The following is a 44,014-nucleotide window of genomic DNA, read 5'->3' on the forward strand; positions in this document are numbered from 1 at the left end:
TTCGCAATAATTGAAGAAAATCATAAAAAGATTTGTTAGAATCAGAAGAAAATATTTCTTCTCTAATAGGACTTTTTATATGGTTACATCTTTTGGTAAAATTTTACGGAAACTTCGCATTGATCACTCAGAACGCCTCTTAGATATGGCTAAGAAATTAGACATATCTGTAGCATTTTTATCTTCTGTCGAGATTGGCAAAAAATCTGTTCCTGTAGGACTGGAGGAAAAGATCATAGAGCTTTATGGTTTAGATAAAGCTATGGCTTCTCTCTTAAAAAAAGAAGCCTATTCTTATCGAAAAAGCATCATCATAAAGCCTTCTACTCCGTTGCAACGTGAAACTGTTGTTGCGTTTATGAGACTTTTAGATGGCTTACATCAAGAAGCGTTAGCAGACTTCAAAGAAACATTAGAAACATTGTGCGAAGCGTGCTTTATAGAGAAATGTTAAAAATCCTATTCCCTTAACTTTATTAAGGTATCCCTCACTTAAAAAAACATATGTAAAATCAATAAATTATTGTTGATATAAAATGCAATGGTGGGCGTGACAGGGATTGAACCTGTGACCCCTACGATGTCAACGTAGTGCTCTCCCGCTGAGCTACACGCCCATTCATTGATGTTGCATACACCATATAGAATGCCAAACGTCAATGCCTAATTTTATTTTCTCTTTCAACAGATGCAAATAACTTTAAAAAATACTTTTTAAGCAGCGATAAGGATCTTTTCAACCTCATTGACGAGTTCACGTAAGTGAAATGGCTTAGAGAGAACCTTTGCATCAGGAGGGGCATCACTATTTGAATTGAGTGCTACCGCTGCAAAACCCGTAATGAACATTACTCGTAAATCAGGGTCAATCTCAGTAGCACGTCGTGCGAGTTCGATTCCATCCATCTCTGGCATCACAATATCAGTCAGGAGAAGGGAAAATGGCTCTTCTTGTAAACGTTCATATGCGCTAATACCATTATCGAAATCGGCGACTTCGTAGCCTGCACGTTCTAGGGCTTTTACGAGAAAGCGACGCATATCGTTATCATCTTCTGCGAGCAGGATTCGTTTCATGATTATATTCCAATGGCTCCATTTGTCAGAGTTTTGCCGCATCAATTATACAATATAGAGTATTTATAAAAAAGATGGTAAAATGCTCATAATTGAAATGAATGGCAAAATGGTTAATTCTTACATTCTGATTCAAAATACAGCATATTCGTTGTGAGTTGGTTAAATTCGAAATATATGTGATTTTGAAAAAAGAAGGGGTTCTCTAAAACTACTAAGATGATTCATTACTATCTTTTCTTTTAAAGTTACTGATTATTATCAGAATTCCATTAAAAAACTTATGAAAACCGTTATTGTAGGGACTTCCTATATCGAGAAATTAAAAGAATATTATGTTAATTTATTGTTTTTAAAAAGTTCTCCTAAGAAATAGAAATTTTATAGTTATTTGTTTTTATAGAGATTTGTAATAAATATTATAAATGTGCTTTATTTCCAGTTTTTTCCTTAAATAGATGAAAACTATTGTTTTCCTAGATATAATATTAAATTATCACTTAATAACAGATCAAAAATAGTATTTTGATGCTTTATTTGTAAATATGTATCATGTTATATTAAGATAAATTTATTATTTTTATTTATATAAATAGTTTTTTTATTAAGTTATTTTTTATGATGTAAAATAATATTGTTTAATGTAATGATATACTTTGTATATTAGTTTTTTTATTAGAATGCATGGTGAATATTTAGGTCATGGCTTGTCTGTAGAGGCTAGAAAACGAATCATATGAGTGGTTGGAAAGAAAAATCTATTATATTTAAAAGTTTTTGTAGATCCAATGCTCGTAGAAAAATTCTTTTTTGATGGGGCGGAGCGGAAATTAAGGTTTAGTGCTATTTTACAGATACATTATCGGGAATAAATGCATCGAATGCAGCCCAAAATTGCTTTTTATAATCTTCGTTAACCATAATTGTATCCAGTTTAGCGCCTGTAATAGTAATACTTTCTGTTAGACGTGTGTGTTGGCATAATTGCCGCACTTCAATGTTGTTTGCAATATTGTTTTGATTGGCAAGAATAAAGAGTGTTGGGATTCGTAAATCTCCATGAAGTACATTTCTCTTCATAGAATCAATCGCATTAAATACTGAAGCCATCCATTGGGATGTTGGGGGCTTAATGGAAGGGAGCGGCACTTTATCTATGTATCCCAATTGTATATTTTTTTGTTTTGTCTTGTTTAATTTTTTCCCATCTTTCACTGGTATAAAGCCAAGACCTATATCAGAAAGAAATTGTGTTAATTTATGTTGAAAACTATTCGTTTTATTGCCGAATGGAGCAAAAAGGGGAGAAACACAGAGCAATCTATTAAACTGATGATTAATGAGATCTAATCCGCTAAGTGCTATCAATCCACCTATGCCATAGGCGAGCATAGAGTAAGGCGGCGGACAATTAGGATAAACAATACTTTTAAGAAATTTATATAAGTCATTAATATCATTATTTATATCAAAACAATGATGTCGGCTTTGTTTTCTTATCTTGAAGGATGTTTTTTCTTGATCAAAGCAGTCAAATATTGCTGTATGAAAACCGCGTTTAGAAATTTCATTTATTAATAAAAAATATTTTTCTAAAGTATTTGCGTAGCTTTTGAGAATAACAATTGTTCCCTTAGATTTTTCCACCTCAGGATATGTTATAGCAAAACGAATTTCGTGATCTATTGCTATTTTAAGAGTATCATGATGGATATTAAGAAAAGTGGAACCCCAGTCTATGGGATAAAGAGGTGTTTCCAATTGAAATCCTTTACAGTGTATTTGCCGCTTAGTGCTTTGACATTTATGTAATGAAGAAAGAGGATTAAAAAAGGGGTATATTGCTTTTTAGATAGTTTTTATCAATTTAGGTCCCAAAGAGTTGAAATAAAGAAAAACGATTACTAGATAATATAATGCGGTTGCCATGATGGGGCCGCAGGTTCACAAGTAAGTTTGCCATATGGGAACTTTGTGAATTAATTATAAATTATAGTCGCTCTAGAGGAGGGCAATATTATGCGTCAAGTAGATTTTTCACCATTTTATCGTTCCACAGTAGGTTTTGATCATCTTTTTAACTGGTTTGATTCTAGAACACAACCAGACGAAGTTTCTTCTTATCCCCCTTATAATATCGAGCGTTTAACTGAAGATTCTTATAGAATTTCTATGGCGGTTGCTGGTTTTTCTCAAGATGAAATTGATATTGAAACGCATTGTAACCAGCTGATCGTTAAGGGAGACAGAAAGTCTAAAAATGATGATGAAGAGCGAGAATTCCTTTATCGAGGCATTGCTTCGCGTGCTTTTGAACGGCGTTTTCATTTGGCTGATCATGTTAAGGTTATTGGGGCAGAACTTGGAGATGGGCTTCTTCATATTCAGCTTAAAAGGGAAATGCCAGCTGAATTAAAACCCAAAAAGATAACCGTACAGATGTCACCATCCATTACAAAAAATGATAACAGCGACGTTATCGTGTAAAGAAAATTTAGAAAATATGAGATCGGATAATTATAAATTTTTCTGAAAAATAAAAAACGCGAGGCAAAAGGTCTCGCGTTTCGTATGTGTTTTCCTAAGAACGAAGCGCATTTTAATAAAAAAGCTTATCTCGAATTTATGATAAAATATCATTGCACATTATTCTACGTTGAAGAAAAAGTTCATGTGTGTGCAATTGAAATGCATAATGATTCACTTTTTAAGTAAGCTTATTTATAGCATTTTAAAAATGGTCGGAGCGGCGGGATTTGAACCCACGACCCCTTGACCCCCAGTCAAGTGCGCTACCAAGCTGCGCTACGCTCCGAGTTCGTGTAAAACGATTAAATGACTGTTTCTTTAAAGGCAAGAGAAAAAATAAACAGAATAAAATCTAAAATGCTCTTGCACTTAGAGCTTTTGAAAGTAAAATTTTTGGACATCAATATTTTGTTGTTAATTCAAGATAAACAACGAATTTGTAAAATTCTTTGTGATCATTAAATTTTTAGCTCTATAGTTAATAGATGTATGCATTTAATTACTTTTGAGATTGTGAGGAGGGGGTAAGATTGGTGAATTTAGGGGTATGAATTGGAGAAAATGAGTGCTGAAGGTATATTTTTTTCTTACCTAATCGTTACTTTTCTAAAAAGATAAAGATTTTCAAAAGAAGAGGAGTGAATGTATGGTTTTGAAAAGTTTTCGTTTTTTAGAGTTTTATAGACGAGGTATTTTCATTTTATATGGATAAAAAATTGTAAGTTCTGGATTGTATAATCACAAATCTCATTTTACGGGTATGTATTTTTACCGAAATAAGCAAGATCAGAATGCTTTAATTCATGTTTTGTTGTTTTTTTTTTTCTAAAATATCAGATAAAATATTGTAGAGGAAAAACTTTCAAAGTGTCTATTGAACTAAGAAAAGAGTAAAGGATGAGCCGTTTTTCGGTAATAAATTTGACGCAAGCAGCAGTGGATCGTGTTAAAGCGATTATGGATGCAAAAGATGCACAGGGTATTCTTGTTGGTATCAAAAAAGGTGGTTGTGCAGGGATGGAGTATACAATTACTCTTGTCAAAGAAAAGGGGATAGATGCGGATGTTGTTGAAGTGAATGGTGCCCGTGTTTTTGTAGCACATGATGCGGTATTATTTTTATTAGGGACGCAGATGGATTATGAAGTGACAACGCTTCGGTCTGGTTTTGTCTTTAAAAATCCTAATCAAGTATCAGCATGCGGGTGTGGCGAATCGGTGGAACTTCGTCCTGCTACGCAGGATCAATATAAAACAAATTGAGCTGAGCTAAATTATAATTTAGTAATTTTAGAGGGGCTTGTTCTTTTAGGTAGAAGAAATCTACTATTTTTTATCGTTCATTTTTAGCTTGCTTCCAAAGTGCTTCCATTTCATTCAAGGATGCGTCAGTGAGCGTTTTAGATTGAGTGGATAGCTTTTCTTCAATATAGGCGAAACGATTTCGAAATTTTATATTCGTTTTTTTTAATGCTTTTTGTGAATCAATCGCTAAGTGGCGCGCGAGATTAAGAAGTATAAAGTAGAGATCTCCAAACTCTGCTTCTATCTCTGAGTTTTGTTTATTTTTGATGGCTTCTTTGAGCTCTTCCAGTTCTTCTTCTATTTTTTCAAAAACTTTATCACTTTTTTGCCAATCAAAACCTACTTTAGCTGCTGTTTCTTGTAAAGCAAGTGCCTCTTGGTTTGCTGGCTGGATTTGTTTTACTGTTGCGAGTATGCTTATGGAGGAATTGTTGTTTTTTTCTTCGCACATTCTTTTTTGTTCAACCTGTTCTCTTTTTTTTATATATTCCCACTCCTCTTTTATAAATCCTCGTTTTTTTTGCTCGGCATTTCCAAAAACATGAGGATGGCGTCGAATCATTTTTTCCGTGATTGCATAAACAACATCTTCAAAAGTAAAGCTGCCTTCTTCTTGTGCTATGGTAGCATGATAGGCAACTTGTAAAAGAAGATCCCCAAGTTCTTCACAGAGATCCTTTCGATTTTTTCGTTCAATGGCATCAATGACTTCGTAAACTTCTTCGAGCATATAGGGTATGAGGGATTCAAAAGTTTGTTTTTTATGCCAGATACAACCATTATCAGAGTTTCGTAATGCAGTGATAATTGCAGTGAGATCTTTGATATCTTTTGAGGCCAACATTTTGCACTTCCTTTGTAAGCAATAGAGCTTATGTTAGATGTCCCAACGTCTATGTAACCACATCCATTGTCCAGGATATTCACGGACCCAAGATTCAACAATATCATTTAATTTTTGTGTAGAAGCAGCTATATCGATATCATTTTTTTCATCACGTGGAAGTTCTACATGTTCATATAACTCTAAACGATGACGTCCACTAGGCAAACGAATACAACGTGCTGGATAAATATCACAGTCATATTGTCGAGCAAGTTTTATAATTAAGGGGTTTGTTTTAAGAGGTCTGTTAAAAAATGTTCCCATGATACCGCGGCGAAATTTTTGATCAACGAGCATACCAACATTTTCACCTTCTTCTAATTTGGCTGCTAATGCCCATGCTGCACCGGCCTTGGAGGGAACAAGATGTCCCATAGAAGTTTGTCGTGCTTTAAGGATTCGTTTGGCAACATAGGGATTATTGGGTGGTCTAAATAATACCGTAACATTAAGATCAAAACTTTGTGCACAAATAGGCAGAAGTTCAAAATTGCCAGTATGTGCGGTGAAAAAAATATGTGGTTTTTTTTCATTTTTTAATCGCTCAAATATTTCAATGCCTTTAACCTCAATGAAACCTGGCTCGTCTGCATGAGGATCAAAATCAAAAATTTTATCAAGAAAAATATATTCAGCTAGGAAACGTCCTATATTTTCCCACATTTCTATTGCAATCGCACGGAGTTCTTGCTCTGTTTTTTCTGGATATGCACTCCTAAGGTTTGCAAGTGTGATTTGATGACGATGTACAAGGGGACCAATTTTTTTTGCTAACCAAGCAAAAAAAGAAATTCCCATTTTGGCTGGAAAACATTTTAGAATAAATAAAGAACCAAAGAGTAGATATGCCCATAACAAGTAGGATATTTTTTTAGCTATAATTTTAATACGATATATGAGATTTTTAAGAGAAAGCTTCATCATGATTTAATCGATTTTAAGGATAATTTTACCAAAAACATCACGACTCTCCATTCGTTTTAAAGCTGTATCAATTTCATCCAGCCCAACAATTGTATCAATGACAGGGTGTACGGCTTTTTGTGCCATTTTTTGCATGGCATTTTTCATATTTTCCATACGGCAGCCAAATGAACCGAATATCTTAAGCTGTTGCTGGAATAATTGCATGAGATTTATTGGTGCTGAAACACCAGAGGTAGAACCGCAAGTCACTAAGCGTGCTCCTTTTTTCATACATAACAGAGAACCGTTCCATGTATCGACACCAACATGCTCAAAAACAACGTCAACACCTTTTTTTTGGGTTAATTTACGCACTACACCTTCAAAACGATCTTTACGATAATTAATCACATGATCTGCCCCAAGAGAGTGCGCTTTTGCAATTTTTTCATCTGAACCTACAGTTGTGATAACTGTACAGCCCATGTGTTTTGCAAGTTGAATGGCTGCAGAACCAATACCTGAGCCACCAGCCTGTACTAGGATTGTTTCTCCTGCTTGTAGTTTTGCGTTATCGAAAAGCATATGTTCTACGGTACCAAAAGTAATTGGAGCAACTGCTGCTTGCAATTCATCACATTGGGGAGGTGATGGAACTAATAAACGTGCTGGCAAATTGACAAGCTCACACGCAAATCCATCAAGGTGAAAACCATAGACTCCCTTTACATTACTGCAAAGATTATCCCGTCCTTCATGACAAGCTTGGCATACTCCGCAGGTTTGTGCACCATAAATTGAGACAATCTGTCCAAGTTGGAGATGTTCAACGCCATCTCCTATTTGTATAACCTCACCAGAGGCTTCTGCACCAATGATGAGTGGCATTTTTCTTTTCGCAAAAGCCATGCCACGCCATCCCCATACATCAATATGATTAAGAGCAACGGCTTTTATCCGCACAGTTACTTCACCTATACTAGGTGAAGATGGCGGGGAAATATTGGTGATTTCAAGCCGACGATCATCGAAGAGTTGCAGTGCACGCATTATCATCCCCCTTAAATATATTATTGGTTAGCGTTATAAAATTTTATTATTACAGGATTATCCTTTATATGCAGTGATAACAAGACTCATATTTTGACCACCAAATCCAAATGAGTTTGACAAAACCGCATTGACACAGGACTTACGGCTATGATGAGGAACAACATCTAAGGGGATAGTAGGGTCAGGATTATCATAATTTATTGTTGGTGGGAGTATTCCCGATTGAATGGTTAAAAGCGAAAAAACCGCTTCTATTGCACCAGCAGCAGTTAATGTATGCCCAATCATTGATTTATTAGAAGAGACAGGAATATGCTCTAAAAGATCACCGAATACTGTTGATAATGCAAGATATTCCATTTTCTCATTTTCAGGTGTTGAAGTTCCGTGGGCATTAATATAGTCAATTTCATTGATGGTTATTTTTGCATCGTTTAAAGCTTTGCGAACGGATTCAATTGCTGGTGATGCATCGGGTTTTGAACGTGTACGGTGAAAGTCATCGGCGGTTTCTCCACAGCCAGCTAAAATTCCTAAAACTGTAGCATTACGGTTTAATGCGCTTTGAAGAGATTCAAGAACAAGAGCGCCTGAGCCTTCTGCCATAACAAAACCATCTCGATCACGGCTAAAGGGTTTTGCTGCTTTTTCTGGAGGCTCATTCTGAGTTGAAAGAGCAGATAGTAACGAAAAACGGATGAGAGATTCTGCTGAAACTGATCCATCTGTCGCAATTATGAGAGCTCGATTTGTTTCTCCCCGTCTAATAGACTCAACACCTAATTGAATTGCTGTTGCACCAGATGCACAGGCAGTGGAAAGTGTAACAGGAAGTCCTTTTGTGCCAAATGTTTTTTGAAGTTTTTCTGCAATTGCACCAAATTGTGTGGCTTCAAAAAGCGTCTCATGGAGTTTATCCTTACAGACTTTAAGAAGATGTGCATAAGAAGGCTCATTATTGAATTCCTCCTCTTGATCAAGACTAAAACGTGCTTTCCATTCAAGTTCAACAGGAGGAGCAGCTAGAAAGAGTGGTCCATTAAATTTTTTTTTATCAATAGCAGCTTGTTCTAAAGCTTCTTCAGCAGAAAGATATGCAAGCTTCTCAGAGAGAGCTGAAGCACCAAGTGTACTTTCTTTAAGAAAATCAATTGTTCCAGCAATATATGTATTTAATCCTTCAACGGGAAAACGTGTTATTTTGTGGATACCACTTACACCACTTGTTAATTTTTGCCAATTTTCATGTTTCCCTTGTCCCAGTGATGTGACAATGCCTGCACCAGTTATTGCTACAAGTGGACGCCCAAAATGATCATGATATTTCACTATAGAAATTCCCCTTCAAACAGCTGTAAGACGCACAATACCTTCAGCTCTTTTTATACCAATAGTTGTAACAAATATTTCACGTACTTCTTTAGAAAAAGGTTTTTCATGAGGACTTAACGCTGGAAAACAATGTTTTTTTTCAATTGAAAGTGCTGCAAGAGCTAGAGCTAGAGGAAATTGTGCTTCCCGCATATAACCAAATAATGTTGTAATGCCACGGTAAGATAGATCAGCATTATCAAGAGCATTTTGTTCTGCTTTTGTTGCTTCGTGAGCTCCTGAGGCTGCTGAAATGGCTAAGGCAGATTTAGCGCCCGCAGTTTTTAACATTGTTGCAATTGAATCTCTAAGTGGAATTTTGGTTCTATCTGTTTGGTCTGTAATAATTTGGCTAATTTCAGCATAAGCACGTGCATTGCGTTTTTTGGCATGTTTTCCACTTTCAATAACTAGGAAGATCCCACCAGAACCTGCTATGACACCGCCGCCTGGATAGATTCCACGATCCCACACTGGGCTCCATCCATTATGGGTTAAAAGACCACCAAGCTCATGCGCCAACAACATATCATAACTTTGTGCATTATAGGAACTTCCTACAAGAGCATGAGTGCTTTGACCTGATTTAATACGAGCTACAGCAATTTGAAGTGCAGAAAGACCACTGCCTTCTTCTCCCATAAATGTACGAGATGATCCAGTGACTTTATGAACAATTGAAATGTTTCCTGCCAAAAGGTTTGAAAGTTGTGCCAAAAATAATGTTGGACGAAGTTCAGTTGAAAGAGCAACATTTAACATAGAAGCATGATCGGCAACAGCGCGCGCTTTAGAAAGAATCTGTGTATCAACAGTAATATCACGTTCTCCCCCACTTGCCGCTACGATCATATCCATTGTTGAAGTGAGTTGTTCATTATTTTTCATGCCGGCATCATCAAGAGCAAGACCAGCCGCATAGGTACCAAGACGCTGCCATGTTCCCATTTGCCGTTGATCACTTTTTTTAGGAATTTGTAAACTCCAATCAATTTCGGGCAATTTATGAACCGTGTAAGGTGAAAAAGTTGTATAATCTAGGTTTGGTGTACGGATTGGATCATTTAAGAGATTCCAATGTTGATCAGTTCCTTCCCCCAGAGAGCTTATGAGACCTATACCAGTGATGAATACAGATTGATCATGCATGGCGAAAAAACTACTCTGCCTGTTTTAAGGCAACGAGATCATCAATTTTTGCACAAAGGTTTTTAAGAACAAAGTATTCTTCTGTTGCAACGGTACCTTCGTTGACTTCTTGTGTCCATTGTTCTAGAGGGACTTTTATTCCGAAAGCTTTATCAATAGCGAAAACAATATCAAGAAAATCAAGACTGTCGATTCCTAAATCGTCAATTGTATGACTCTCAGGTGTAATTGTATTGCGATCAATTTCACTGATTTCTGCAATGATATCAGCAACTTTATCAAACGTGGAAGGCAATGTACGGATTCCTTATTATAGAGTTAGTAAATTCAAAATACATTTAATATTGTTCTTCTAGCCTTTTTTCTCTTTAAAAAAAAGACTTAATCCAGAATATAGCTGTCTTTATCTATAGAGAAAAGAGGTTTACAGTACATGAAATACTATATCTCAATATTTAAAAAACTTTGAAATTTTATTGCGCATTTATTTTACAAGACTATTTTTTCTATTGGCAGCAAGGACAGCAAGGGCTGTTATATTAACAACTCCCCGAGAAGTTACTGAAGGCGTTAAGATATGGGCGGGACGTGCTGCCCCGATTAGAATAGGACCAACATGGAGTGCATTTGTGAGGCTTTTAACAGTGTTGAGCGTGATATTGGCTGAATCAAGTGTTGGAAAGACAAGCAAATTAGCTTCACTTTTAAGACGAGAATTAGGAAAAACACGATCACGAAAAACTTTGGAAAGGGCAGCATCAGCATGCATTTCACCATCTGCTTCTAAATCAGGGTGTAATTTGGCAAGAATTTCTGTTGCACGTCGCATTTTACGCGCACTTTCTGTGTTTTTAGAACCAAAGTTTGAGTGTGATAATAAGGCTGCTTTTGGTGTTATTCCAAATGCTTCAACTTCTTGAGCTGCCAACACAGTCATTTCAGCGATTTCTTCTGCAGAAGGATTTTCATTGACGTAAGTATCTGTGAGGAAAAGAGTACGTTGTTGAGAGATAAGCAAACTCATAGCAGAAAAACGGTGAACATGAGGATCAAGACCGATAATTTGTTCAATCAATTCAAGTTGACGTTCAAAGCGTCCTTCTAAGCCGCAAATCATTGCATCTGCTTCTTCACGCATAACGGCAAGGGCAGCAATAGCCGTTGTTGATGTTCTCACTACTGTTTTTGCCATTTCAGGCGTAACACCACGCCTCCCTGTATAATGAAAAAATAAATTAACATAATCACGAAAACGTGGATCATCTTCAGGGTTTGTTAATTCAAAATCTATACCAGGACGAATTCTTAAACCAAAGCGTTTCAATCTTGCTTCTACGACATGTGGACGGCCGATAAGGAGGGGCGTTGCTGTTTGTTCTTCAATGACAACTTGTGCTGCACGAAGGACGCGTTCATCTTCACCATTGGCATAGATGACGCGTTTACGTTTTGCTGTTTTTGCTGCAGCAAAAACAGGTTTCATTGTTAAACCAGAAAGAAAGACAAATCGATTGAGGATATCATAGTAGGCCTCCATATCTTCAATGGGACGAATGGCGACACCAGTTGTCATTGCTGCTTTAGCAACAGCGGGGGCAATACGCAGTATTAAACGCGGATCAAAAGGAGAGGGGATTAGATAGTCTGGTCCAAAATTGGGTGGTTCTTTTGAGTATGCACGTGCTACAACATCTGAAGTTTCTTCACGTGCAAGGGCAGCAATCGCATGAACAGCGGCCATTTTCATTTCTTCATTAATTGCACTAGCACCTACGTCTAATGCACCACGGAAGATATAGGGAAAACAAAGGACATTATTAACTTGATTGGGATAATCAGAGCGTCCTGTGCAGATCATTGCATCTGGTCGTATAGAGCGTGCTTCTTCAGGCATAATTTCTGGTACTGGATTAGCCAGTGCTAAAATGAGTGGATTTTGAGCCATTCTTTTAAGATATTCAGGCTTTAAAACACCACCTGCAGATAGGCCTAGAAAAATATCCGCATCATCAATAATATCAGATAAAGTTCGTGCGTCCGTTTTTTGTGCGTAATTGATTTTCCAACGATCCATAAGGGTCTTGCGACCTTCATAAACAACTCCCTCTAAGTCACTAAGCCAAATATTTTCAACTTTTGCCCCAAGACGAACCAAAAGATTAAGGCAAGCGAGGGCAGCAGCACCTGCACCTGAGGTAACTATTTTTGCATTTTCAATTTTTTTTCCTGAAAGATTTAAGGCATTTAATACAGCCGCAGAAACAATAATGGCAGTTCCATGTTGGTCATCATGAAAAACTGGAATTTTCATTTTAGCACGAAGCTTTTCTTCGATGTCAAAACATTCAGGAGCCTTAATGTCTTCAAGATTAATACCACCAAATGTAGGTTCTAAAGTCGATACCGTTTGTACCATTTGTTCTATATCGGATGCATCAATTTCAATATCAAAGACATCAATATTCGCAAATTTTTTGAATAAAACGGCTTTACCTTCCATAACTGGCTTTGAAGCAAGAGGACCAATATTTCCTAAACCAAGAACAGCAGTTCCATTGGATATAACAGCGACTAAATTAGAACGGGAGGTATATTGAGCAGCAAGATTAGGATCTTCATGAATTGCAAGACATGGTGCAGCAACACCTGGAGAATAAGCAAGAGCTAAATCACGTTGATTATCAAGAGGTTTTGTTGCTTGTATTTCCAATTTTCCAGGTTTAGGGTACTGGTGATAAAAAAGTGCGGCACTGTCAAGTTCAGCTTTTGGTGAACTGAAATCACTATTTCGTTCTCTAGACATTTTTATGATATCCAAGTTAGCGTATGTGTATATGAGATGTTCCATCTACGATAAGGTTTTGTCCACTAATAAATCCTCATTTCTCTGAATATCAAAATGCATGAGTATGAGAAAATTCTTCTAGATCGTAAAACCTAGTTTGATGATTCTTTTTGTTTGTGTGCATGAATAATTTCATTGATAGCAGCACGATTAGTTTTTTCTTTCCTTAATAAAACGCGTAAAAATTGATTAGTCTACAAACGAATAAAATATTACTAATAATTACATTACCAAGCCATTATTTTTTTTGCAATGCTTACAACTTAAGGAAAGAAAAGAAGAGTGTTTTCTATTAACTTCATCTTCTTTATTTAAATTTCTATAGGGAGGTAGAAGGAATTTTAAATAACAATTTGCAATTTATAAATTATTTTTGCAGCTATTTAAAAGGAAATTGGAACTTTAAAAATAGGAGTTGTTTTGTTTATTATTCAATTGAACTCTTAATAATGCAAACTTTATAATTTATAATGAATCATCTCGTATGTTGAATGAGAAATTTGAATACAATAAGATTCTTTTAGCTCAAACTCATCTAATATAATAAAAAATATTTACTTACATAATTCAAACGAGAGTAATATGTGGATAAAAAACATTAAAAAAAATAAATAGAAGTGTTTCTATGAGCTATTTTAATACAAAAGCATGAATTTTTTTCACAATTAATAAAAATAATTATTACCGATTTTGTACCTTTATGAAACTATGAAAAATAAAGAAGTTAAGAAAAAGATAAGGAAATAGAAAACATGCTTTATCATTCTTAGAATGATATGTTGTTTGATAAGCCATTAGGCTTCTTTAGGGTTATTGCTTAGGATATCAAAGAAAACCCGCATGCCAATTATCCCAACCTTTGAAGTACAAAGCTACAATTGAAAGAAAAGCACTCTATGATAAGCCATTAAAACAACTGGAGAGAGAGAAAGTGGAAAAAATATTTTTTTCCACTTTTCTTATTTGTTATTGGATTCGACCACTTGCATGAGCAAGCATAGTGTAAACTTTTCCGGTATCTGATATCAAGTACTTGCGAACTGAGTTGGAAGAGCCAGAACTGCGCGATATATCACGTAAGAGCTTTTCGAAATCTGTAACATATTGATTCACTGAACGTTTAAACCCAAAATCGCTCATATATTTCTTCTTAATCATTTCAAATATTTTTTGTCCATTTAAGGTATAAAGGCGTTCTGTTACGATGTTTTTTTGTCCACGTTGATAATGATCCCATAGCTCAACAATGGCATTGTGATTAATAGCTTGCACTATACCAGAAGCTAATGAATTAAGAGAGCAGTTTGCAGGAGATGGTTTTGTTTGCACTGATGTTAAAACATCATCACTAGGGGGAGCATCATAAAATGTTTCTTCACGTGAAGCTCTTTCTAAGAGATTTGATACCCATTTATTTGGTCTTTTTTTGCTTTGATCTTGTTGCAAAATAGGCTTAGGTGGCACAATCTTTTTAACAGACTCAGTGGAACTGTCACTTTTTTGATTAAACATTGATGATGTAGGAAATGCTGATATTAGCTGTTTTTGTGCGCTCTTCTGATCATTTTGTATAACACTGACTAAATCTTGTAACGCTGTAATCTGTTCATTCAAAGCTGTGCGAATTGTTTGCGTTGTTTCTTTTGTTTTTTCTGGAAGTTTTTTTACATTTTCATTGATATCATTATTAATCTTTGAAAGCTCTAAACGAACTTCATCAGCGGAGCGACGTATATCTTCTGCTGCTTCTGAAAAACGTGTTGATGCTTCACTAACAAGCTTATTAAGTGATTGTTGGAATGAATTTGTGGAGTTACGCGCATTCTTATCAGAGCGTTCAAGTGCTAAGTTGAAGATTTTTTCATAATGCCCAATCATTTGATTAATTTCATGAGACTTTGAAACAAGAGCATCGCTTAATACAGAAAGCGTATGATGTTTTTCTTCAAGTGTTGCACTAAGTGAATTTTCAGACTGTTCAAGAACATGAATAGTTTGGGAAAGTGTCTTTGCATGTTCACCAAAACTGCTCGTTATATGATTAATTTGTTCAAAGGTACCCTTTGAAAGTCCTTGCAGAATTTCAACATTAGTATTGAGCGCTTGATTTGAGGCTGACAAACGCTCTGCTACTTGGTCCGTGTTGCGGAAAAAATTATTCGTACTCTCATTAAACTGCCCATCAATATTTTGAACAGCCGATAATAAAACATTACTATTTTCTTGAAAATTGTGAATTGATTGATTCAACTGTGTTAAGATGGATGAGACATTATTAACAAGCTCTTCCTTCATAATCGTTATTGTTTGAAGTGTTTCAGAGTTAGCTTTGGTTAAGCTATTCACTAAAGATTCATTATGTGCATAAATTCTTTGTTCAGCATCTTGTGTGGAAAGAGAGAGTTGTTCACCGATATGCTGTGTTAAAGAATCAATTGATTCTGTCGTATTTTGCGCTGCTTGATTTAAGTGATTTGTAAGCTCTGTTATTTTTCCAACATGTTGTGAAATTTGTGTTGTTGTTTGATTTCCAGCATCTTCCAGACGGCTCGTGACATCAGAGAGCTGATATCCTAAATTATTTTTAAGATTTTGCATAGAGTGATGAAGAACATCACAGCGTTCATTAAGGACTTGCTCTATTGCTGTTGTTGATGTGTGAATAGTTTCATTCAATAATGCTTGTGCATTATGACTGGCTGTTGCGAAAGCTTCGACAGTATGCGCTGTTTGTTCAGACAGAACGGACAGAACTTTTTCACTGGTATCATAAACAGTTTTTTTGACATTTGATACAATGCGATTGCCTGATTCTGAGAGAATATTTTCTGCTTGTGCAGTAACATTTGTAACAGATGAAAGAATTTGTTCACTCGTAGAAGAAAGAATATCAGAAGCTTTTATAATCTTATTATGCAGGTTATCTGTAACTGTATTAACAGAGTCTTCTAAGGTTACACGCATATTGTCAACACTGCTTTCCAGCGCTTGTTGAATTATCTGACTTTGCTCATTATTAAGAATGAGAGACGTTTTTAACGTGTCAGAACGTTCCTCAATAACAGATGTTTGCATATCAATGGCTTCACAGATTTGGCTGAATTTTTCAGATAATGTTTCCTCTAGCGTCGTTGTCCTTTCAAAAATTTTGTGGGCACGATCTTCTAGATCTGTATCAAATGATTCCATACGTGTTTCAAGGGTTTCAAAGAAAACACCACTCGATTGAGAGAGAGTATTCTTTAAAATTTCGGCATGGTTTTCAAGGTTTCTGATATGATCTTGAACCGTTTCAGTAATGTTTTTATTGTTGGCGACAATTGCACTCTCAACTAAATCTATTTGTTGTTTCAATGCAACATCGACACGTATATCACTTTTTGCAATGAGGTTATGGATTGTTTCCATGCGTTGCTCAAGTGTGCGTGCTTGATCGGCAAGAACTTCATTGAGAGAAAAACTATTAATCGCTAAAGAGTCGCGCAGAGCATCGGCACGGATATCAATATTTCTCGCCTGTGCTTCTAAAGCATCTTGGGTTGTATTGCAGCTTTGTACAATGACATCTTGTAGTTTTTCAGTGCATTGAATGATGTTTGTAATATGATTTTCAGCTTGTTTATCAACGACTTGAACATTATCAGCCAAAACTTTTTCAATATGAGAAGTATTTTGGGACAAAACATCAATTTGATTTCTTAATGTATCCGCAATTTTATTTTTCTCGTTATCGAGCATGTCTGCCATAAGAGCTCGTTGATCAGAAAGTTGTACTTTAAAATCTTGTGAACGTTCTTGTATGATATCAACAATGGCATTGTCGACATATTGAATTTCTTCTCTCAGACTTTCTTTACTTTTATCAATTGCAGAAAGAATAGCTTCACGTCCATTTGTAAATGCATGGGTAATGTCTGCTGTTTTTTCTTGGAGGTTCTCATTTATTTTCAAGACATGAGCTTCCAAGAAGTTACCAAGTTTTTCAGCATTATCCTCTAAAGCCTGACTGCGTTCTATAAAGGAATCAATGATGGAATCACTATGTTCTTTAAGAGAAAGATCAACAGTTGCTAAACGTTGTTCAAAGGCTCCAATTGCTTGCGAGGTTACGTTATCAAATTTAGAAGAGAGTTTATGTGCTTGGTCGTCGAGTTTTAAGATTTTCTCATCAAAATTCTGTAGAGATTGATTATTACGATCAATAAGAGCTTTATCCAAGGCTTTAAACTTTTCATCGACAGCGTGCAAAGTTTGATCTGTTACTGCTTGTATATGTGTTGCAATTTTAGCAACATGTACTTCCGCTTTTTCTGCTGTTTCATTAAAGGTTTTTTCTATTTGTTTTTCATTATGATCAAATCGTTTTGCAAAACCATCAAAGTTTTTTCCTAATTCATGAAAAAATTCCGTGTTTTTCTGCTGAATTTGTGTTGTTGTTTTGTTAAATTTTTCAACAAGTTGATTTGTTACGCCATCACCGGCATAGGAAAGTTTTTCAACAAGGTCTTCACCTTGTTTTTGTAAAGTTTGAGAAAGGGTTTGTGCAAGCTTTTCAACATTGGTCACAATGTTAGAGGTAACCAAACCAAATTCATCACTCAGTTGTTCTTGGGTTCCTTTAATTGTTGATTGTACGCGATCTGCGTGATTCAAAATGGCTATGCGTTCATTACTCAGTTCTTTGATTAATGTGTGAATGCGTGATTCATTCTCAGCATAGGCTTGTTCTAGATTGTGAACTTCACCTTGTATGATTGCTTCAAGTTCAACAGCACGTCCGAGGGTACGTTCAATACCTTCGTTCATTGCCGCTACTTCTTCACGAATGGTTTGCCCTATAGCAATGGCTTGTTTTTCAGATAGATGTTGTGGTTCACTAAGGCGCTGTGCAGCATTGGTCATAAGAAGCGCAATATTATGCAAGTCGTTTGAACGTTTTGTTAATTGAGCAACGCCCCAAGATATAAGGATAGGAATTGCTGTTCCGGCTGCTACAGCAAGTCCTGTTGGGGATGTAACAAAAGTGCTGATATTGGATAAGGAGCTGAGTCCGGTAGGTGCGAGCTTATGCGCAATAAAAGCTCCTCCCGTTGCCCATAAAGCACTAAGCGCTGTTGTATACCAGTAGACTCGAGAGGAAGAACGCTGCTTGAATGGTCCAAAATTTACAGGGGTTGTTATATCATCATTTGCAGGAAGAAGTTTTGTAGGCAATAATGTATTATGAACAGTTCCACCTGAAATATCAGGTGAAGGTTTTGGAGCAAAAAGCTGTTCAACAACGGATTTATCAATAACAGCTTCATCATGAATATTAGAAACAAAAGTTGACGTACCGTTTTCAGCCAAAAATTCTTCTTCTGCCATTGCAATTTTTTGAATCAGATCATCGACATTAACAACATTTTCAGAATTATTGGATGATATTGTTTCAAATCCTGTGTCATCGAAATCAAAGTTCATAGCTTTTGTGAGGGCTTCTTCAACTTCAACTTCAAATGTTTGCAATTTGGTTCTGCGTGCCATACTCGCCTCGTACTCTTACAGCCGGAAAAGGGATACGTCCTCTTCCACATAATTTCTATATACTAGCTGTTAATTATTTAGAAAGGAATATGCTTAGGGAAAAATTTTAAAAACTTATCAAGATAAAGTTAACGCAGTTTCTTATACCCTGTTTAAAAATGTTATAAAATATAGTAAAAACAATTTATTATTTAAATCTAACAACAACAAAAATACTGTTTACAACTTGTGTTTATAAAAAGCTTTATAAGCCGGCAGTCTTTGAAATAAGGACAATTTAATAGCAGTTATATATACAGTAAGGTGCGAATGCCTTTCTTTAATATCGATAATCGTTAATAAATGTTGTTGTCCGCTTACTTTTATTGATTCTAAACGAAGCAGATTCATCATCACATATAGTCCGTAATAGCTTAGGATGTATAAAAGTATGCCTTTGAATTGTAAGCTCATAAAAAAGTAAACGTGGAAAAATTTTTAATTTAATATAGCTTTTCGTAAGTTGTACTTTATTATTGTCTTAAAGAGCCGTTTTTTCTCTAATTTCAGTTGTTTGTTGCTGAATTTTTAAGCTTCTACGTTGACAATTGGATATTTTTCAGTCGATATGCATGCACGAATATTTTTATGCAATCTAGATAAAGGTGTAAGAATAATGGCAGAGCGATCACAACACCTGCAAGATGTGTTTTTAAATACGGTGCGTAAGCAAAAAATTTCCCTTACAATTTTTCTTGTCAATGGCGTTAAACTCACGGGTATTGTAACTTCATTTGATAATTTTTGTGTTCTTTTGCGCCGAGATGGACACGCGCAATTGGTTTATAAGCATGCTATTTCTACGATTATGCCTGGACAGCCTGTACAGATGTTTGAGGGTGAAAGTCCTGAGTAAACATATCATTTTAAGATAGACCTCTTATCCCATTTAAAAGTACTTAGATTGCTATGATAAATGAAAATGAGAGATTAGGAGGGGTATTTTCGCAGAATACAGAACAGGTGCGCGCACTTGTTCTGATACCGATTTTTCAAGAAAATAGAAGTGAAAGCTCTTTGAGAGAGTGTTCTATATCTTCTCGTGTTAAAGAATCATTGGGGTTAGCGCGTGCTATAAGGTTAGAAGTTGTTAATTATGAAACGATTAATATTGCAACGCCTCGCTCTGCGAATCTCTTTGGAAAAGGTAAAGTAGATGCGTTAACCTGTTATATAGATGAATATTCTATTGAGCTTGCGATTGTAGATCACTTTTTAACGCCAGTACAGCAGCGTAATTTAGAAAAATTATGGAATTGCAAAGTTATCGATAGAACGGCTTTGATTCTTGAAATTTTTGGGGATCGTGCACGAACAAAAGAAGGAGTTTTGCAAGTAGAGTTAGCGCGTTTGTCCTATCAAAAAGGGAGGCTTGTGCGGAGTTGGACGCACTTGGAAAGGCAACGCGGGGGGCGTGGCTTCCTAGGTGGACCTGGTGAGACGCAAATTGAAGCAGATAGGCGTCTTTTACAAGAGAAAATTATTCGTATTCGCCGCGAATTGCAAACGGTTATTAAAACACGTGCACTTCATAGAGCAAAAAGGAAAAAAACATCTTATCCTGTTGTAGCAATGGTAGGATATACGAATACAGGAAAGTCAACTCTTTTTAACCGTTTAAGCGGTGCAGATGTTTTAGCAAAGAATATGTTATTTGCAACGCTTGATCCGACTTTGCGCAAAGTTGTGCTTCCCCATGGAAAAACTGTTCTTTTGTCTGATACTGTAGGGTTTATTTCTAACTTGCCAACGAATTTGATTGCAGCTTTTAGAGCAACCCTTGAAGAAGTGGTTGAAGCAGATCTCATTCTTCATGTAAGAGATATGTCAGATCTTGATCATCGAGCACATGCCCAAGATGTTTTAGAAGTGCTTTCAAGTCTTGATATCGATATTGATGATATGGAGCATATCATAGAAGTTTGGAATAAGATTGATATGTTAGATGAGCAAGCATTGAATGTTTTACAAACAAGCGCAAAGACGCGATTAAATCCTGCTCTCATGGTATCAGCACTTAAGGGGGATGGACTCGATCAATTATTAAGAGCCATTGAAAAGCGAATTTTTGGAGAGGTGCAAAGCATTGAATATCTTTTACAACCTCATGAAATGTCGCTTATTGATTGGTTTTATAAAAACTCTGCGGAAATAGTGCAAGAAGGGCATGATGATGGGTCTATTACCATTAGAGCGGTTGTTACTTCTGAAGCAAAAAAACAACTAGAGAGCCTCAAAAAAAATATGAATTAAGTTCTTTAAAGCTATTGTTGAACATTTGTGCTTAAATTTTATATTTTTATTATCTCAAAATAATATGACAGCAAGTTAAGAGGATAGTTACTACTTTCTCTTAATAAAACAATATGAAGAAGTATTTTGCTGGTTAAAATAAAGATGAGTCTTACATGTAATAAAAGACTATTCGTACGTACCGTATGGCGAAGCATTTTGATTGTTTTGCTATTACAAATGCTATGTGTATCTTTGATTTGGTTGTATTATTTTGTCCAGCCCCGTGGTTACCAAGCAACTTTAACATTTTCATTATCTGATTCTGTAGGAAAGCTATTACCAATTAAAAAGCAAGACAATGTTATCGCCTTTTTGTTTTCACAGCCTATGTTCTTCAATGATTCGAATTTTTCTTTAAGTGCTTCTTATAAGAAAAAAAATCATGAAAATATCCGTTTATCGCGTCATGGTGATTTTATCGATCTTACTTTTGAAGCCGAGACACTTGAAGCAGCTCAACGTGGGTTGGAAACTTGGTTTTCCGCATTTTCACAAGCAATCATAAAACAGAAACAATTCTTGTTAAATGATAAATTAGAAGACAAACAATATGATAATATTGCAATCCTTAATATCGTGCAGGAATTTCGTAAATCTATTGATTTTTTTATTCAGCGTGGTGTAAAACAAACAGAGCTTTATGATCTTTCGATGCAATTAACGCAAGCAACTTTAAAGCGTATTCATTTAACAAGTTTGAATTCAACGATTAACATGATGCGTGAAAATGGACAGTCTTTACTGTCTTTATCGTTTATTGCAGGCAATTCAGCAATTGCTGCTCTGGAATCTAAACGTGATCTCTTGGAAACACAAAGAGCACATATGGCTGCACAATTAGGGTGGACACATCCTCAAATTAAAGCGATGACTGCAGAATTAGAGACAGTTTCTCATCAATTAAAAAATAAAATTTTACAAATCGTTTATCAAGTTCATTCAGATGAGGTTATTGCAACGGAATTAGAAAAACAGCTCAAAAAAAGAATGAACTTTTTTGTAAAAGATCAATCCCAATCTTTGAATGAAATATTTAACGAGTTTGAAAATAAAATAAAAGCAGCAGTCGATGCCCAAAATGAAGCGATGAGCAAGTCTGCTCAACGAAGAGAAAAAATTATTGATTCATATCGGAGATTGAGTGATGATCCTTTTCTCTTACAAAATACAAATATCCACGTGGTCGTGCCAACAACGTTAGCACCAATTTCTTTTATGGCTCTTTATGGAAAAAATATTCTTGTGAGTGCATTGGCCAGCTTCCTTACTCTTTTGCTAGGAATATTGTTATTCTATCCGTGCTTTAAAAGGAAAAAAGACCAAATCTCAGAAGAGGATTTGAGATCAAAAGAAAATGGTCTTAAGAAGAATGAGAGTATTTTAGTCTCTCAAGAAATGAAAAATTTTGAAGCTTTTATTACGATAGAGGGATTATCTGATGTTTTGAAATGGCGTGCTTCAACCATTATTTCAATCATTGGACCAGAAGCTGCACGGACAGCGGCAAAGCTTTCACTTCATCTCACAAAAGAGAACAAAACAATTTTGTTGGTCGATATTTCTGGTCAACAAATAGAGAAAGTCATTGGCCCACATCGCGGACTGAGTGATATTTTAACGGGCAATGCCAAGTTGCATGATGTTATTTACCGTGATTATGATACGGGGGTTGATATTCTTCCTCAGGGGTTAACAAGTGCTATTTCAGCACAAGATTTTTCAAATGATATTTTTCATATATTACAAGAATTTAAAAAAGAATATGATTTTATCATCCTAGAGATGGCAAGCGAACCAAAATATGGGGTTGAGCAATTTGCAGAGCTAACAGACTATTATATTTGTAATACTGTTCTTAATGAACAAGAATGGATGATGCGTATGGTAGACAGCTTTCCAAAGACTGTTTATCGCGTTGTAGCATCATAAGCTTCGTAAAAAAGAAATATGTATCGCATGTTATAGTGGTACGCTTGTTTTTTGCTAAAATTGTAGTACATACTAAAATAGACAAAGAGTTAATGTTTAAATTTTAAAATGCATTTTAGTTGGAGAGAAGCGTGGGGCAATCAGATATGGCAGTAAAGAGATTAAACAATAGCATTTTAACGCCTGTGCAAAAGGAAAATAGAAAACATATACAGGTGTGGCTTTACTCTATTTTATTGCTTTGTTTGGCAATTGTCTTAGTAGGTGGCGCTACTCGTTTGACGGGATCAGGATTATCTATAACGGAATGGAAGCCAATACACGGCGTTATTCCACCGATTGGTGAGGATCAATGGCAAGAGGAATTTTTAAAATATCAACAAATAGCACAATATAAGCTGCTTAATCCTGATATGACCTTAAGTGCTTTTAAGGTCATTTTTTGGTGGGAATGGGCGCATCGTGTTCTTGGGCGTCTTGTTGGTCTTGTCGCTTTATTGGGGCTCATTTGGTTTTGGGCGACTAAGCGTGTTGAAAAAAATATCTTACTCCCGCTTATTGTTGTACCTATTCTTATCGCCTTTCAAGGCTTTATTGGTTGGTGGATGGTTGCTTCAGGGATTGGGCAAAGTAATTTAACAAGTGTGAGCCAATATCGTTTGGCATTTCATCTTATAACGGCATGTTTTGTTATTGTTTTTGTTACTTATTTATCTCGAGGGCTTGCAGAATATTCAGAAAAGCCAGCAAATAAAAAGGTGCAATATTTTGCGGCATGGCTTGTTATTCTCGTCTTGATAGAGATTTATTTCGGAGCTTTGGTTGCAGGGCTTCATGCTGGAAAAGTCTATAATACATGGCCGCTTATGGATGGGCAGATTATTCCTGATGGATTGTTGCAGCATCGTCCTGTTTGGCTCAATTTATTCGAAAATTCCTTAATGGTTCAATTTATTCATCGGTTTTTTGCTTATTTTTTATTTATTGTCTCAGTTGTTCATGCTTTCTATGTACAAAAAAATGTTCCACATTCAACTCATTCTCGTCGTGCATTTCTTATTTGTGTTATGATTATTATCCAAGCAGTCTTGGGTATCTTAACAGTGTTACATGAGGTTCCGATAAGTTTAGGGCTCATTCATCAAAGTATGGCACTAGCCGTGTTATGTTTTGCGGTTGCACACTGGCGAGCAACGAAAGGGGCATATCGCGTTGTTGAATAAAAGTTTGTGGGTAGGGAGGTTTAGTCGCTTGCAAGCATTAAATCGAGGTTCTGGATAGCTGCAGCTGATGCGCCTTTTCCTAAATTATCGAATATGGCGCTGAGATTAAAAATACCTTCACGATCATTTCCAAATACGAACAGTTTCATACCATCTTTATTGGCTAAACACTCTGGATTAAGTCTTTCAAGTGAAACAGTTTCTTCTTGTGATGCAACTAAAATGGTATTTTGTCCATCGTAATGGTTTGCAAGAATTTCGCGCAAATCAGAACAGTTTGCTGATTTTGTGAATAAATGGCGATGCAGAGGAAGATTCACAATCATTCCTTGGGGAAAACGACCCACACTTGGTATAAAAACTGGGGTTTGATTGATTTGTCCATAGATCTTGATTTCTGGCACATGTTTGTGTTCAAGATTAAGACCATAGATAAAATAATTGCCCTGAATATTTTGTTGAGATTGATTTTCCATTTGTAAAATCAACTGTTTTCCACCACCGGTATAGCCGGAGATTGCATTAATCGAGATGGGATAATCGGCGTCTAGCAGTCCTGCTTCACGGAGTGGGCGAATCAAACTAATGGCACCGGTAGGATAGCATCCGGGATTGGTTATATAATGTGCTGCTTGGATGCGCTTTCTTTGTCCTGCTGTCATTTCAGGAAAACCGTAAACCCAGTCTGGTGCAACACGGTGGGCTGTCGAGCTATCAATAATCCTAATGTTTTTATTTTTTTGAAGCCAATGAACCGTTTCGCGTGCAGCATCATCTGGAAGACACAAAATAGCAATATCGGCTTGATTAAGATAGTCTTGTCGCAGATGAACATTATGGCGATCTTTATGAGCAAGAGAGAGTAGTTTTAAATCTGTACGCCTTTCTAAGCGTTTTTGTATTTGTAGTCCGGTTGTGCCATGTTCACCATCAATAAAAACTTTGGTTAGCATTCTTATTTGCCTTCGTATTAACTTTGCCTATTATATTCAGCTTTTCACATTATAAATTATTTTTAATCATTAAATTATTGAATTTCTTTAGATTATAGATATTTTTTGTAAAAGGTGTAAACAAATAAGAGTGTAAAAAAAGAAATGTAATCTCATTATTATTTTTGAGTGTAAGTAGTTTAAAATGTTTGGTTTGCATGGTTTGCTGTGTTATCGTTCTTTGACTTTATTTTTTTATGTTAGGAATGTGTTTTATGACTCAGCAAGAAAATGACGCACAAAAGCGCTTTTTTAATGATAATTTACAAACTGTTGATGGTGCAATTTTTGACGCAATTAGAGGGGAGTTTGAGCGTCAACAACATGAAATTGAGCTGATTGCTTCAGAGAATATTGTTTCAAGAGCGGTCCTTGAAGCGCAAGGGTCTGTTTTAACCAATAAGTATGCAGAAGGTTATCCAAGAAAGCGCTACTATGGTGGGTGTCAATTTGTTGATGTCGTTGAAGATTTAGCTATTGAAAGGGCAAAACAGCTTTTCGGTGCTGCGTTTGCGAATGTACAGCCTAATTCTGGTAGCCAAATGAATCAAGCTGTCTTTTTAGCTTTACTTCAGCCTGGTGACACATTTATGGGGTTGGATTTAAATGCTGGAGGTCACCTTACGCATGGTTCACCTGTTAATATGTCAGGAAAATGGTTTGATGTTGTTTCCTATGGTGTGCGTCAAGAAGATCAGATTATTGATATGGATGAGGTTGAGCAGCTTGCAAAAGAACGTAAGCCAAAACTTATTATAGCAGGGGGCTCATCTTATCCACGGCTATGGGATTGGAAACGATTCCGTGAAATTGCAGATGAAATCGGTGCTCATTTACTCGTTGATATGTCTCATATTGCTGGTCTTGTTGCTGGTGGCGTGCATCCTTCACCTGTTCCACATGCGCATATTGTAACAACAACAACACATAAATCGCTTCGAGGTCCTCGTGGTGGTTTAATATTGACAAATGATGAGGCTTTATCCAGAAAAATTAATTCTGCAATTTTTCCTGGTCTTCAGGGTGGTCCTTTAATGCATGTGATTGCCGCAAAGGCTGTTGCGTTTGAGGAGGCTTTGCGTCCCTCTTTCAAGAGTTACAGTGCCAATGTTGTCGCTAATGCGAAAACTTTAGCAAAAACATTACAGGGTAATGGTTTTAATATTGTTTCTGGTGGTACAGATAATCATTTGTTGTTGGTTGATTTACGTTCCAAAAATCTAACAGGTAAACGTGCTGAATTGGCTTTGGGACGCGCTCATATTACCTGCAATAAAAATGGCATTCCTTTTGATTCTGAAACGCCATCTATAACATCGGGAATTCGTTTGGGATCACCTGCTGCCACGACGCGTGGTTTTTTAGAAAAAGAGTTTATTCAAGTTGGTCATCTGATTTCAGAAGTTCTTGATGCTCTTCGGAGTGCAAAAAGTGATGAAGATAATCATGCTGTTGAAATGGCTGTTAAGAAAAAGGTGGAAGATATAACAAATCAATTTCCTCTTTACTCTTATCTCAGCGCTTGTTAAGGATATAAAAGAGATGCGCTGTCCTTATTGTCAATATGAGGATACACAGGTTAGAGACTCGCGTCCTGCAGAAGAGGGGGCAGTGATTCGACGCCGCCGTGTTTGTTCTGTTTGTGCTGGTCGTTTTACAACTTTTGAACGTGTTCAGTTGCGGGAGCTCTTGGTTGCTAAAAAAAGTGGACGATGTGAACCCTTCGATCGTGATAAGTTAATGCGATCAGTTGATGTGGCTGTACGTAAGCGCAATATTGATCCTGATCATATTGAACGAGCAATTTCTGGCATTGTACGCCAGCTTGAAAGTTTGGGAGAACCAGAGATTTCTTCAGAAAAAATTGGGCATCTTGTGATGGAAGCATTGAAAAGAATTGATGATATTGCTTATATTCGTTTTGCTTCTGTGTATCGAGATTTTCGTAATGCAAGCGATTTTCACGATGTTATAGATGAATTGTCAAATGGTATCGCGGATACAGAATCTCGTTTTGATGAATAAAAAAGTGCAAGATGAACGGTTTATGGCTGCAGCTATTCGTTTAGCAGAACGTCATGTCGGTCTTACAGGTGAGAATCCTTCCGTTGGTACGTTAATTGTGCGAAACGATAATGGTGCTGTGGGGGCTTTTATTGTTGGCTATGGCGTAACAGCTATTCATGGGAGTCCTCATGCGGAAGTGCAAGCTTTACACATGGCAGGTTCTTTGGCTCAAGGAGCGACTGCTTATGTTACTTTAGAACCTTGTGCGCATTATGGAAAAACTTCGCCGTGTGTGAATGCGCTTATTGATTCAGGTGTTTCTCGAGTTGTTGTTGCGCTGACTGATTGTGACAAGCGTGTTGATGGTCATGGTATTGCTCTTTTGCGAGAGGCGGGTATTGAAGTGGTTGAGGGCATTTTAGCTGAAGAGGCTTTTGAATCCTTATGGACGCATTGGTGCATAAGGAAGATACAACGCTGTGCGGTCACTTTTAAAATGGCAATTTCTGCCGATAATGGTGTTGGAAAAAGAGAGAAGGGCAGCGTAAAAATTAGTGGAACACTTTCTCATGCCCATACGCATATTCTACGTGCTCAAAATAATGCTATCCTCGTTGGTATTGGTACTATATTAGCAGATGATCCACAACTCAATTGCCGCTTGCCAGGGATGGAGATGCGCTCACCAATTCGTATTATTTTGGATGCAGATTTATCTATCCCCCTTGATGCAAAAGTTGTCCAAACAGCCATAAAAATTCCTACATGGGTTATTTGTGATGTGGATATTTCAAAGAAAAGCAAAAAAAATGCATTGGAGCAATATGGTGTGTCTGTTTATTCGGTCGAGATGAACAATGGTTGTGTAGAACCCTTTGCTCTTTTACAGATGCTTTATAAACATGGGATTAATAGTGTTTTATTGGAAGGGGGCGTCAAGACAGGGGAAAAATTTTTGAATGCTGGTTGTGTTGATCATTTGATATGTTTTCATACCCCCATTGTTTTAGGCAAAAATCGTATTGAAGCCCCTCATTTTGGAAATTATCTCTCGCAGTTTCATGAGATTGAGACAAGAATGTTTGGAAATGACCGTTTTTATAAGTGGAGACGTAAGACATTATGTTCACAGGAATTATAACGGATATTGGTTGTGTTGAAGATGTTCAACCTTTAAAGCAGGGGATGCGTTTAAAGATTTCTACCCGCTATGCTATAGAGAGCTTAGCAATTGGGGCGTCAATTGCTTGTTCAGGAATTTGTCTGACAATTGTAGAGCGAGGATTAAAGCAAGAAGATTCCAATTGGTTTGTTGTCGAGGCGTGGGAAGAAACATTACGTTTAACGAATCTTGCACAATGGATAAAAGGAACTTTTGTTAATTTGGAACGTTCGCTTCGATTAGGTGATGAAATGGGAGGACATTTAGTTTCTGGTCATATTGATGGTTTGGCTGAAATCATTGATCAAAAAAATGAAGGGGATGCAATTCGCTTTTATTTAAAAGTTTCAAGACAATTTATGCCTTTCATTGTTAATAAGGGATCTATTGCACTTAATGGGACATCTTTGACTGTTAATGGTGTTGAGGATTGTGTTTTTGATGTTCTTATTATTCGCCATACACTTGAAATGACAACGTGGGGACAAGCTAAAATTGGAGATCGGGTCAATTTGGAAATTGATCAACTTGCTCGTTATGCTGCAAAACTTTTTGCTTTAAAAAGAGAAGATGAATAAGCCAACACTCTATTGATCGTTTTCAGAATTTTATGCTTTATAACTTTGATTTTTTTGATTCGTTTTTTGTGGAATTCCATTATGATGAAAGAGATAGGTAAAAAGCCTCACGTATTGATTGTTGAGGCACGTTTTTATGAGGGGATTTCTGATGCACTTTTGAGAGGTGCAGTGAATACTTTGCAAAAAGCTGAAGCAAGTTATGATGTTGTAACGGTTCCTGGAGCATTAGAAATACCAAGTGCAATAGCTTTTGCTGAACAAAACAAGATATCGTATGATGGTTATGTTGCTCTTGGTTGTGTTATTCGGGGTGAAACATATCACTTTGAAATTGTTGCTAATGATTCTTGTCGTGCATTGATGGATTTAACTGTTCATCAGCACTTGGCTATTGGAAATGGTATTTTGACTGTTGAAAACGAAGAACAAGCATGGGTGCGTGCAAAACTAGATGACAAAAATAAAGGTGGTTTTGCGGCTGAAGCTGCTTTATGTATGATCGCTCTAAAAAAGAGATTTGGAGATAATCGTTAAATATGGCTGATATAAAAAGCAGACATTTTCCGCGTTCAGCCAATAAACGTGGAGCAGCAAGACTCGCTGCAGTTCAAGCACTCTATCAAATGGATATCGTGGGTTCGGGGGTGATGGAAACGGCAGCTGAGTATGAGGCTTATCGTTTGGGAAAAGATATTGATGGAGACCAATATCTTGAAGCTGATTTTCAATGGTTTTTGGCTATTATAACGGGTGTTGTAAAAGATCAAAAGCAGCTTGATCCGCTGCTTCATCAACAGCTTTCTGCAGAGTGGTCTCTTTCACGTCTTGATTCTATATTGCGAGCAATTTTACGAGCAGGTTTATGGGAGTTGATCAACCGTAAAGATGTTCCCGTTGCAGTTGTCATGAATGAGTATGTTGACATAGCAAAGGCGTTTTTTGAAGGTGATGAGCCAAAACTTGTTAATGCAGTTCTCGACAGTATGGCAAAAAAAGTCCGCCTCTAAGAGTTACAAATCCCCCCCTATTATAGATCTGATATTATCAGACCTATAATATTGAAACGGTATGCAGACTATATAATTTAGTTATGGGGTGGCAAATTCGCAGGGCCTTTTATAATTTGAATTAAGAAAGGATGTTCTTTCGTTACAGTTGGTGTTGTTTGTGTAATAAAATCAAACACTTGACCGTCTTGTAATCCGTAATTTGCAACTTTTGTAACCTGATTATTTTTACTGAAGTAAATGGCTAAAACTTTGCGATCAATAATCTTTGTTTTCATAAACTGCATCCCACGATAACGTGTCTGTGAGATGTAATAAAAAACTTCATTATCATATTTTGTTTTTAATGAAGGGGTCCCTAAAGTTAAAAGAACTTGCTCTTGACTTGAGCCAATAGAGATAGAACTTAGAGCATTTTTATCAAGAACATAGCCCTCTCTATAAATTTGGCTCGAACCTGAAGAATCAAGAAGGCTACACCCAGCAAGCATTCCTATGCTTGCTATTGATAGACCAATCAATAATTTACGTTTGATTAAGGCTATTATGTGAGGCATTTGAAACAATGGTATCTCCTTTTTATACTGAGATGTAGGACAAGAAGGCAACCTCAAGTTTTTTCTAATTTTAACTTAATCTACCGTAGCTTACACTGAGTTTCCCTGTTATAAAGCAAATTATGCCATATAGAATTTCTTTAGAAAAGAAAAAAATGCATAAATACTTGAGATAAATAAAAACATAGTGCTTTACGCGTTTTTATGTTTGGGAGTTGTCAATGAATGTTCAAAATGTTCCTCAAATGACATTTGCTTTGGCTTATCCAATATCTGTACGTTCTCTACCTGCTAAAGGTATAAGGGTTCATTTTTGTGCAAACAAAAAAGAATGTACACATTTAGCCCAGAACCATGATTTAATTGAAGTAAAATCTTGTGAGGGAAAATTCCATATTTTCCCGTGGAAAAAACGCGGAGTGCGTATAAAAGGTCTGTTGCAAGCGCGTATACTACAGTTATGTGTTGTTACATTAGAACCATTAGAAAATATCCTTTGTGAAAATATTGAGGTTGTTTTTGTTCCTGAAGATTCAAATTTGATGAAGCCAAAAATATCAGAGGATACAGGGGAATTGTTTTTAGATGTGGAGGGGCTTGATACTCCTGAAGTGTTTTATGATGATAAAATTGATATTGGCGCAATCATGGAAGAGTTTTTTGAGTTGTCTATTAATCATTATCCACGTAAAGAAGGGATAAAGATGAATATGGGTGAAAATTTAGAAGAAGCAGAGCGAAAATTCTCTCCATTTTCTGTTTTGAAAAATTGGAAGTGATTGTAGAAACATACAAAAAATATCTATTGTATGCTAAACGGTATTTTCTGCGGAGCGATTTTCGCAAGATGTGCTGTGTGAGTATTCAGGAGCCAAAAATCATAATATGTATTTAAAGATGTAAATGAAAAGATGTGGGATATGCAAGCGTGATTAGAATTTCTGTGGATGTCATGGGCGGTGATTACGGTCCAGAAGCAGCTATTGCAGGAGCAGCAATTGTACAAAAATATTTATCAAATATTTATTTTCTATTTTATGGAGTAGAGGAGGCTGTTCGTCCGGTTTTAAAAAAATATCCCTGTTTGGATTCTGTATCGCGCTTTTGCCCGACAGAAAGTTATACACGCATGGATGAAAAGCCAAGCCAAGCACTTCGTAATGGACGTGGTAAATCATCAATGTGGTACGCCATTGAAGCGGTAAAAAATGGTGAAGCTGATGCTTGCATTTCTGCTGGTAATACGGGTGCACTCATGGCCATGTCTTATTTTTGTTTGAAAATGCTTGCAGAGGCTGAACGTCCTGGTATTGCGGGTATCTGGCCAACACTGCGCAGTGAGAGTATTGTTTTAGATATTGGAGCAACAATTGGTGCCTCTGCTAGTCAGTTGGTTGATTTGGCGGTTATGGGAGCAGGTATGTTTCGCGCTTTATATCACACTGAAAGACCAAGTGTTGGGCTTTTAAATGTGGGGGTGGAAGAGGTTAAAGGACTTTATGAAATAAAAAAAGCAGGAATGATATTGCGTGAAGTGCAATTAGAAGGATTGGAATATAAAGGATTTGTTGAGGGCAATGACATTGGAAAAGGAACAGTCGATGTTGTTGTGACAGAGGGGTTTTCTGGTAATATTGCTTTAAAAACTGCAGAAGGAACCGCGCGACAGATAGGAGAGATTTTAAACTCTGCAATGCGCAGTTCTTTTTTAACATCTCTTGGTTATTTTTTATCACGGGGTGCTTTTCGTATACTGAAACATAAAATGGATCCTGATAGGGTGAATGGAGGAGTTCTTTTAGGTTTGAATGGTGTTGTTATAAAAAGTCATGGCAGTGCTAATGCTAATGGTTTTGCTTCTGCTATCCGCGTTGGTTATAAAATGGTTAATAATGGACTTTTACAAAAAATAACGGCTGATTTACGGCGATTTCATGAAAATAAAGCAACACTTTTTGACCAAGAAGATGAAGCGGTGATGAATGGAGAGTCCTTATGATAAGCTCTTATAATAGAAATAAAAAATTTGAAGAAAAGGTAAGAGCTGAATGATTCGGTCAATTATACGTGGTGTAGGAAGTGCTTTGCCGAAAAGAAGTTTATCAAATGATGAGATTGCAAAGTTTGTTGAAACGTCAGATTCATGGATTGTTCAGCGTACAGGAATACGCCAACGTTATATTGCCAGTGAAAATGAAACAACTGTTTCTTTAGGAGTTGAGGCTGCGCAAGCAGCACTTACAAATGCTGGTTTAACAATAAAAGACATCGATTGTATTATTTTAGCAACGTCCACCCCGAATCGTACTTTTCCTGCTTCTGCTGTTGAAATTCAGCATGCTTTGGGAATGAGCCATGGATTTGCTTTTGATATTCAAGCTGTTTGCTCTGGTTTTATTTTTGCTTTAACAACAGGAGATTCTTATTTACGGTGTGGAGGGGCTAAAAGAATTTTAGTTATTGGATCCGATACATTTTCTCGAATTTTAGATTGGGAAGATCGTACGACATGTGTTTTGTTTGGTGATGGTGCTGGTGCTGTTATTTTGGAAGCACTAGAAACTGAGGGTGATACTGCTTTTGAGCGTGGTATATTGTCTGCGAAATTGCGTTCTAATGGTGCTTATATAGATAAGCTATATGTTGATGGTGGACCTTCAACAACACAAACGACAGGCTATTTGCGTATGGAAGGACGAGAAGTTTTTAAATATGCTGTTGGTATGATAACGGATGTGGTTGATGATTGTTTTGCAGCTGCAGGTATGGATTCTTCACAACTAGATTGGTTTGTACCTCATCAGGCTAATAAGCGCATTATTGAAGCATCTGCTAAAAAGCTGGGAATTTCACTAGATAAAGTTGTGATTACCGTTGATCAACATGGTAATACGTCTGCTGCATCAGTTCCGTTGGCTTTAACAACAGCTGTTTGCGATGGAAAAATAAAAGAAGGAGATCTTATCATGTTAGAAGCCATGGGAGGTGGATTTACATGGGGAGCAATTCTTATTCGTTGGTAAATTATGGCTACTTGACCATATTTCAAGAAAACGTATAAGTCATTTTGTAATTTTTAATATTTTAATAGGTGGTTATAATGACAAGTAAGACAGTAACGCGTGCAGATTTAGCGAGCGTAGTTTGTAAAAGAGTGGGCTTGTCACATACTGAATCAGCAGCTTTAGTCGAATTGGTTTTGGATGAGATTTGCAACTCACTTGTAAGAGGTGAAGCGGTTAAATTATCTTCTTTTGCAACTTTTCAGGTTCGCAGTAAAAATGAACGTGTTGGACGCAATCCAAAAACAGGTGTTGAAGCACCGATTCCGCCGCGACGTGTTGTGACGTTTAAGGCTGCCAATGTCCTTAAACAGAGAATTTTAGATTCGCATCGTGCAAAACAGAAAAAATGATATCTCATAAATAAATGCCATGGTATGTTTGGTATTTGTTAAAGAAATGTATAAAATAAGGGTCTTTATTTTTTAGAAAAAGACTGGTGAGTAAGGTATCAATGATGGTCTTATTTTTGACTAATCTTGTTGAGAAATTGAGACAGAATGAGTCATTGTGAAGTAATTTATTTTGTTTTAAATAAGGTGTTACAAAATGGATAAAAGCTCTGATGCTTTTCGCACAATTAGCGAAGTAGCGGAGTTATTGGAGCTTCCGCAGCATGTCTTAAGATTTTGGGAAACACGTTTTAGGCAGATTAAACCAATGAAACGTGGGGGAGGAAGGCGCTATTATCGTCCGGTCGATGTTGATTTGCTCAATGGTATTAAGCAGTTACTATATGATCAGGGTTATACGATAAAAGGTGTGCAACGCCTTTTGAAAGAAAATGGTGTTGCTTTTGTGACTGCATTGGGTAATGGTGATCTTGATGCTATGAATGTGGTTATAGAGAAGAAACATGCAGGACAAACTTCTGAAAATGCTAGCAATAAGCCTAAGAAATCTTCTTTTGGGCTTTTGAGTTTCATGAGAAATGAGGGAGAAACATCTGTCGGTTCTGTGAATCTTTACAAAGATAAAACTGATAAAGCATTGTTACAAGAAATTCTGTTTGAACTCATTGAATGTAAGCGTGTTCTTGATAGAGCACGATAATAATATTTTTTTATTTTATATGTGTTTTGTAGATATTTAGATGTTTTATGGATGTGCCCAGAATTTTATACGTTCAGCGAGTAGTCATATATCGTATGTGTATATTTAACGAGTTTTTTATAAGAGTTTTTCATTTGGTAAAACATGAAGAAGAGAAAGAATAAACGCTGAGTTTTGCCATTTTTTTGATTTGGCTTTATAAAAATTAAGGCAATATCTCATCAGTGTAGATTGCGGGATGTAGAATGCCATTAGCTTACCAATTCATGTGCTTGTTTTAAAGAGATGTTTCTTAAGGCTTCTTAATCTTATTTTACCATAATGCCTCGTGAATGATTAATGGTAAACTCGTTGAGTACCGCTATTTTTATACTTATGAAGGTTCAAGTCGGCATCATCATTATAATTATAGCCTGTTCTCAATGACTGCAACAATTCTTAGCACTTTAGGCGGTTCATTGTAGGCATTTTAAAAGTCCTTTCTCAATAATTTTTATCCACGCACTCATTCCGCTTGTTTCGTGCAAGCAAATGATTTTGATAGATTCAACATAAACATATTAAAAATAAGAGAAGCCTATGATATTCGAAACCTTATTTAATATGAATAACGATATATTATCATTATAAATCAATATATTGTCCTTTTTATAAGGGCTTATCTTACGAATAAGAAATATCATTGTTCAGCTAATTTTACATATTTTTTATTAATAAATATAATCTTGTTTTCAGTTTTCTTGCTTGATGTTTCTATAATTATTGTAATGATCTATCCATCATAATAGCAGAATTTTTTTATTATAAAGGTAAAAGATTAATGTTATTATTAATATTCAATTGTCTATGATTTTTGCATTTAAACAGCTCATAGCTTATATTCAACTTTTTCACCAATCCACCTTGTAGAGAAAGAGCACGTTATTCTTTCTGGTGACAGGTCATTGTGCATGAAACAAAAACACACTACAATATCAAATTATTTCATTTTGTACAAAAACTGAAAATTTATAGTAAAAAATTAACGTATTACCATCTTCCGTGATATTATGCATTTATTACACGTTGCAAATCTGGAGGTGTTGCTTCATTTGAGAGTTGTTTAATCACATCTTCTACAGATAAAAGGGTTTGATTTGTACTTCCTAAGCGGCGCATATTTACGCTGTTTGTTTCAGCTTCACGTTTGCCACATACCAAAATTACGGGGACTTTTTGTAAAGAATGTTCTCGTATTTTATAGTTAATTTTTTCATTGCGGAGATCTATTGTTGCGGAAAGCCCAACAGCTTTAAGTTTTGCTGTTATTTTTTGGGCATATTCATTTGCTTCGGATGTAATTGTTGCAACAACAATTTGTTCAGGAGCAAGCCAAAGTGGCATATGTCCAGCAAAATTTTCAATTAATATACCAAGAAAACGCTCCATTGATCCAAAAATAGCACGGTGGATCATAACAGGTTGACGTTTTTCTGAATCTTTATCAATATAGAATGCACCAAAACGTTCAGGGAGATTAAAGTCTATTTGTGTTGTTCCACATTGCCATTCACGACCGATAGCATCCTTTAATGTATATTCAAATTTTGGACCATAAAATGCTCCTTCACCTGGAAGGATGCTTGTTTTGATTTGTCCTGCAAATTTTGTTTCAATCGTTTTAAGGACAGATTCCATGATACTTTCTGCATGATCCCATAATGCATCAGATCCAACTCGTTTTTCTGGACGGGTTGAAAGCTTAAGACTAATTTCTTTAAAACCAAAATCGGCATAAGTTGATAAAATAAGATCATTAATACTGAGACATTCATCGGCTAATTGTTCATCAGTACAAAAAATATGCGCATCATCTTGTGTAAAACCACGCACACGCATAAGACCATGTAAAGAGCCTGAAGGCTCATAACGATGAACAAGTCCAAATTCAGCAAGTCTAATAGGCAAATCACGATAAGATTTTAAACCATGTTTAAAAATTTGCACATGACCAGGGCAGTTCATTGGTTTAAGGGCATAAACATTCCCATGATCTGAATCTTCTTCTGCTGAAATTACTTTGAACATATTCTCCTTATACCAACCCCAATGGCCAGATATTTCCCAGAGTGACCTATCGAGAACTTGTGGTGCATTAACTTCAGCATATTGATGATCATCAATGCGTCTACGCATATAGCTGATCAAATTTTGGAACATTTTCCAACCTTTTTTGTGCCAAAAAATCATTCCTGGCCCTTCTTCTTGAAAGTGAAATAAGTCCATTTCACGTCCCAAGCGGCGATGATCACGTTTTTCAGCTTCTTCTAGCATATGAAGGTAGGCTTTTAAGTCATTTTCATTTGCAAATGCTGTTCCATAAATTCTCGTGAGCATTGGATTATTGGCATCGCCACGCCAATAAGCTCCTGCAACTTTCATTAATTTGAAAGCATTCCCAATTTGCCCTGTAGATTGCATGTGCGGTCCGCGACAAAGATCAAACCACTCCCCTTGATAATAGATTTTTAAATCTTGATTTTCAGGAATGCTATCAATAAGTTCAACTTTATAAAATTCCTTTTTCTCAGAAAAAACTTTTCTTGCTTTTTCACGAGACCAAATTTCTTTTCTAAAAGGTTTATTGCGTTGGATAATTTCACGCATTTTCTTTTCAATGACGGTGAGATCATCTAATGTGAAAGGTTGTTGGCGTGCAAAATCATAATAGAATCCATTTTCAATGACAGGACCTATTGTTACTTGCGTTTCAGGAAAGAGCTCTTGCACTGCTTCAGCAAGGACATGGGCGCAATCATGCCTTATGAGCTCAAGAGCGCGTGAATCTTCTCGGGTAATAATCTCTACTTGACCAGATTGTCCCAATGGATCCGATAAGTCTCGCGTGATACTATCAAGACTATAGGCGACTGCTTTTTTTGCAAGTGATTTAGAAATAGATTCTGCTAATTCCAAGCCTGTCATTTCGGCGGGGTAATTACGTTTTGAACCATCGGGAAAAAAAAGAGAAATAGAGCAAGACATAAAAACACCCTTTTAATCCAATTCCGCTAACGATTGCGGATGGTTTCGTGAAAATTGAGTAAAAAGCTTATAGACTAATTTTTTATCAATACATGTGAAAAAAGAAAAGGATTATTTGTTGTGTTTGTCAGAAATTTTCCAGTAACGCCAAGGTTTATAAAAACAGCAAGAATTTCCAAGCGATGGAGGGACTGGATCAAAGCCATCTGTTCCAAAGGGCCCACAACGCATGATACGAAAGAGTCCCATCCATGCACCAGCCCAAAGCCCATGGCGTGCAATCGCTTCATATGTATATTCTGAACAAGTCGGAGCATGGCGGCACTGATTACCTATAAGGCTCGAAAGTGTTATTTGATAGAAACGTATTAAGAAAATACCCAATAATCGTCCGGGTGTTTTTTGCCAAGTGCCTGTGTAATTCCGAGTCAACTTTTTTTGTCTAGATTGTGATTTGAACATTTATTTTTCTTCAATTTTTTGAATGCAGTCTATCATTGCATCAAAGGGTAGTAGTGTTGCTGCATGGCGCACTTTATAGTCTTTAATGGGCTGTAAGCAAGAAAAATCCTCAAATGGAGCTTGAGGAGAAGGACCATTTTGCGTTAGCATTTGGTAGACAACTTCACGCAATATTTTAAGATCTTGAGTTGTTTGTCCGATGATATGAGATGCTAAAAGTGAAGCTGAAGCTTGCCCTAGCACACATGCATGTATTTCGTGAGCAAAATCGGTAATAATACCATTTTCCATTTTTAAATCTACAGTGATTGTCGAACCACAAAGGTGTGCATGTTTTCTTGATGTTGCATCAGGATTATTAAGACGCCCAATTTTGCCTATATGTGCAGCATATTTAAGTATTTTATCATTATAGATAGTATCAATCATGCGCTATTGCCTGAAATTTTGAAAGTCGTGATTGTTTAAACTTTTAATTCGCTTATATAGAGATTATACAAAATGAGATAGGTATGGAGCAAATGCTTTGTATAGAGTAAGCTTGGAGTTTTTGAATGCGTAATGTTGTTAAAGAAGACACAAATTTATCTGAAGAAAAGCGTCCGAGTATTGAAAAGGTGGAAGAAGCGATTCGTACATTACTCTTATGGATAGGGGAAAATCCAAATAGAGAAGGGCTTTTAGATACTCCAAAACGTATAGCCAAGGCATATCGCGAGCTTTTTAATGGTTATAGTCAATCGGTTAAAGAAACCTTAGGTACAGTTTTTGAAGAGGTTTCAGGATACAATGAAGCCGTAATCGTAAAGAATATACCTTTTTATTCACACTGTGAGCATCACATGATCCCAATTATTGGGAAAGCACACATAGCATATCTTCCTAATGCAAAAATTGTTGGTCTTTCAAAAATTGTACGTGTTGTAGATATTTTTTCTCGTCGTTTACAAACTCAAGAAGCTATGACAGCGCAAGTGGCTCACGCGTTAAAAACGTATCTGAAGCCTCATGGTGTAGCAGTATTGATTGAGGCTGAGCACATGTGTATGGCTATGAGAGGAATCCAAAAACAAGGCTCTACAACAATTACAAAAAACTTTCATGGTTATTATGAAAAAGATCAAGCGGCACAAGCACATTTTATGATGATGGTTCAAAGGTCATAGTAAAGCCCATATTTCTCGTAATCTCTATTAAGTTATAAAGCATCCCGATAAAATAAATTATGAGAAAAAGAAAATTGGCTTGTACCTTTCTTTATGATTTGTTAAAGGCTAAAAACCTAGATTTTTTCTTTCCACGTGCGGTCGTGGCGGAATTGGTAGACGCGCAGCGTTGAGGTCGCTGTGGGGCAACCCGTGGAAGTTCGAGTCTTCTCGACCGCACCAGTTCGCAGTGAGTCTCTCCATAGTGAGATGAAGTTATGTTAGAGAGAGGGGATTTATAGGCATTATAGAAAAATCTTTTTGTATGTTATTTGTTAGTGTGTTGCCAATAATGTTTCGTTTTTTATTACTTTATCTATGCATTTGAAATGTTATATTTTTATAAGGTGGGTTGAAGTTGCAGTGAGAAGTATAATGATTCTGAGATATTTAACACTTCTTATTTGTATTTCTTTATTATCAGCGTGTAGTGATTCACGTGCTGTACTTTGGCATGGGGTGCATGCAACACCTTCTATGACTGCCGTAGAAAGGGAAGTTGAAGGGAAACCAGTTTCTCCAAAAGCCATCGTTCCAGTGTATGTTGCAACGAGTCGTATGATGCAAAATAATTACGCTCAACCTTATGGTGCAGAGCGATCAAATAAAGTTCATTATAATCGTGTTGACGTAGGAATTCCTCAGCAACATGTAAAGGGAGTTGTTGAAATAAATGCCTATAAACCTACGCATGATAAGTATTTTGCAGCAGTAGCATTGCAAAAATACGATAATAAAGAACAGTTTACACAGCAATTAAATGCTGCTTTAGCAAAAAAGCCAAAAGGAAAAAGAGAAATTTTTCTTTTTATCCATGGGTATAATAATAATTTTGCAGATGGTACATTTCGTACAGCACAGTTTACACACGATTATTCTTTAAATGTTGTCGCTGTGCATTATTCTTGGCCTTCGGCCGGATCAGTTCCTCTTTATATTTATGATCGTGACAGTGCTAATTTTGCCCGTGACGGATTGATAGAGCTTTTAACACTTATTAGTGAAACCAATGCTGATCAAATTTCGGTTATTGCACATTCTATGGGCAATTTTGTTATAATGGAAGCATTTAGAACGTTAGCGTTACAGGGAAAATATAGGCCTATTCGTCGTATTACAAGTTTATTAATGGCTGCACCAGATATTGATGTTGATGTATTTGAGCGACAACTTAATGATATAAAAAAACTCCCGCAGCCAACCGCTATTTTAGTATCCAGAGCGGATAAAGCTCTTGCGGTTTCAGGACGTCTTACGGGTGGACATCATCGTGTGGGCGATGGCTCAGATATTGAAATGTTGCGTAAAAATGGAATAGCTGTTCTTGATTTCTCTCATGTGGATGGGGGAGCACACAATGTCTTTGCATCTTCGCCAACGTTGATGGCTCTTTCTCGAGAAGGTTCTTTGGCTTCCACAATTATGCAAGGTACAGAATTGTCACCTAGTCAAGCCCTTCTTGCTGATGGTAGTAGTGTATTGGAAAAAACAACACATCTTATCCTTTATACACCTGTACGTTTTCTCTCTCCACGGATTCCACGTTGATCGTGAAAAGAGAGAAGGGGCTCCATCGAATAATGTATTGGAGGTAATATTTTTTAGCACTTTCTTTAGAATGGTCTTGTAAAATGAAAAATAAATAGCGGGATGAATGTAAAAAACAGTCATTAGGTGAGTTTGTGATGATTGCACGTAAATGCTATGTTAATACGCCTACAGTTGTTGATTATTTGTCTCATTCCGCAATTAAGTTATTAGACATTCATGCTATGCTTGTGAAGGTGAGAAAAGGTGATATGGGGGAAAAACCAAATTTATTGCGTCAAATTGATTCTACAAAAAAACAGTTAGATGAGATAAGCCATGCTCTTATTTTAGAATATCGTAAACGCCAAGAAAATGAGCGTTTTTTAAAACAAATTCTGCTATCCATTTCTGATCAACTTTTTGCACTTAATAATGGTTTTAAGGAAACAGGACGTCTTTTTTTTCAAGAAGTTAGAATACTTCAATCTCAGATGCAATGTTTATATGAGGGAAAGGAGAGGCTGCATTTGTTAAATAGCCAAGAATCTTTTTGTTCTCCGTCAAAGATTGATGAAGTCATTAAACAGTTACAAAAAGCACGAGAAAAGCTTATTCTTGAAAGCCCACATCTCTTTGAAAAAAGCACAAAAGCTAAACAATAAAAGTTCTTTAGTTGAGCAGATAGATAATTTGAATTTTACAGCAAAAACGCTGTTAGATAGAAGGCTATAACCTTTTTAAAGAAAAGAATTTGCTTTAATAAATGAAACACATGCCTTATATCTTTGCTAAAGTTAAGGCTGATGAATTAGGTGGCTTTATTGGAAAAAATGTTTGTGGAAAGAATTTTACAAAAAACTTTCTGATTCTTTTAATAATAACCCGCCGGATAATTTTACCAATGTCATGAAGTTGTTAGTATATTCATTAGGCAAATAAAAAGCAAGTAAAATAAAATAGTTATGTCTAATATAAGGGAATAGGTGAATCTTGATTCTATTGAGTTTTTTGCCTCTATCCCTCATCTTTTTGAAGCTTTTTTATCGCCTCTATAGCTAACCTTTTGCGATCTGCGCTCTTTGTGTAAAGAGATGCCATAGCATCATTTGTCCAGCCAAAAATTGCTTTGAGTTGTGGTACTATTGCACCAGAGTTAGCTGCGCGTGTTGCTGCTAATTTTTTTAAGCCATGTGCTGATTTTTTTATTTCTGCTACGTTACAAGCCTCTCGAAAAAGGTTGCCAAAACTTTCTTTAACTAGTTTTTTACCTTCTTTACCACAAATGAATGTTTCTTCTCCAATAGGACCAGTTTCAAGCGTTTTGGCTAATTCCGGTAAAATAGGTAGAAAGACATCTGTTTGGAATTTACTTTTCTCTGTTTTGAGATGAATAATATTGTCTTTGACATCTTTCCAGCCAATGCGAACCGCATCACCACGACGTAAGCCCGTATACAGAAGAATATCAATCCAAACGCGTTCATGGGTACCATGGGACCATCTTTGATAATATTTCTCAACATCTTCTTCTGTCCAAACAGGAAAGCCGCTTTTATTTTTAAGAGGAGGTTTTTTGACGCCTAAAGTTGGATTATTTTCCAAAAGACCTTGATCAATTGCCCAATTAAAAAGTCCATTAAGGGCTTTCAGAAAGTTTCTAGCCATTGCTGGTGTTTCTTTGCGCCGTTCAACACCGGCTATGATATGTTTCTTTTCAATTGCTTGGTATGGAATGTTTCCTATGGAGTCGCATATCTTCATAAGAATGTATTCTTTTTGTTTCTTTGTAGTATTAGAGTAGCTATGCCAATTAGAGCTGTTAAAGTATTGTTTAAGCAGCCATGCAAATGAACCTTCAACAAGTTTACCGGTTTTTGATTTAGGAAGTATAAGCCCTTGTAACTCGGCAAGTGCGCTTTTGTAGTTATCAACAAACTCTTGCGTTCCATAGGTACCGCGTATTCTAATGCGTTTACCGTGACCAATACGTACATACCATACAATTTTGCCATGTTGAGTAATTTGTTTGATAGCCATAAAAGCGTTTATAGGCTCTGTAATTCAAATGAGTGATTAAAGATCATACGCAACATTTACATTCCTTTTGATAAGTTTTATATCTCTCATAAAGCACTTGCAATATGATACGTTTTGTATATATGCACTGATTACTCCATTGTGGATGATTCATTTTAATCAATAAGAATCGCTATTTGAAAGCCGCGTCATATCACTTGGCGCGGCTTTTTTTTATTTTACTCTCTCTTTTATGATATGTTTATAGCAATGCGTTTTATATGCGTTTATACACCATAAAAAAGGCACGCCCCCCATATCTATTTTTATTCTGTTTTATCAGTTATATTGACAACATTATCGTTTTCATAAACCTTACATTTTTTTGGAACGACACTTACTTTACTTTGACTGTTTAATTTTGCATTGCCATAGGCTTTACCCCAGACCTTGGCATGATAGGAAACCTTGGCATTGCCATAAACCCACGCATTATCATACACCCAGAAATTGCCATCATGGGATAAGTTACTTTCCTTTTCGATATAGCCTCCCAGATCACCTACTTTGACATCATCAAAGTCTTTTAAAGCTTTAATGCGATAAAGGTTTGTAATTTTCTTAGTAATTCTATCTTTAATTTGTTTGATTTCATTTGTTAATTGGTATTTTTTGCACATAAAGATACCCTCACAATCTAATATGATAAACGTTTGCTAAAATTTGGAAGAGGAGCGCCCCCGCCACGCCTGTACTTTCATTTACACCGCTTTATTGATTAGACCCAGACAATCTCTAATTCACCATAAGGAGAGAGAGGTTCAGTATAGGTTTTTATTTTAGTAGACCTGCCGACATTTTCACGAATAACAGCAATGCCATGAATATTGGCATTTTCATAAACCCTAGCATTTTCATAAACGTGACCATTTTAAAACACAAGAGCCTCATCATAGTCTCAGCAATTGCCCTCATGAGAGAAGTTATCTTCCTTTTCAATAAAGCCGCCTAAGGTACCTGTTTTGATATCAGCAAAATCTTTTAATGCTTTAATAATGAATTCAATTAAATCCATTTAGAATAAATAGCGAGTATCAGAAGAGGTAAAGTCATTCAAAAGCGGATAAATTTTTTTCAAAAGGTTTTTTAAATGCTGCTTATCCACAGCCCATGACATGAGGTAAAATCAGCAAAATAGTGAAATTTGCTGTTCGTTTTATGGA

At 36.3% G+C, this 44,014-nt stretch carries 37 protein-coding genes, 3 tRNA genes and 2 pseudogenes; 22 read left to right on the top strand and 20 right to left on the bottom strand.

The window, feature by feature from the left end:
* The first annotated feature begins 79 nt into the window (after positions 1-79).
* Positions 80-454, top strand: a complete 375-nt coding sequence (locus ACFINI_RS07255) for a helix-turn-helix domain-containing protein (protein WP_375647243.1) — start codon at positions 80-82, stop codon at positions 452-454.
* Positions 455-542: 88 nt separating this feature from the next.
* On the opposite strand, the gene ACFINI_RS07260 is transcribed toward ACFINI_RS07255, so the two are convergent.
* The 3 genes from ACFINI_RS07260 to ACFINI_RS07270 form a co-directional block, all read right to left on the bottom strand.
* Positions 543-617 (bottom strand) — tRNA-Val (locus ACFINI_RS07260).
* A gap of 97 nt (positions 618-714) precedes the next feature.
* On the bottom strand, positions 715-1,077 hold the full coding sequence (gene cpdR, locus ACFINI_RS07265; RefSeq protein WP_005773448.1) for a cell cycle two-component system response regulator CpdR: 363 nt from the start codon (positions 1,075-1,077) through the stop codon (positions 715-717).
* 843 nt (positions 1,078-1,920) lie between these two features.
* Positions 1,921-2,838, bottom strand: a complete 918-nt coding sequence (locus ACFINI_RS07270; protein ID WP_375613076.1) for a serine aminopeptidase domain-containing protein — start codon at positions 2,836-2,838, stop codon at positions 1,921-1,923.
* 258 nt (positions 2,839-3,096) lie between these two features.
* Between ACFINI_RS07270 and ACFINI_RS07275 the strand changes: the two genes are divergently transcribed.
* On the top strand, positions 3,097-3,564 hold the full coding sequence (locus ACFINI_RS07275; RefSeq protein WP_375613075.1) for an Hsp20 family protein: 468 nt from the start codon (positions 3,097-3,099) through the stop codon (positions 3,562-3,564).
* 251 nt (positions 3,565-3,815) lie between these two features.
* On the opposite strand, the gene ACFINI_RS07280 is transcribed toward ACFINI_RS07275, so the two are convergent.
* Positions 3,816-3,892: transfer RNA gene (locus tag ACFINI_RS07280), tRNA-Pro, on the bottom strand.
* Positions 3,893-4,503: 611 nt separating this feature from the next.
* Here ACFINI_RS07280 and ACFINI_RS07285 point away from each other — a divergent pair.
* On the top strand, positions 4,504-4,869 hold the full coding sequence (locus ACFINI_RS07285; RefSeq protein ID WP_375618518.1) for an iron-sulfur cluster assembly accessory protein: 366 nt from the start codon (positions 4,504-4,506) through the stop codon (positions 4,867-4,869).
* A 70-nt stretch (positions 4,870-4,939) separates the two neighbouring features.
* Here ACFINI_RS07285 and mazG read toward each other — a convergent pair whose 3' ends face one another.
* The 8 genes from mazG to ACFINI_RS07325 all read right to left on the bottom strand — a co-directional run bounded on the left by mazG (position 4,940) and on the right by ACFINI_RS07325 (position 18,647).
* Positions 4,940-5,755: a nucleoside triphosphate pyrophosphohydrolase gene (gene mazG / locus ACFINI_RS07290; RefSeq protein ID WP_375621309.1), complete on the bottom strand. Its 816-nt coding sequence runs from the start codon at positions 5,753-5,755 to the stop codon at positions 4,940-4,942.
* A gap of 33 nt (positions 5,756-5,788) precedes the next feature.
* Positions 5,789-6,718, bottom strand: coding sequence for a lipid A biosynthesis lauroyl acyltransferase (locus tag ACFINI_RS07295; protein ID WP_273791402.1), 930 nt, complete (start codon positions 6,716-6,718; stop codon positions 5,789-5,791).
* A 6-nt stretch (positions 6,719-6,724) separates the two neighbouring features.
* Complete coding sequence (locus tag ACFINI_RS07300) at positions 6,725-7,753, bottom strand: zinc-binding dehydrogenase (protein WP_375613072.1); 1,029 nt, start codon at positions 7,751-7,753, stop codon at positions 6,725-6,727.
* 57 nt (positions 7,754-7,810) lie between these two features.
* Positions 7,811-9,085: a beta-ketoacyl-ACP synthase gene (locus ACFINI_RS07305; RefSeq protein ID WP_375611561.1), complete on the bottom strand. Its 1,275-nt coding sequence runs from the start codon at positions 9,083-9,085 to the stop codon at positions 7,811-7,813.
* Between the two features lie 15 nt (positions 9,086-9,100).
* Positions 9,101-10,276 (bottom strand): beta-ketoacyl-ACP synthase, encoded by a 1,176-nt coding sequence (locus tag ACFINI_RS07310; RefSeq protein ID WP_375647247.1) that lies wholly within the window; start codon positions 10,274-10,276, stop codon positions 9,101-9,103.
* Between the two features lie 10 nt (positions 10,277-10,286).
* Positions 10,287-10,571 carry an acyl carrier protein gene (locus tag ACFINI_RS07315; protein ID WP_005773457.1) on the bottom strand — a complete coding sequence of 95 codons (285 nt, stop codon included), beginning with the start codon at positions 10,569-10,571 and terminating at the stop codon, positions 10,287-10,289.
* A 189-nt stretch (positions 10,572-10,760) separates the two neighbouring features.
* The gene (locus ACFINI_RS07320) at positions 10,761-13,079 is read right to left on the bottom strand and encodes an NADP-dependent malic enzyme (protein ID WP_375611563.1); all 2,319 of its coding nucleotides are present in this window, start codon (positions 13,077-13,079) and stop codon (positions 10,761-10,763) included.
* 1,008 nt (positions 13,080-14,087) lie between these two features.
* A complete protein-coding gene (locus tag ACFINI_RS07325; protein ID WP_375647251.1) occupies positions 14,088-18,647 on the bottom strand; it encodes a hypothetical protein in 4,560 nt (1,519 codons plus the stop codon).
* 655 nt (positions 18,648-19,302) lie between these two features.
* Here ACFINI_RS07325 and hfq point away from each other — a divergent pair.
* The 4 genes from hfq (at position 19,303) to ACFINI_RS07345 (ending at position 24,133) form a co-directional block, all read left to right on the top strand.
* The gene (gene hfq / locus ACFINI_RS07330) at positions 19,303-19,542 is read left to right on the top strand and encodes an RNA chaperone Hfq (RefSeq protein ID WP_005773461.1); all 240 of its coding nucleotides are present in this window, start codon (positions 19,303-19,305) and stop codon (positions 19,540-19,542) included.
* A gap of 53 nt (positions 19,543-19,595) precedes the next feature.
* Positions 19,596-20,939, top strand: coding sequence for a GTPase HflX (hflX, locus tag ACFINI_RS07335; protein WP_375647256.1), 1,344 nt, complete (start codon positions 19,596-19,598; stop codon positions 20,937-20,939).
* Between the two features lie 144 nt (positions 20,940-21,083).
* Positions 21,084-22,910 (top strand): hypothetical protein, encoded by a 1,827-nt coding sequence (locus tag ACFINI_RS07340; protein ID WP_375647260.1) that lies wholly within the window; start codon positions 21,084-21,086, stop codon positions 22,908-22,910.
* Positions 22,911-23,056: 146 nt separating this feature from the next.
* Positions 23,057-24,133 (top strand): COX15/CtaA family protein, encoded by a 1,077-nt coding sequence (locus tag ACFINI_RS07345; RefSeq protein WP_375630278.1) that lies wholly within the window; start codon positions 23,057-23,059, stop codon positions 24,131-24,133.
* A 20-nt stretch (positions 24,134-24,153) separates the two neighbouring features.
* On the opposite strand, the gene argC is transcribed toward ACFINI_RS07345, so the two are convergent.
* Positions 24,154-25,086: an N-acetyl-gamma-glutamyl-phosphate reductase gene (argC, locus tag ACFINI_RS07350; protein WP_375621303.1), complete on the bottom strand. Its 933-nt coding sequence runs from the start codon at positions 25,084-25,086 to the stop codon at positions 24,154-24,156.
* Between the two features lie 254 nt (positions 25,087-25,340).
* Between argC and glyA the strand changes: the two genes are divergently transcribed.
* The 6 genes from glyA to nusB all read left to right on the top strand — a co-directional run bounded on the left by glyA (position 25,341) and on the right by nusB (position 29,882).
* Positions 25,341-26,654: a serine hydroxymethyltransferase gene (gene glyA, locus ACFINI_RS07355; protein WP_375647264.1), complete on the top strand. Its 1,314-nt coding sequence runs from the start codon at positions 25,341-25,343 to the stop codon at positions 26,652-26,654.
* Positions 26,655-26,667: 13 nt separating this feature from the next.
* Positions 26,668-27,150 (top strand): transcriptional regulator NrdR, encoded by a 483-nt coding sequence (gene nrdR, locus ACFINI_RS07360; RefSeq protein ID WP_375647268.1) that lies wholly within the window; start codon positions 26,668-26,670, stop codon positions 27,148-27,150.
* A complete protein-coding gene (ribD, locus tag ACFINI_RS07365; RefSeq protein WP_375647303.1) occupies positions 27,143-28,273 on the top strand; it encodes a bifunctional diaminohydroxyphosphoribosylaminopyrimidine deaminase/5-amino-6-(5-phosphoribosylamino)uracil reductase RibD in 1,131 nt (376 codons plus the stop codon). The genes nrdR and ribD overlap by 8 nt, the downstream gene beginning before the upstream one ends.
* On the top strand, positions 28,255-28,872 hold the full coding sequence (locus ACFINI_RS07370) for a riboflavin synthase (protein ID WP_375613061.1): 618 nt from the start codon (positions 28,255-28,257) through the stop codon (positions 28,870-28,872). The genes ribD and ACFINI_RS07370 overlap by 19 nt, the downstream gene beginning before the upstream one ends.
* 81 nt (positions 28,873-28,953) lie before the next feature.
* Positions 28,954-29,409: a 6,7-dimethyl-8-ribityllumazine synthase gene (locus ACFINI_RS07375; RefSeq protein ID WP_375611572.1), complete on the top strand. Its 456-nt coding sequence runs from the start codon at positions 28,954-28,956 to the stop codon at positions 29,407-29,409.
* A gap of 2 nt (positions 29,410-29,411) precedes the next feature.
* Positions 29,412-29,882 (top strand): transcription antitermination factor NusB, encoded by a 471-nt coding sequence (gene nusB, locus ACFINI_RS07380; RefSeq protein WP_015856452.1) that lies wholly within the window; start codon positions 29,412-29,414, stop codon positions 29,880-29,882.
* Between the two features lie 77 nt (positions 29,883-29,959).
* Here the strand turns inward: nusB and ACFINI_RS07385 are convergent, their stop codons facing one another.
* The gene (locus ACFINI_RS07385) at positions 29,960-30,439 is read right to left on the bottom strand and encodes an outer membrane protein assembly factor BamE (protein ID WP_375613146.1); all 480 of its coding nucleotides are present in this window, start codon (positions 30,437-30,439) and stop codon (positions 29,960-29,962) included.
* Positions 30,440-30,660: 221 nt separating this feature from the next.
* On the opposite strand from ACFINI_RS07385, the gene ACFINI_RS07390 reads away from it, so the two are divergent.
* The 5 genes from ACFINI_RS07390 to ACFINI_RS07410 all read left to right on the top strand — a co-directional run bounded on the left by ACFINI_RS07390 (position 30,661) and on the right by ACFINI_RS07410 (position 34,554).
* The gene (locus tag ACFINI_RS07390; RefSeq protein ID WP_375618504.1) at positions 30,661-31,218 is read left to right on the top strand and encodes a DUF177 domain-containing protein; all 558 of its coding nucleotides are present in this window, start codon (positions 30,661-30,663) and stop codon (positions 31,216-31,218) included.
* Between the two features lie 149 nt (positions 31,219-31,367).
* Positions 31,368-32,438 carry a phosphate acyltransferase PlsX gene (gene plsX / locus ACFINI_RS07395; protein ID WP_375613059.1) on the top strand — a complete coding sequence of 357 codons (1,071 nt, stop codon included), beginning with the start codon at positions 31,368-31,370 and terminating at the stop codon, positions 32,436-32,438.
* A 49-nt stretch (positions 32,439-32,487) separates the two neighbouring features.
* A complete protein-coding gene (locus ACFINI_RS07400; protein ID WP_375647273.1) occupies positions 32,488-33,462 on the top strand; it encodes a beta-ketoacyl-ACP synthase III in 975 nt (324 codons plus the stop codon).
* Positions 33,463-33,539: 77 nt separating this feature from the next.
* Entirely contained in the window at positions 33,540-33,854 is a 315-nt protein-coding gene (locus ACFINI_RS07405; protein WP_273791377.1) for an integration host factor subunit alpha, read from the top strand.
* Positions 33,855-34,050: 196 nt separating this feature from the next.
* On the top strand, positions 34,051-34,554 hold the full coding sequence (locus tag ACFINI_RS07410; RefSeq protein WP_375607116.1) for a MerR family transcriptional regulator: 504 nt from the start codon (positions 34,051-34,053) through the stop codon (positions 34,552-34,554).
* 1,047 nt (positions 34,555-35,601) lie between these two features.
* Here ACFINI_RS07410 and thrS read toward each other — a convergent pair.
* The 3 genes from thrS to ACFINI_RS07425 all read right to left on the bottom strand — a co-directional run bounded on the left by thrS (position 35,602) and on the right by ACFINI_RS07425 (position 38,469).
* On the bottom strand, positions 35,602-37,578 hold the full coding sequence (gene thrS / locus ACFINI_RS07415; RefSeq protein WP_375647277.1) for a threonine--tRNA ligase: 1,977 nt from the start codon (positions 37,576-37,578) through the stop codon (positions 35,602-35,604).
* Positions 37,579-37,689: 111 nt separating this feature from the next.
* Positions 37,690-38,040, bottom strand: a complete 351-nt coding sequence (gene yidD / locus ACFINI_RS07420) for a membrane protein insertion efficiency factor YidD (RefSeq protein WP_375607118.1) — start codon at positions 38,038-38,040, stop codon at positions 37,690-37,692.
* Positions 38,041-38,469 carry an iron-sulfur cluster assembly scaffold protein gene (locus ACFINI_RS07425; protein ID WP_375647281.1) on the bottom strand — a complete coding sequence of 143 codons (429 nt, stop codon included), beginning with the start codon at positions 38,467-38,469 and terminating at the stop codon, positions 38,041-38,043.
* Between the two features lie 125 nt (positions 38,470-38,594).
* On the opposite strand from ACFINI_RS07425, the gene folE reads away from it, so the two are divergent.
* The 4 genes from folE (at position 38,595) to ACFINI_RS07445 (ending at position 41,437) form a co-directional block, all read left to right on the top strand.
* The gene (gene folE, locus ACFINI_RS07430) at positions 38,595-39,206 is read left to right on the top strand and encodes a GTP cyclohydrolase I FolE (protein ID WP_375629374.1); all 612 of its coding nucleotides are present in this window, start codon (positions 38,595-38,597) and stop codon (positions 39,204-39,206) included.
* A 137-nt stretch (positions 39,207-39,343) separates the two neighbouring features.
* Positions 39,344-39,428 (top strand) — tRNA-Leu (locus ACFINI_RS07435).
* 192 nt (positions 39,429-39,620) lie between these two features.
* Complete coding sequence (locus tag ACFINI_RS07440) at positions 39,621-40,793, top strand: alpha/beta hydrolase (RefSeq protein ID WP_375647289.1); 1,173 nt, start codon at positions 39,621-39,623, stop codon at positions 40,791-40,793.
* A 137-nt stretch (positions 40,794-40,930) separates the two neighbouring features.
* Entirely contained in the window at positions 40,931-41,437 is a 507-nt protein-coding gene (locus tag ACFINI_RS07445; protein WP_375647294.1) for a hypothetical protein, read from the top strand.
* A gap of 352 nt (positions 41,438-41,789) precedes the next feature.
* Here the strand turns inward: ACFINI_RS07445 and ACFINI_RS07450 are convergent, their stop codons facing one another.
* The 3 genes and pseudogenes from ACFINI_RS07450 to ACFINI_RS07460 all read right to left on the bottom strand — a co-directional run bounded on the left by ACFINI_RS07450 (position 41,790) and on the right by ACFINI_RS07460 (position 43,866).
* Entirely contained in the window at positions 41,790-42,812 is a 1,023-nt protein-coding gene (locus ACFINI_RS07450; protein ID WP_375647298.1) for a tyrosine-type recombinase/integrase, read from the bottom strand.
* A 326-nt stretch (positions 42,813-43,138) separates the two neighbouring features.
* Positions 43,139-43,471: pseudogene (locus tag ACFINI_RS07455) on the bottom strand (hypothetical protein); the annotation flags it as partial.
* 98 nt (positions 43,472-43,569) lie between these two features.
* Positions 43,570-43,866 (bottom strand): annotated as a pseudogene (locus tag ACFINI_RS07460) (hypothetical protein).
* Positions 43,867-44,014: the final 148 nt, after the last annotated feature.

Source organism: Bartonella sp. AA56HLJMS (assembly GCF_042197145.1).
In the GTDB taxonomy this organism is placed as follows: Bacteria; Pseudomonadota; Alphaproteobacteria; order Rhizobiales; family Rhizobiaceae; genus Bartonella.

Excerpts from the sequence above, each read along its gene's own strand:
- cpdR (WP_005773448.1), bottom strand. The coding sequence starts at position 1,077 with ATGAAACGAATCCTGCTCGCAGAAGATGATAACGATATGCGTCGCTTT.
- ACFINI_RS07375 (WP_375611572.1), top strand. The coding sequence starts at position 28,954 with ATGATGAAAGAGATAGGTAAAAAGCCTCACGTATTGATTGTTGAGGCA.
- ACFINI_RS07310 (WP_375647247.1), bottom strand. The coding sequence starts at position 10,276 with ATGCATGATCAATCTGTATTCATCACTGGTATAGGTCTCATAAGCTCT.
- mazG (WP_375621309.1), bottom strand. The coding sequence starts at position 5,755 with ATGTTGGCCTCAAAAGATATCAAAGATCTCACTGCAATTATCACTGCA.
- ACFINI_RS07400 (WP_375647273.1), top strand. The coding sequence starts at position 32,488 with ATGATTCGGTCAATTATACGTGGTGTAGGAAGTGCTTTGCCGAAAAGA.
- ACFINI_RS07405 (WP_273791377.1), top strand. The coding sequence starts at position 33,540 with ATGACAAGTAAGACAGTAACGCGTGCAGATTTAGCGAGCGTAGTTTGT.
- ACFINI_RS07345 (WP_375630278.1), top strand. The coding sequence starts at position 23,057 with ATGGCAGTAAAGAGATTAAACAATAGCATTTTAACGCCTGTGCAAAAG.
- hflX (WP_375647256.1), top strand. The coding sequence starts at position 19,596 with ATGATAAATGAAAATGAGAGATTAGGAGGGGTATTTTCGCAGAATACA.
- ACFINI_RS07295 (WP_273791402.1), bottom strand. The coding sequence starts at position 6,718 with ATGAAGCTTTCTCTTAAAAATCTCATATATCGTATTAAAATTATAGCT.
- ACFINI_RS07390 (WP_375618504.1), top strand. The coding sequence starts at position 30,661 with ATGAATGTTCAAAATGTTCCTCAAATGACATTTGCTTTGGCTTATCCA.
- ACFINI_RS07385 (WP_375613146.1), bottom strand. The coding sequence starts at position 30,439 with ATGCCTCACATAATAGCCTTAATCAAACGTAAATTATTGATTGGTCTA.
- ACFINI_RS07320 (WP_375611563.1), bottom strand. The coding sequence starts at position 13,079 with ATGTCTAGAGAACGAAATAGTGATTTCAGTTCACCAAAAGCTGAACTT.
- ACFINI_RS07325 (WP_375647251.1), bottom strand. The coding sequence starts at position 18,647 with ATGGCACGCAGAACCAAATTGCAAACATTTGAAGTTGAAGTTGAAGAA.
- ribD (WP_375647303.1), top strand. The coding sequence starts at position 27,143 with ATGAATAAAAAAGTGCAAGATGAACGGTTTATGGCTGCAGCTATTCGT.
- ACFINI_RS07410 (WP_375607116.1), top strand. The coding sequence starts at position 34,051 with ATGGATAAAAGCTCTGATGCTTTTCGCACAATTAGCGAAGTAGCGGAG.
- yidD (WP_375607118.1), bottom strand. The coding sequence starts at position 38,040 with ATGTTCAAATCACAATCTAGACAAAAAAAGTTGACTCGGAATTACACA.
- nrdR (WP_375647268.1), top strand. The coding sequence starts at position 26,668 with ATGCGCTGTCCTTATTGTCAATATGAGGATACACAGGTTAGAGACTCG.
- ACFINI_RS07425 (WP_375647281.1), bottom strand. The coding sequence starts at position 38,469 with ATGATTGATACTATCTATAATGATAAAATACTTAAATATGCTGCACAT.
- ACFINI_RS07300 (WP_375613072.1), bottom strand. The coding sequence starts at position 7,753 with ATGCGTGCACTGCAACTCTTCGATGATCGTCGGCTTGAAATCACCAAT.
- glyA (WP_375647264.1), top strand. The coding sequence starts at position 25,341 with ATGACTCAGCAAGAAAATGACGCACAAAAGCGCTTTTTTAATGATAAT.
- ACFINI_RS07450 (WP_375647298.1), bottom strand. The coding sequence starts at position 42,812 with ATGGCTATCAAACAAATTACTCAACATGGCAAAATTGTATGGTATGTA.
- ACFINI_RS07445 (WP_375647294.1), top strand. The coding sequence starts at position 40,931 with ATGATTGCACGTAAATGCTATGTTAATACGCCTACAGTTGTTGATTAT.
- hfq (WP_005773461.1), top strand. The coding sequence starts at position 19,303 with ATGGCAGAGCGATCACAACACCTGCAAGATGTGTTTTTAAATACGGTG.
- ACFINI_RS07440 (WP_375647289.1), top strand. The coding sequence starts at position 39,621 with ATGATTCTGAGATATTTAACACTTCTTATTTGTATTTCTTTATTATCA.
- ACFINI_RS07285 (WP_375618518.1), top strand. The coding sequence starts at position 4,504 with ATGAGCCGTTTTTCGGTAATAAATTTGACGCAAGCAGCAGTGGATCGT.
- folE (WP_375629374.1), top strand. The coding sequence starts at position 38,595 with ATGCGTAATGTTGTTAAAGAAGACACAAATTTATCTGAAGAAAAGCGT.
- ACFINI_RS07255 (WP_375647243.1), top strand. The coding sequence starts at position 80 with ATGGTTACATCTTTTGGTAAAATTTTACGGAAACTTCGCATTGATCAC.
- nusB (WP_015856452.1), top strand. The coding sequence starts at position 29,412 with ATGGCTGATATAAAAAGCAGACATTTTCCGCGTTCAGCCAATAAACGT.
- argC (WP_375621303.1), bottom strand. The coding sequence starts at position 25,086 with ATGCTAACCAAAGTTTTTATTGATGGTGAACATGGCACAACCGGACTA.
- ACFINI_RS07340 (WP_375647260.1), top strand. The coding sequence starts at position 21,084 with ATGAGTCTTACATGTAATAAAAGACTATTCGTACGTACCGTATGGCGA.
- ACFINI_RS07275 (WP_375613075.1), top strand. The coding sequence starts at position 3,097 with ATGCGTCAAGTAGATTTTTCACCATTTTATCGTTCCACAGTAGGTTTT.
- thrS (WP_375647277.1), bottom strand. The coding sequence starts at position 37,578 with ATGTCTTGCTCTATTTCTCTTTTTTTTCCCGATGGTTCAAAACGTAAT.
- ACFINI_RS07370 (WP_375613061.1), top strand. The coding sequence starts at position 28,255 with ATGTTCACAGGAATTATAACGGATATTGGTTGTGTTGAAGATGTTCAA.